Raw genomic sequence first — 57,671 nt, forward strand, 5'->3', positions numbered from 1 at the left:
GCGAAATAAGAAAAAAACAGTCGTAAAGATGAGGTGAATCTTAAGATCAACAAATCGTTGTTAAATACACAATTAAATACACAACGTTATAGCATAACTAAACTTTAATGATATTCAGTTGTTCGACATCATCAACCGAGCCTTGAAGCATTTACTCACTTTCAGGCTGTAATAGTACAACTTTGCTTATTTCTTTTTATTATAAATGGTTGTTTTATGTCGGTTTTAAACCTGAAAAATAGATTTCATTTAAAAGACCTCTTATCTGGAGTCGTCGTATTCCTTGTGGCATTACCGCTGTGCTTGGGTATCGCTTTAGCCTCAGGTGCTCCCATCATCTCAGGTATTATTGCAGGTATTGTGGGCGGCATTATTGTGGGTTTGCTAAGTGGTTCCCACATTAGCGTTGCAGGCCCAGCGGCAGGGCTGACTGCCGTCATTCTTGTACAGTTAGAACAACTAGGCGGCAATTATGCCGCCTTTTTATTATGTATTATTTTTGCTGGTGTCCTGCAAATTCTATTTGGATTATTCAAGTTAGGTTTTTTTGCCAACTTTATTCCAAATAATGTCATTTTAGGATTACTAGCTGCTATTGGCGTGATCCTGATTGCCACGCAATTGCCTTATCTGTTTGGACTTTCTGATTTTTCATGGAAACAGGTTTGGACTTCAACCCCAGATGCATTCCTTCAACGTTTTGATGGAGGAGCGGCACTTATTGGTTTGCTCAGTCTATTCTTAATTTTAGCATGGGATAGCAGTCCGCTTAAAAAACTAGCTTTACCTTCGGCTTTGATTGCGGTTGTGCTCGCAGCAGTTTTAAATTTTATTTTAGTGAGTATGGGCTCTTCATGGGCAGTGCAAATTGATAATCTCATTCAATTGCCGAATATATTACAGGCACCCGAAAAAGTATTAATTTTCCCTGATTTTAGCTATTTAGCGGAACCTATGATTTACACAGGGGCAATTACTCTGGCTGTTGTGGCCTCTTTAGAAACCTTATTGAATTTAGAAGCTGCAGATAAAATCGATCCTCAAAAACGCTCTTCTCCGCCGAATCGTGAACTTTGGGCACAAGGTACAGGGAATATCGTTTCGGGCTTAATAGGTGGCATGCCCGTCACTTCAGTGATTGTGCGAAGTTCGGTGAATGCAAATACAGGCGCGCGTAGTAAGTGCTCTACCATTATTCATGGGGTATTGTTGCTGTTAGCGGTTTTGTTCTTTGTGCCATTAATGAACATGATTCCTCTGTCTGCATTGGCTGCGATCCTTATTGTGACAGGCTTTAAGCTTACTCATCCAAAACTATTCAAACAGCTTTATCAAAAAGGTTGGAAACAGTTTTTACCTTTTATTATTACTTTAGTTGCAATTTTATTGACCGATCTTTTAATGGGAATTTTAATTGGTCTGTTCACCAGTAGTGCTTTTATTCTCTATGGCAATTTTAATAAAGGTATTCGTGTTTATAGAGAGAAGCGTTTACATGGCGTAGTGACTCGTATTGAACTCCCATCACAAGTCACCTTTCTTAATCGTTCTGCGCTTATTTCGGCATTAGAACATGTACATAAACATCAACAACTCATTATTGATGCAACCCAATGTGATTCGATCGATCCAGATATCTATCAAGTTATTCAAGATTATCAAAGTGAAACAGCTATTAAACGTCAAGTAAACCTTAAATTGGTTGGGTTCAAACAGCACTATCAAGACGTTGATGATGCGGTACTTGATATTGATATTAGTACACATGATTTGCAACAAAAGTTGAGTCCACAACAGGTCGTTAACCTACTTAAAGAGGGGAACGAACGTTTTGTAAAAAATGAACGTCTTCAACGAGATATTTATCGACAAATTCGTGTGACTGCAGATGAAGGGCAGCATCCGATTGCAGCCGTTCTTGGGTGTATGGACTCACGTGCACCCACCGAAATGATTTTTGATGTAGGTATTGGTGATCTGTTTAGCTTACGAATTGCAGGTAATATTGCTGGGCAAAAAGTATTGGGTTCACTTGAGTTTGCTTGTCAGGCTAAAGGTTCTAAAGTCATCGTTGTTTTAGGACATACCGATTGCGGTGCGGTGACGAGTGCATGTCAATTGCGTTTAGAGCAAAAGCAAGTGTCTGATGTGAAGGAAATGCCACATATTCAATATGTACTTGGACCATTAATGCATTCGGTTGATAGCGTATATGACATTATGCAGCCACGTGAATTAGGTAATGCTTTTATTAGTCAAGTCACAGCAATGAATGTTCATTACAACATCCAGTACATTATTAATAATAGCAGCGTGCTTAAAGATATGGTTGATCGAGGTGAGATCGTAGTTGTGGGTGCAATTTACGATGTAAAAACAGGGCACGTTCAGTTTCTTGATTGATCAGTCCTTTAGTTAAAAAAAGCGCCTTAGTTAAGGCGCTTTTTTATTTGTTATGCGATTAACTCAAAATTACCAGTGTTCACCAGGGAAAATACGTGCATAAGCTTTTTGTGCCCAGTTTAATTTCTCAGTTTTTTGTCCCTTCGCTGCATCTGAACTTGGGAATAAACGGAAACCAATCGACATAAACATATTATTGATGCCTGGTGCTACAGAATAAGTCATTGAAGCTAAGCGGCCTAAGTTAGTTGCCATACGTTTTGGACGTTTCACAATTGCATAAGCAATTAAGTCAGCAGCCTGCTCAGGTGAAAGTGTTGGTACATATTTATAAATTTTAGTTGGTGCAATCATTGGAGTACGAACCAATGGCATATAAATTGAAGTAATCGCAATCTTGTGTGCATGAACTTCGGCAGATAGACAGCGGCTAAATGCATCAAGCGCTGCTTTAGACGCGACATATGCAGAGAAGCGAGTAGCGTTTGCTAAAACACCAATCGAGCTAATGTTAATGATTTGTCCATCTTTACGCTGAATCATATGCGGCAAGATATTGAGAACTAGGCGAACCGCGCCAAAATAATTTAATTGCATGGTGCGTTCAAAGTCATGAAAACGATCATAAGACTCATGTACAGCACGGCGAATAGAGCGACCTGCGTTATTAATTAAAATATCAATGTGATCAACAGTCGCTAAAATTTCTTTAGAGACTTGGTCAATCATTTCCATATCGTTAAGATCACATGGGAAAATTGATGCCTTACCGCCACGTTTTTCGATATCTGCTTTTACTTCTTCCAAAGTTTCTTGAGTACGGGCAACCAGTAAAACATGGGCACCAGCATCAGCAAGTTTGTTTGAAATCGTTAATCCGATTCCACTCGAGGCGCCTGTCACTAAAATGACTTTATCTTGTACCTTTTCCTGGAACAGAGCTTCTAATTTTTTATTCACAGCATTTTACCTAAGTAGGGGCAGGGACTATTTATTCCGGTATGTAATTTTTATTTTTTACAACCGTAGATTCATCCAGATGAACTCATAAATATTGTCTTTATCTTAATAGATGTTTAAAAATTGTCTAGTCTGTAAATATATGAAATTTAACAATTTATTTAGAGTAAAAACTCTAAAATAGTATCTTAATCCATTAATTATTTTAGTTATATAGTGAACAGAAAAATGAAAAAAGCCTCTATTTCCAGAGGCTTGATGAATAGTTTAAAAGTTATACAGCTGAAAGTGCTTGTTCTAAATCGGCAATTAAGTCATCAATATGCTCAATTCCAATGGAAAGACGAACCATATCTTCACTTACACCAGCAGATTTAAGCTCTTGTTCATTGAGCTGACGGTGAGTTGTAGTTGCAGGGTGGCAAGCCAAACTTTTCGCATCACCAATATTCACAAGACGAGTAAATAGCTGAAGTGAATCAATGAATCGAGTACCTCCTTCACGCCCATCTTGTACACCGAAAGATAAAATTGCAGAAGGTTTACCTTTTACATATTTTTGAGCAAGCTGGTGCTGCGGATGATCTTTTAAACCTGCGTAATTCACCCATTTTACTTTTGGATGGGTCTGTAAATACTCTGCAATTTTTTGCGCATTTTCAGTATGACGCTCCATGCGAAGATTTAGAGTTTCGAGGCCTTGTAAAATCAAGAAAACACTCAGTGGACTAATAGCCGCGCCTGTATTACGCAATGGTACAACGCGAGCTCGTGCTATGTAGGCAGCCTCACCTAATGCTTCAACATAATTAACTCCGTGATAACTTGGGTCTGGCGTGTTCAAAACTTTAAAACGCTCTGGATATTTACCCCAAGGGAATTTACCGCTATCTACAATCGCTCCACCAATGCTATTACCGTGTCCACCAATATATTTAGTAAGTGAATGAATGACGATATCGGCACCATATTCAAAAGGTTTTAATAAAGCAGGGGTGGCAACGGTGTTATCGACAATGACGGGTACACCATATTCATGTGCGATTTTTGAAATTTCTTCTAAATCGATGATATTTCCAAGTGGGTTACCAATCGACTCAACAAAAACAAGTTTAGTTTTATCATCAATTAAGTCACGTAAGCTTTCAGGTTTTTGATAATCAAAAAAGCGAACTTCAATGCCTTGTTTTGGTAAGGTGTGGGCAAATAAATTATAAGTTCCGCCATATAAAGTTGAGACGGAGGCAATGTTGTCTCCCGCTTCTGTAATCGTTTGGACAGCATAGGTAATCGCTGCCATTCCAGAAGCCAAGGCTAAAGCACCAATTCCGCCTTCGAGTGCAGCAAGACGTTGCTCAAGCACAGCAGTGGTCGGGTTCATAATACGGGTATAAATATTGCCCTGAACTTTTAAATCGAAAAGGTCGGCACCGTGCTGTGTATTATCAAATGCATATGAAGTGGTTTGATAAATAGGGACCGCAACCGCTTTTGTTGTTGCCTCGGGTGAATAGCCAGCGTGAATTGCTAAGGTTTCATCTTTATAAGTCATGATTACTTCATCTTCGTGAGTTAAATATTGAGCGAGTCTAGCCTAAAAGTTAAATAGAAAATTGCAGAAATTCTGGTTTGTTTTCTAATTTTAGGAATAAAGATAGAAAAATATACGCTGAAACGCTGTATAAATCTTATCCATAAAAATTTTGCAACTTATTGAAAAAGAAAATTGTTTGATAAATCCGTACGATGGAAATCATAACTTCAAGTCATCGAGGTTTTCAGCGTATAATACGCGCGATTATTTATCGCTTATGCGATGTATTGGTTTTTCAATTGAGGAGTCCTGCGTGGCCCAATATATTTATACGATGAACCGAGTGTCTAAGATGGTTCCGCCAAAGCGCGAAATCTTAAAAGACATCTCTTTATCATTTTTCCCGGGTGCCAAAATTGGTGTGCTCGGTTTGAACGGTGCAGGTAAATCTACTTTGCTTCGTATTATGGCTGGCGTAGATAAAGATTTCTCTGGTGAAGCTCGTGCACAACCTGGAATTAAAATCGGCTATTTAGAGCAAGAACCACCTCTTGATCCGACTAAAGACGTTCGTGGTAACGTTGAAGATGGCGTGCGTGAAGCTTTAGATGCATTAGAGCGCCTTGATCAGGTTTTTGCAGAATATGCAGATCCGGATGCAGACTTTGATGCACTTGCAAAAGAGCAGGAAAAATTAGAATCAATTATCCATGCTTGGGATGCACATAACTTAAATAACCAGCTTGAAATCGCGGCAGATGCCTTGAACCTTCCAGCTTGGGATGCAGACGTAACTAAGCTTTCAGGTGGTGAACGCCGTCGTGTAGCACTTTGCCGTTTATTGCTTTCAAAGCCAGACATGTTGCTTCTTGACGAACCGACGAACCATTTAGATGCAGAATCGGTATCTTGGTTAGAGCGCTTCTTGAAAGATTTCCCTGGCACAATCGTTGCGATTACGCATGACCGTTATTTCTTGGATAACGTTGCCGAGTGGATCTTGGAGCTTGACCGTGGGCATGGTATTCCTTACCAAGGTAACTATTCTTCTTGGTTAGAGCAAAAAAATGCTCGTTTAGAACAAGAGCAGAAACAAGAAGAATCTTTTGCTAAAGCATTGAAAAAAGAACTTGAATGGGTTCGTTCAAATGCGAAAGGTCAGCAAAAGAAAAACAAAGCACGTATGGAGCGTTTTGAAGAGCTTAACTCTAAAGAATTCCAGCAACGTAATGAAACGTCTGAAATCTACATTCCACCTGGCCCTCGTTTGGGTAATAAAGTTGTGGAAGTGGAAGGTATCAGCAAATCATTTGACGGCCGCGTATTGTACGAAAACTTATCGTTTACTGTACCTCCAACAGCAATTGTAGGTATCGTTGGTCCAAATGGTGCGGGTAAAACGACTTTATTCCGTATGATGACTGGCGAACAGCAACCTGATACAGGTACTGTGACTTTAGGTGAGTCAGTTAAAGTGGCTTACGTGGGTCAGATTCGTGACACTCTAGACAATAACAAAACTGTTTGGGAAGAAGTGTCTGGTGGTTTAGATATTTTGAAAGTGGGCGATTATGAAATTGCTTCACGTGCTTATATTGGCCGTTTTAACTTTAAAGGCCAAGACCAGCAAAAACGCGTAGGCGAATTGTCTGGTGGTGAGCGTAACCGTTTACAACTTGCGAAAATTTTACAGCAAGGTGCAAACGTTATCTTACTGGATGAGCCATCAAACGACTTGGATATTGAAACTTTACGTGCGCTTGAGGATGCAATTCTTGTATTCCCAGGTACGGTAATGGTGGTATCGCATGACCGTTGGTTCCTTGACCGTATCGCGACACACATCTTGTCATTCGAAAATGAACAGCCAGAATTCTACACAGGTAACTATGCAGAATATGAAGCATACCGTCAGTCACGTTTAGGTGAAGACGCTGTTCAAAAACGTACTAAATACAAAAAAATTAGCGGATAATCTCTGATAATTTAAAAACCAGCCTAAGGGCTGGTTTTTTATTTTAAGAAAATGCGAGCTTGCTAAATGCTTCTTGTAAGCAGCGTTCAGCATCGGGATGCCCCTGACTTGCTGCTTTTTGTAGCCATTTTTCAGCTTCACGATAATTTTTATCTAATCCAAATTGACCATTTAGATAACCGATACCAAGCTTAAAAGAAGCGTCAGAGCTACCACGTAAAGCTGCTCGTAGGTAGCACCACATAGCATTTCGATCGTTAGGAGTTACATCTAACCAGTTTTGCATACGTTCATGGTCTTGCTCGGCTAGTTCCTCAAAGCGTAAACCCTGTTCAATTTCATCAACTGCTTGTGAATGCATATCAGAAGGTAAGTTTTCAAAAGCAAACAAGTGATTAAGCCTATACTTGATTGATTTCATATTCATGATAGTCTCCCTTGTTCCTCAATTTAATTGAATTGACTCACACTTTTAAGCTAGTCCCTTATATTGAAATATTATGTTTTTTTTTGTAAATGTGATATAGCGCATTTGGATGAAAAATAATGAAGTTTTGGCTTACATAAAACTTACACGTGTTTTTACGCTAAGTAAAACTACTATGAGAATAGTGGCATTCTTAAGGGAAATTAGAGCTTTTAAAATTAAAAAATAGCTATTATTTAACGTAAAAGACTTTTGAGAAAATTTATAAATATCAAACAAAAGAAATTTCTTTAAACAAAACTAGCTTAAGAGCTAGTTAATTAGTTTTGCCCAGGAACTTCTATTTTGTAAAGTTACCTCGTAAGTCTGCCCAGATCAGAGAAGGGGCCACCGTGACCACATCAAATGCCATCGCTAACGGATAAAGTGCCATACGGGTCGCCTTTTTCAAAGGATGTTTTTTGGTAATTTTATTTTCCTGTTGCAGGATAATTGGATAAGGTTGCGCTAAGGTTTTTTCGACTTTTTTAGCTCCCTGTGATTGATAAAGCTGGCCTTTAAAGAAAATATTGATATAGGGATAAGGTGCTGTTTGCTGATTTTGAATAATATCGAAATTTTGTCTAAAGCCGAGGGATTTTAATAAGTCTTTTTGCGAGTCATTTAAATCAACCATACGCGTGTTATAGCGTATTTGTAAAACACCATGAAAATGATTTGGGTCATCCATGGTCAGTACCAGTGGGGACGGATTGGTCAGACTTCGCTGATCTGCTGGGATTGCATGAAGAAGTTTTGATAGCTCAGCGCTTCCCTCGGTCATTAAGTAACTAAAATCTTGGCCTACAAAAATGATCCCTTGTTCTTGCTGGTTTTGAACAGCTTGTCCTAAAGCAATGATTTGATCTTTTGCTAAAAAGATTTTCTCGGTTCTTGTGGTTTCGTCAGGTAAGGCTTCTGAAAGTAATGTCGTGGCACAAGCACTCAAATTTAAACAGACGACAACAAGTAGAGTAGAAAATAGTTTATACATTGCAGGAACTCAAAACAGGAAATTAATTTTTCTAAAGAAAAAACTTTTTTAAAACAGCGATAAATTAACCAAAAATCATTTTGTAATTTTATTACATTGGTATCGCTTGCTATAGTGACTTTGTGCAATTTACTGTCATGGTGTACCGTTGCCACGTTCTACAGTTTTTATGTCCGTCTTGTTTAGTTTGCTTATATTCCAAAGCTTATGGAATGTTGCAGCGGCATTTTGCGTGCATAAAAATCAGGAAATGGCATTACAACATTTCGGTCATCATGCAGATTTAAATGTATATCAATCTTCAGACCATATGCAGACTGAACATGTGGGTATTGTAGAAAATTCTGATAATGCTCCATTAAGCTGGCAAGATCATCACGATCATTTACCTTCATGTTTTCATGTAGTGATGATTGAAAATGCACAACAAGCTCAAGAACCTTTTGTGCGTGTACATGAGCTTTCACAAATCTATTACTGGTCTAATTCTTATCAGTCTCCGTATCTTGGCTCTTTAAATCCCCCTCCTGTCTTAACCCTGCTATAGGTGGGGTAGCCGAAAAATAACCCACCAGAAATTTATTTATTTCAAAGGGTTATTTTATGCTTAATTATATGTGCAAACAAAGCGCAGCAATCTTCTATGTAGATTACTCACTTAAACATTCACGTCTTTATGTTAATGACAAGGCGGGATATAAGGTTCTGTCAAATCTTTCCGGAAAACAAAAATATCATTTTAATGAATCGGTTATCTCATCTCTGATGATTCACAGTGATGGAGGTTTATGGAAATGAATATTTTATTTTCCCCCCGTGTTAGAACTGTGAGCTCCCGAGTGATTGGGCTGATTTTAGCTATTATTCTTGCTTTAAGTTTTAGTAAATGGCATTTCCAAGCGGCATTTATAGAACATATTTTATGGTTCTTTGGATGGTTTTTTGTGGGCATCGGAGTAATGGGAAGAATATGGTGCAGTCTTTACATTTCCGGATTTAAGAATGCCAAGTTGGTGACAGACGGTCCCTATTCTTTATGTAGAAATCCACTCTATCTGTTTAGTTATCTGGGTGGAGTCGGGATCATGTTGATTACAGAGACGTTTATCTTTCCAATAGTATTCACGCTTTATTTTCTCTGTTACTACCATTTTGTTATACGCCAAGAAGAAGCATTCCTGAGTGAAAAATATGGAACTGCATATTCAGATTATATAAAGACAATTCCACGCTTTTTACCAAGTTTCAAAAATTTTAAAGAGCCTGAGTTCTATCAGGTTTCACCGAAGCATTTCCGTATTTTTTTGACGCAGGTGGTGTGGTTTATCTGGGTTGCGGCCTTAGTCCAACTTTTTGATGAGTTGCGACTGCACGGTGTTCTCCCTTCATTATTTAGTTGGTTCTAAAAATGAAATGAAAGTATATCCGCATGCTTCTTAGAGACTCAGAAGATTTGTCCTGAATTGATTAACTAAGGTATGCGAAAAATTAATTTTATTTCTGGGCTAAGTCCTTAAATAAATTATGAATATTTAGATCTGGTGATTATTATGTCTATTAAACTAAATACAAAATCGGTTTTGATGGTTTTACTTCTTTCAACAAGTTTGGCTCATGCTGATGGAGGGTTAATATTCCTCGAAAAGAATATTAAGTCTCAGCAAGAAACAAAAGCTAAAGCTGAAGAAAGTAAGAACCCTCATTTAACTTGTAAGCGTAAATAATTTCTTTTGTAGGAAACTAATTACTTAATAATTAGTTTCCTATGAGTAAAGATAGAGATTTTTAATGATTTATTCTTATCTTTACTCAGGCGAGATTAGAATCGTTTCTATACTGCTACTTATAGATGTAATTTTATTACATGCCCACTGCCTGCTATAGTGGCTTTGTTCAACTTCTTAGTTTAATGGTGTGCTGTTGCCACGTTCTGCACTTTTCATGTCCGTCTTATTCTGTTTGCTTATATTCCAAAGTTTATGGAATGTGGCAGCGGCATTTTGCGCCCATGAAAATCAGGAAAAGGCATTACATCATTTTGGTCATCATGCAGCGTTGAGTTATGAAGCTTCACAGCATAGCCATACGGAAAAGACAGATATCGTAGGGACTCATAAAGCTCCCTTAAACTTGTCCGATCATCATGACCATTTACCTTCATGTTTTCATGTTGTGATTGTAGAAGCACAAGAAAAACTTGTTTCACCGTTAATACAGTCATCTGAGCCAAAACAACAATATTATTGGTCCAATTCTTATAAGTCCCCTCATATCTCTAAACAAGACCCGCCTCCTGTTTTAACCCTGCTATAGGTGGGGTAGCCGAAAATTAGCCCACCAGAAATATTATTTATTTCATAGGGTTATTTTATGTCTATTTTTTTATACGAAAAAAGTTTCGTTAGTCTGAGTACATCTTGGGTATTTAAATCATTAGTTGTTGCTGTTGCACTTTCAACTGGTGTCGTAACAAACGCAGCCAGTTCAAATCAGAACCTTGCTGAGAATACACAACCACAGCGTGTACAGAATGTTTTAACGTTTGAACAGGTGCTCGATCAGGTTAAGCAGTTTCAGACTCAAACAGGAATTTGGCAAACTCAACAAGATATCGCCGCGAGCAATATCAAACAGAGCCAGCTATGGGAAAATCCGACGGTTTCTGTACAGCAAACGGGTTTTAAATCTGGAAAAGATCAGGAATTAGAACTTGGGATCTCGCAAAAACTAGATATTTTTGGTGTACGTTCTGCAGCAAAAAAACTGGCAAGTGTTCAGCAAAATCAAGTTGAGTTAAATCAGGTTTTATATCAGGCTCAACTGAAGCTGGCGGTAAAATATTTATGGTCACAAGTATCTATTTTAGAGCTTGAACATGAAGTTGCTAAAGCCCAGTTAAGAACGAGTAAAAATCTTCTTGATGCTACCCGCTTACGCTTTCAGGCAGGCAGTATTGCTCAGGTTGATTTAGATCGAACTCTCATGACGCATGTTGAAAATCAGCGTTTATATCAGGAAGTTGAATTATCACTGAGTAGTGCTAAAAGAAAATTGGCTAACTTATGGGGTGAGACAGAAGATAACTTCACGTTACGTCCAGATATAAAAAGTGCGTGGCCTTTAAAAAATGAAGGTGATATCGATCAATACTTAAAACAGAATTTGTTAGAACAGTCCCTGCGGCTTCAAGCAATGCAACAAAATTCTGAAATTAATTATTTAAAGGCAAAAAATCGGCCTACGCCTACTGTAAATATGGGCGTGGTTCGTAGTAAAACCGCAGAAACGAGCAGTACCGAAAATCAGATCCGAGTAGGTATAGCGGTTCCTTTAAACATTTTTAATCGCCAGCAATATGCCCTAAGAGTTGCACAAAGCAAACTCGATTTAATTGACCAGCAGCAAAGCTTTTATAAAAAGCAAAGCGAGAATTCTATTCGTACTCTACAGTACGAGTTAGCGGGTTTAAAGCAGCAATATAATTTAATGAATGAGCAGCAAATCCCTTTATCAGAGACGGTACAAGAGAAAATGCTGCTTGGCTTTAAAGTCGGTAAATTTGCAATTACCGATGTTCAGCAATCTACCCTTCAATTACAAGAACAACGTTTGAAGAAAGTTCAACTCCTTAAATCTGCTTGGCAAAAAGCAATTGAGGCAGAAAGTTTAGCTCTCGGGATCGATCCAAATATGGTGATGTCTGGAGATGCATTAAATCAAATTAATCAAAATTTATGGCAAGACACCTATAATTTGCCGATAGTTGGAGGGGCAGAGTAATGTCAGTTAAAAAAATGAAAAACCAATGGCTTATTGCTATTTTGCTGCTGATTGTCTGCCTTGCTTTAAGTACTTGGTTATTTTTCTCTGGAAAAAAACAGCCTAATACTGATGAAGGTGAAGAAGCGCATGCAGAGGGTGAAGCTGGTCATGAAGAATCTGAAAAAGAGGAAGGCAGTTTAAACCTGACTTCTAAGCAACTGGTTGAATATGGAGTGAAGTTAGAGCAAGTAGGACGTGGAGAAGTTGAGCAAAATCTTTCGTATCCTGCCAAACTTGTTGTAAATACAGACCAGCAAGCACATGTCTCTTCAACTTTTTCTGCGCGTGTAGATAGTGTAAATGTTGCACTGGGACAACAAGTTGAAAAGGGTCAGGCGCTTGCGACTTTATTTGTACCTGATTTGGTCGATCAACAAGCTAACTTAAGCATGGCGCAAGAAACACTGACATTAGCCCAGCAAGATTATCAACGTGAAAAACAATTGTGGGAACAAGGGGTTTCAGCACATCAAGATTACCAGCGCGCTTACAATGCATATCGTCAAGCGCAAATTCAGGTACAAGCTGCAAATAGCCGTTTATCTGCATTGGGAGCGAATCGCTCAAGTAAAGGCCGATATGTTTTAACAGCACCTTTAAGTGGTGTAATCAGTAATAAAGATATTGTCATTGGTGAGCAAATTGGTCCTGAAAAACAATTATTTGTTATTGATCGCCTGGATCAGTTATGGGTCGAGTTTGTGCTACCAAGTGCAAATACCAATATTCAGCCTAATCAGGAAATTGAATTTAAATCGTTGCAAACGAACAATATTTTTAAAGCGCAGGTGCAAAGCCTAACTTCAGAAGCAGATACTCAAACTGGTCGTTTACAGGTTCGTGCCAAGGTACTGACACCTTCAAAAGAATTACGCCCTAACTTAATGGTCAATGTGTTACTGAAACAAAATAATGCAGCGACTGTATTACGGGTTAACAAGACAGCGATACAACAGATGGATGGAAAGAATGTCGTCTTTATTGCAAAACAGGAGAAGGACAAAATTCATTTTGCCCCTGTTGCCGTTGAGTTAGGCAATTATTCTTCAGATGCACAATGGGTAGAAGTTAAATCAGGAATTACTGAAAAACAGCAATATGTGACTCAAGGTAGTTTCTTGCTTAAGTCCGAACTTGAAAAAGGGGAGGCTGAGCATGGACATTAATAAACCTGATTTGCCAGAGGCTGAAGGTTTGTTTGATCGGATCATTCAGTTTTCAATTAACAACGCCATTTGGGTCATGATGTTTGTTATTGCTTGGATTGGTGTCGGACTTTATAGCTACCAAAAACTTTCAATTGATGCCGTGCCTGATATCACCAATGTACAGGTGCAGATCAATAGTCAGGCCAATGGTTTTACAGCACCTGAAGTTGAGCAAAGAATTACTTATCCGATTGAAAATGCCATGTCTGGTATTCCCAATCTGGAACAGACTCGTTCAATTTCCAGATATGGCCTTTCTCAGGTCACGATTATCTTTAAAGATGGCACAGACATTTACTGGGCAAGACAGCTGATTAACCAGCGTTTACAAGAAGCTAAGAGTGCTTTACCAGATAGCATTGATCCGCAAATGTCTCCAATTTCGACTGGACTCGGTGAGATTTATCAATGGGTGGTAAAAGCAGAGCCAAATGCTAAAAAAGCAGATGGTTCAGCCTATAGCGCGATGGACCTGCGTGAAATTCAGGACTGGATTATTCGGCCCCAGTTACAACGTGTACAAGGGGTAGCCGAGGTTAATAGCATTGGAGGATATAACAAAACCTACGTGGTCTCTCCAGATCTGACACGGTTACAACAGTTGCAAATTCCACTCACTGATTTACAAGATGCGCTTCAAAATAATAATGAAAACCGTGGTGCCGGATTTATTGAAGAGAATGGCCAGCAACTCACAGTTCGTGTTCCGGGTATGCTGACATCGATACAAGATATCCAGAATGTTACGGTCGCCACTAAAAACGGTTTACCTATACGGGTTGCCGATGTAGCGTCAGTATCGATTGGTCATGATTTGCGTACAGGTGGTGCTACCTATAATGGACAGGAAACTGTTTTAGGTATCGCCATGATGATGATGGGTGAAAACAGTAAAACTATTGCTAAGGCGATTGACGATAAAGTTCAGGAAATTCAAAGATCACTCCCTCAGGGCGTGGTGATTGAAACAGTCTATGATCGTAGTAGCCTCGTAGATAAAGCGATTAAAACAGTAGCTAAAAATTTGATTGAAGGGGCGATTTTAGTCATCGTTATCCTTTTTATTTTTTTAGGAAACTTTCGCGCCGCTTTAATCACTGCTTGTATTATCCCATTGGCAATGCTTTTTACCTTAACAGGTATGGCGGAACAAAAAATCAGTGCCAACCTGATGAGTTTAGGCGCTTTGGACTTCGGGATCATTGTTGATGGGGCCGTTGTTATTGTTGAAAACTGTATTCGGCGTTTAGCTGAAGCGCAGCATTTAAAAGGTCGCTTATTAACACGTTCCGAACGTTTCACTGAGGTCTTTCTAGCGGCTAAACAAGCACGCCGACCATTAATATTTGGTCAGATCATCATTATGGTCGTGTACCTACCAATTTTTGCTTTAGCGGGCGTAGAAGCAAAAATGTTCCACCCTATGGCAATGACCGTCGTTTTAGCGTTATTGGGAGCGATTATTTTATCCGTGACCTTTGTACCGGCAGCTGTCGCTTTGTTTGTTACAGGTGAGGTGAAGGAAAAAGAAAGCCGCTGGATGATGACACTGAAAAAAGGTTATGCAGGCTTACTCGATAAAGCATATGCCTTTCGATATGTTGTTGTCACAGCAGCGGTCAGCATCTTGATTTTGACAAGTGCTATTGCAACAAGAGTGGGGAGTGAGTTCGCACCTCAACTCAGTGAGGGTGATTTTGCACTACAACTCATGCGTGCACCGAGCACAGGCATAGAAGAGTCACTTAAGATTCAGGAGAATGTGGAAAAGCAGTTACTGAAAGCTTTTCCCGAAATTAAAGCCATTTTTGCAAGAACAGGAACAGCCGAGGTTGCTACTGATGTCATGCCTCCTAATATTTCCGATGGTATTGTTCTATTAAAACCACACGATCAATGGCCAAACCCTAAAGAAACGATAGATGAATTGCGTACCAGAATGCTGCAATTCGTGAATCAGATTCCTGGTAATAACAGTGAATTCTCGCAACCGATTGAACTACGTTTTAATGAACTCATTTCAGGTGTACGTAGTGATATCGGGGTGAAAGTTTTTGGGGATGATATGCAAGTCCTCAATCAGGAAGCGGAAAAAATAGCCCAACAGCTACGTAGCATTCCAGGTGCCAGTGAAGTCAAAGTTGAACAGACTGATGGTTTACCATTACTGAATGTAGATGTTGATCATGCTCTGGCTGCTCAATATGGATTATCAGTCAAGTCTATTCAGGATATTGTCGCTGCGAGTATTGGAGGACAGAGTGTAGGTCAAATTTTACAGGGTGATAGACGTTTCGATTTTGTGATTCGTTTGCAGGAAGACATGCGTACGCCTCAGCAGCTAGCACAATTACCGATTCGCTTACCAAACGGTGGTCTGATCCAGTTACAAGACGTTGCCAAGGTTGAGAATATTCTGGGGCTTGCTCAAGTGAGCCGTGAAAATGGTAAGCGCCGAGTGATTGTGACAGCAAATGTACGTGATCGTGACCTTGGGTCTTTTGTACAAGAGATGCAAAGCAAACTGGCGCAGCAAAAGCTACCTAGCGGTTATTGGTTGGGTTATGGAGGACAATTTGAAAACCTTGCTTCTGCCACTGCAAGAATGCAAATCGTCGTACCGATGGCGCTCATCATGATCTTTGTGTTGCTGATGGCGGTATTTAGTAACTTTAAAGACAGCTTACTTGTATTTAGCGGAGTTCCTTTCGCTTTATCTGGTGGATTAGTCGCTTTGTGGCTGAGAGATATTCCGCTTTCTATGTCTGCTGGAGTCGGGTTTATCGCTTTATCAGGTGTTGCGGTATTGAATGGTTTGGTCATGCTCACATTCATTAAAGAGCTAAGAGCAACCCTAGATGTTCATGCAGCTACTTGGAAAGGTGCTGTACTGCGACTACGCCCTGTATTAATGACGGCATTTGTTGCTTCACTTGGTTTTATTCCAATGGCTTTAGCAACTGGAACTGGTGCAGAGGTACAACGACCTTTGGCAACGGTAGTAATCGGTGGCATTATTTCATCTACGATACTAACGCTGGTTTTATTGCCAGTCATTTATCGATGGATGAATGAAAGCAAGACGAATAAAGTTGAGCATTCATAATGTCATCGATTTGAGATATCTTTTTTGATGAAAAAGTTTGAGTCAGAAAAGTATTTGAAACAGGTAAAGGTAAACATGAATTCATGGTTACTTTTACCTCACCATAAAGATAAATAATAAGGAGTCCGCAAAATGGGTGGACAACATGGTCATGACCATAGTCATGCTGTAGTGACTGAAGGTAATGCCAAGAAATTAACGATTGCCTTGGCGCTTACTACGACATTTTTAATTGTTGAGGTTATTGCAGGTTTAATCACACAAAGTCTGGCGTTGCTCTCTGACGCTGCGCATATGTTTACAGATGCAGCTGCTTTGGCAATTGCTCTGGTCGCAATTCAGATTTCAAAACGTCCCGCTGATAATAAGCGTACTTTTGGTTATCAACGCTTTGAAATTCTGGCCGCTTTATTTAATGCACTCATGCTGTTCGTGGTGGCAATTTATATTTTATATGAAGCCTATATCCGATTCTCTAAGCCACCTGAAATTCAAAGTGTGGGAATGTTGGTGGTAGCGACTATTGGTTTGGTAATTAACCTCATCTCAATGAAAATCCTGATGTCGAGTGCCAATAACAGCCTAAATGTGAAAGGTGCTTATCTAGAAGTATTGAGTGATGCACTAGGTTCGGTAGGCGTTATTATTGGTGCAATTATTATTTACTTCACTAATTGGTACTGGATTGACACGCTTATTGCGGTACTGATTGGATTTTGGGTGCTGCCAAGAACATGGGTTTTACTTAAGCAAAGTATTAACATTTTGCTCGAAGGTGTACCCGAAGAGGTCGATATTGAGAAGCTACGTGCGGATTTACTTTCTTTAAATGGTGTTGAGAGTATTCACCAACTCAAAGTGTGGGCGATTACTTCTAAAAATATCCATTTAACCGTGCACTTATTTGCGCCTGAAGCTGACCGTACCAAGTTGTATCAAGATGCTGTTGAAATGCTTTCTCATGAACATGGTATTGGTGAAGTGACATTGCAAATTGAGGACGATGCCGAGATCAATTGTCAGCATATTGCTCAGCATGCTTCGCACAAACATGATGATGCAGACAATGCACATTCACATCAGCATTAAGCTGATGTGAACAGTTTTTTTAAATTTCCCATTCGTTATTGCAGTCACGGCATTTCCAGTGTTTTTGTGACTGCATAAATGCTTGCATAGACAATTTAAAATCAGGCAAATCACGCCAGAACATAAAACCTGCCCCTACAGTAACCACAAATGCAACTACTGTTGCAATTTGAAGAGAACTACCTGCACCATTGCCAAAAATCCACATAAAGATGCTAATGACTACTAACAGTAAAAGCACAAAAATTGCAGGAATCAAGATAACCAGACTTTTAGGAACGACAGGTTTTGCGCTGTTCACGCCTTGGCTCACAGGCATAATTTTAACACTTTGACATTTAGGGCAACGATATTGCATGAGAACTCCACATTTAGTTTGAATCTATTCTAACGGAAATGTGCAGAAAGAAAAAAATTTGTAAGATATCGATGAAATGCGTTGAGTTAGCAGAAAAATTACTTATGAATAAACAAAGAAATATAAAAAAACAGATGATTTATCCGTACACATAAAAATTAAAATAATATTGTAGAGCATGCTAATCTACAGAAAAATGAAGTGTGATTAGCACAATAAATGAGCTTAAATACTCGAATAGGATGTGGGATAAATATAAAAAGGAGAGAGGGACTTGGGTCAACAAGATGACAATAAGTCGCAGCCTACAACGACAGCATCGGTTTTAGCTACTCCAGATACCGCTAAACCGTCATTATCTCGTCGATTACTGCATAAGACATTGCAACATGCCCAAGATGCAGTTGGGTTTGCTAGCGACACGACACGTAATATTGCAGAGGTTGCTGATGCTGCTTTGGACGCACTCGATCAAGTAACTACTCATACACGACGTGGAGTTGTCGGAATGACAAATCTGGCAGCAGGCACGGTAAGAGATATGGTGTCTGAAACCAGTGAAACAGCACGCCAAGTCGCGTTGATTATGGCGCGAACTTTTTTGGGCAAAAGTACCTTAACGTTGTACTTACCCGAAATGTTATTAAATAATCAAATTCTTAAGCGCATTGATCGCTCCGAAATTGATGATATTAAAATTAAATGCGGCAATGACAGTTTCCAAGTCGAGATCGATGGGCATTATCATCGCTTCATGTATCGTTTAAGTTTAGATTTTAAAGTATTGGAATGCCGTATTGGGCAGGAAAAATTCTTACGCTTGCGACAAATGGATGAAAGTCTTGATGTTCAGATTCGACATGGCGGCACCTTGTCAAATTGGGCTGTGCGCCGTATTGGTCGAGTTGGTTTCGAAGTGGTAAATATGTTGCCTATTCCATCACTTATTAATCATTTGATTGGTGATATTCCCGGAATCCAACGCGATGGCCACCGCATGTGGTTTATTGACCTAGAGCAAGCAGGATTTATTGACTTTATTAACAACCGTTCATGGATGGTTGAAAAGCTTTTAAGTTTGACTGATTTTAGTATTTTACCGGGCTTGAATATTTTGAGAGAAAGTCGCGAGCTTGTGCAGCAGTTAGTCGATCAGTTTGAAATTAGAGGACTACGAGTGCAGTCAGGTCGCCTTGAAGTACAAGTGGGAATTGCGGGTTGATAGAGTATATAAAAAAGCTAATCATTGATTGGCTTTTTATTTTTTAGGCAAGAAAAAAGCCACTGACGTTATGCAGTGGCTTTTTAGAATTTGGCGTCCCTACGGGGATTCGAACCCCGGTTACCGCCGTGAAAGGGCGATGTCCTAGGCCTCTAGACGATAGGGACTTATATGAGGCTAGTTACCTGCGCGCAGTAAACTGCTTGCCTAAATTCTCGGCAAAGATAATTAATCTTTGCTTTTCCTCGAATTTAGTGGCGTCCCTACGGGGATTCGAACCCCGGTTACCGCCGTGAAAGGGCGATGTCCTAGGCCTCTAGACGATAGGGACGTTTCAGAGGTGGGCGTATATTAGGTCGATTTAATAAAAGTGTCAAATAGTTTTCTGAAGAAATATTAAAAAAAACAGTCAAGCGATTAAAAATAACTCAAATTGTAGAAAATATATACATTTAGCCCTCATTTTTCTGAAAAGGCTCAATAATTGCCTTTATGACCGACGGATGTTGTAGATACCCTAAAATCTCATGAGGTTGGTTGGCGAAAGTATAAATTTTCTGATTAATAATGGCAGGTTCAAAATTAAATGGGGCTTCACACAATGGAAATGCAGTCAAAAAATCATCCTGAGAGTAAAAATTAAACCAATCACCGTAAATACATGGCGGTCTAGAAATTGGACTCGGGAGCTTACTTTGAATTACGCGAAAAGATAAAGGAGAAGCTAAGGTGACAAAGCGTTTAACCGAAAAGTGACAAGAGGGATCAGATAATAATTGAAAAGCAATAACTGAACCGAGAGAGTGTCCAACCACAACATAATCTTCTTCTTCTCGCATTTTCTTTAAAATTCTTTGATGTACTTCCTCCATAAACTCTGGATTAGATAGATACATATAGGTTTCGATGAGGAATTGTTGAATCAAACTTTCATGCAGTTTAGGAAAGTTATTTAATAAAACAACTAGTTCTTTCAGTACACGATCTTTAACTAATTGAGAAGTGAGATAAAGCCGTTCTGAGAAGCTTTTATCAGTTTGATCGGTTGAGGGACGTAACAACGGAACAAATGGAGTGTGCTCTCTAGTAGGAGGATTACTTGGGTGTACGTTAATAGGGAAATAATTATTAAAAAATGATTTAGGTAATAACGTGTTAAGGTCTAATTGGTTACTTAATTGGTATTTGGTCATTAAGTCGCCATAAAATGGCATGTGAATATGAAGATCGCGGACATTAACTTTGCAAGGCATTTGTTTCAGGCCGAGCTTGAATACTTTTAACCAATGCTCTTTCAAGCGATGTGCTGTGTAGTTTTGTTGATTCATCCCGTGGATAAATATAATTTTCATTCTATACAAGATTTTGTTTTTAATATAAATTTTAATCTACAACGGTATGTTGTTTAAAACCAGTATATAGGCAAAAAAAAGTGTAGCTTTTTGCTACACTTTAATTGAATAACGACTGGTTTAGTCTTTATTACGATAAAAAATAAAATAACTGACATAACATAAAGCTGTAAAAATAAGACAGCCTACAAAACCAGCGCGCATTTCAGGGTCTGCTGCCATACTCAAGCAAGTAATGAAACAGAAAACAAAACCTAAAATTGGCACAATAGGGAATAAAGGCGCAGCATATTGTAAGTCTTTAACTGTATGACCTGATCTATACCATTGGCGGCGGAAATTGAACTGACTTAAACAAATGCTCATCCATACGATGACCATGGTAAAAGCAGCTACACCCAGCAGATTCTTAAAAATAGTCTCAGGTGCAAATTGCTCTGATAATAAACCTGGAATTGCACCGAACATAGTTACAACTAGAGCTACGATTGGCGTTCCACTTTTTGATAAAGTCGCAAACACACTAGGTAGTAATTTTTGTTCTGACAGAGACCACATCATACGTGAAGCTGCATATAGGCCAGAATTGGCTGCTGAAAGCAGAGCTGTGATAATTACAAACCTAATAATGTCATCCGCATATGGAATGCCAATATAATTAAATACCGTCACAAAAGGACTGCTACTTACACCGTCACCGCCTAAACCTGCAAGTTGGAAAGGAAGTAAGGCGCTAATGACAATGATGGTACCCACAAAGAAAATAAGGAGGCGCCAGATCGCGGCATTAATCGCTTTTGGTACATTTTGAGCCGGATCTTTTGTTTCGCCAGCTGCTACACCAATTAATTCGGTTCCTGAGAAAGCAAAGTTAACAATTAACATGGTCGTAAAAATAGGAATTAAACCATGAGGGAACCAGCCTTGAGCCGTAAGATTGCTAAATAGTGGAGCAGTCTGGGCACCATGGAATGGAATTAAACCAAAAATTGCTAATAGGCCGAGCACAATAAAGGCAATGACAGTAACGACTTTAACAAGAGCCAGCCAAAACTCAGATTCAGCAAAAATACGCGTTGAACTAATATTTAAGCCAAAGATAGTAACTGCAAAAATAATTGTCCAAATCCACATAGAAATCTGTGGAAACCATTCTTGCATGAGTAGGGCTGCGGCAGTGAATTCGGTTCCAAGCGTTGCAGTCCATGTGAGCCAGTACATCCAAGAAATCATATAGCCAGTACTTGGACTGATATATTTTTTGGCATAGGCACCAAAAGAACCTGAAACAGGCATGTGTACAGCGAGTTCTCCTAGGCAGAGCATGACCATGTAAGCGATCGCGCCACCAAGAATATAGGCAATAATTGCGCCAATAGCTCCAGTTTGTGAAATGACTTCCCCTGAACCTAAAAATAGACCAGTTCCGATCGCTCCGCCCAGTGATAACATCACAAGATGGCGAGTGCTCATGGCTCTTTTTAAAGGTGCAGTACTGTTCTGATGCTGATGAGCATCTAGTTGATTGTCAGATGGCTGCATATTACACATTGAGAGAATTAAGAAAGACGCTATTTTAGATAAAATAGACAAATGTGCAATCTAGAAAGAGATAAAGAATAAACAGTAAGGTGACGATAGAGTCTTTTTATAATTTTTAAAGCAGAATATGGCGTCCCTACGGGGATTCGAACCCCGGTTACCGCCGTGAAAGGGCGATGTCCTAGGCCTCTAGACGATAGGGACTTGATGAGGCAAACACAAAGGAGCGTGGTGGAGTCAAGCGGGATCGAACCGCTGACCTCTACAATGCCATTGTAGCGCTCTACCAACTGAGCTATGACCCCAGTTTGTGTGAGCGCAATCTTAGGGTGAATGCGCTCACACGTCAACAAAAAAATGAATTAAACTTCGCTAGTTGCGTCATTTTTCGGCAATTTTAAGCTCTCATTGAGTTTTTCCCAATTTTTAACTTCTTTCTTGCTCGGTCCGCCCACAATTTCTAAGGCATGACGTAAGCGAGCGAAAGTTAAATCAGGCCCAAGCGTAACCATTGATTGCATCACTGGTGTTGAACTCGTTGAACCGGCAATTGCGATAAAGAACGCTGGCATGAAATCACGTAGTTTAATGCCCATCTGATTCGCAAGATCCATTAGGGTTTGGCTAACGGTGTCATTATTCCAAGTAAACTGACCTTCAAGACGCCAAATTGCAAATTGTAAACTTTGACGAACTTGCTCTTGAGTCAATTTTTTACTTTCAAACATTTCAGCAGTAATTTGTGGCATATGGTTAAAATAGAAACCAGCCCAATTCACAGCTTCTGAAAGTAAATTAATACGTGGTTGAATAGCGGCAGCAATGTCTTCTAAAGTGTTGCGATCACTCTTCCATGTTAATAAACGGTCTAATAGTTGACCTGGAGTTAACCCTTTGATCCACTGACCGTTAAGCCAGTTCAATTTTTCAACGTCAAAAATTGGTCCACCTAGTGATACGCGTTGAATATCAAAGTTATCCATCATATCTTGTAATGTGAAAACTTCTCTTTCATCCGGCATTGACCAACCCATGCGGCCTAAATAGTTGAGTAAGGCTTCTGGTAATACACCGATATCGCGGTAGTAGTTAATTGATGTCGGGTTTTTGCGTTTAGATAGTTTTGATTTATCTGGGTTACGCAACAATGGCATGTGGCAAAGAGTTGGCATTTCCCAACCAAAATATTGGTAAAGCAACTGATGCTTCGGTGCAGATGGAAGCCATTCTTCACCACGCAATACATGAGTGATTTCCATTAAATGGTCATCAACAACGTTAGCCAAGTGGTAAGTAGGTAAGCCATCTGTTTTAAGAAGGACTTGCATATCGACTTGAGCCCAAGGAATTTCAACTTCTCCACGTAGCAAGTCGTTAAATTTACAAACACCTTCTTCAGGCACTTTCATACGAATGACATGAGGTTCACCCGCTTCAAGACGTCGAGTCACTTCTTCTTGAGAAAGTTTTAAACCGCGGCCGTCATATTTTGGTGTTTCGCCACGTGCTTGTTGTTCAACACGCATTTGGTCAAGTTCTTCTGCTGTTGCGAAACAGTAAAAAGCATGACCTTTTTCAACAAGTTCTAATGCGTATTGCTTATAAATTCCCATACGTTCAGATTGGCGATATGGTGCATGTGGGCCACCTACATCTGGACCTTCAGACCAATTCAAACCTAACCAACGTAATGAATCCAAAATCATTTTTTCAGACTCTGGTGTAGAACGAAGTTGGTCTGTATCTTCAATCCTTAAAATAAATTCTCCGCCATGTTGTTTCGCAAAACACATGTTAAATAAAGCAATATAGGCTGTGCCCACATGAGGAAAACCAGTAGGGGAAGGTGCAATACGAGTACGAACTTTCATAGATAATGGGTCAGAATAAAAATTGAAACTATTATAACGAAAAAGCCCAGTATTCTGACGTTTTATTTAACGTCAGTCTGGGCTAAAACTGAAACGAAGAGGGGGGTGTTTCAGATTTTAAGAAGCATGGGGCTGAAAGATTGCCTGAACAAAACGTGAAAAACGTTCGTGTTGTGCAGCAAGAAAATTTTGAGTTGGTGTAACGCGAATCGTATTTAGAACTTTAAGCTCATCATTTGTAGAAGGTAACACAATAGGGTTACGTTTCTGCTGATCTAAAGCTTTTTCAATAAGCGAAGTCTGTTTCTCTGAACCAGTTTTGCTTGGAGTATCTTTAAGTACTGCTGCTGCAGAAAACTGTGATGCCAAACTCAGCACCAAACTTAAGCTTAAAGCTTTTCCATAATGAATTTTCATTGTTAATCATCCCCTCTGTTCATTACATTTCATCTATTTTTTGAGTTTAACAAAATGTAAAATTACGGTAATGCTACGATTTAAACATAAATATTAATAAAAAAGTGGAACTGTGTCACACTTTTTACAAAATTTACCTATATTTTAAACTGGTCGACTCAAATGTAGACCATATGTATCCTTTACGCTTCATTATTTAACAAATTAATGTGTAGATAAAGTGAAGGTCCTAAATAAGTTGTAAGAATAATTACAAAATTTTTCAAAAATGAAATAACTTAGACATTCTAAGCTATATATCTAAAAAAGATTAATAAAAAAGATATAAATATAAGTAATTGATTGTAAAAAATAAAATTAAAAATATAGTTAAACTAAAACGAATGATGGATTTTGTAAATGAAAAAAATATCAATAATAGCTGTCGCTTTATATGTGGGAATAGCGACAACAGCGGCTCAAGCAGCGACCTCTTTTTTAAATGTTTCTTATGATCCGACTCGAGAGTTCTATCAAGAATATAACCAAGCATTTGGTAAATTTTGGAAACAGCGAACAGGGCAAGACGTTGAATTCAAACAGTCACATGGTGGATCTGGCAAACAAGCCCGCGCGGTAGCCACAGGACTTGAAGCTGATGTAGTAACGTTAGCATTAGCGAATGATATTGATGAGATTGTGAAAGCTGGGTTTATTCAGCCGAACTGGCAAAAAGAATTTCCAAATAATTCTGCCCCGTATACTTCGACTGTCGTGTTTCTAGTACGAAAAGGTAATCCGAAAAATATACGCGACTGGAATGATTTAACAAAACCAGGCGTGGAAATTATCACTCCTAACCCTAAAACGGGTGGTGCACCGCGTTGGATTTATCTCTCTGCGTGGGGATATGCATTAAAACAGCCGGGTGGAAATGATGCTAAGGCTCGAGAGTTGGTGAAAAAGCTTTATCACAATGTGAAAGTTCTAGATTCGGGGGCCCGTGGTTCACTTACTACATTTGCCGAACGTGGCATTGGTGATGTTTTATTGTCTTGGGAAAATGAAGCTTTGTTGGCGACGAAAGGACCTGATAAGGATAAATATCAAATTGTTTATCCATCAGTTTCAATTTTGGCAGAACCATCTGTAGCGATTGTAGATAAAACCGTAGATAAAGATGGAAATAGGACTTTGGCAAAAGGTTATCTGAACTTTTTATATTCACCTTTAGGCCAAGAATTGGCTGCTAAACATTATTTCCGCCCGCGTAATGCTCAAGTGGCTGCGAAATATGCAGCGCAATTTCCAAAAATTAAATTATTTACCATTAATGATGTGTTCGGTGGCTGGGCTAAAGCTCAGAAAACTCACTTTGCAAACGGTGCTATTTTTGATCAAATTTATGATGGCAAGCAGTAAATAAAATGATCTAAAAACAATAGTCCAAAAAGAAAACTTAGAAGTTAAATATTCATAAAGAAAGCAAGCAAACTTAAAAAAGTAAGCTTGCTTTCTTTTTTTGCTTAAAAAATGCTAACAAAACGGTTTTATCTATGAAAAATTAATATTTTCCTACAAAAAGCCGTTTGGCGTTGGTCATAAACAAGGTGATAATGTGCAGTTACATTTTTACGCAATGATTTAACACCTATGTCGCATATTTCTGTCTTACTTTTTGAGACCGTTGAGAGTTTATTGGCAGATCGCACAACAGGGGTGTATATCGATGCAACCTTCGGACGAGGTGGGCATACACGTTTATTGCTCTCGAAACTTGATGAAAATGCACGAGTATATGCATTTGATAAAGACCCTCAAGCTTTGGAAGTTGCAGCTGCTTTGGCGCAAGAAGACCCGAGATTTACCATTATTCATGCCAGTTTTGCTGATATTAAAGAAAAAATGCAGGAAATTGGTGTGATGAGTGTTGATGGCATTATGGCTGACTTAGGAGTTTCATCTCCTCAACTCGACCAAGCTGAACGTGGTTTCAGTTTTATGCAAGATGGTCCTCTAGACATGCGAATGGATAATTCTAAGGGGTTAACCGCAGCTGAGTGGTTACTTGAAATTGAAGAAGAACAATTAGCAAATATTATTTATCAATATGGCGAAGAGCGTTATAGTCGACGTATTGCAAAAGCGATTAAACAAGCTGGAAAACTAGACACGACAGCCCAATTGGCAGAACTTGTTAAAACAGCTCATCCAAAATGGGAAAAACATAAACATCCAGCAACACGTACATTTCAGGCAATTCGTATTGCTATTAATAAAGAACTAGATGATATTGAAGTATTTTTACCACAAGCTGTAGACTTACTAAAACCAAAAGGGCGTTTGTCTGTGATTAGCTTCCATTCTCTTGAAGATCGTTTAATCAAACAATTTATTCAAAAAGAATCGACTTTGGCAGAAGATATTGGCTGGGGAATGCCTCAGCAACAGGTAGATACAAGAAGGTTAAAGAAAATTTCACGGGTTCGTGCGAGTGAAGAAGAAGTAAAAGCGAACCCACGTTCACGTAGTGCATGGCTTCGGGTTGCTGAACGCTTGGAACAAAAAGGCGCGTAATGAAAAGCAGTGATGAAATTGAAACCACCGAAAATAAAGTGGTGAAAAAAGTTGTGGCATACACCGTATTAGTGGCGCTTGTTTTTATCAGTGCCATGATGGTGGTATTTCAAGTATTTGAATATCGTCATGATTATAGAGAGCTCAGCTCTTATATGCGTGAACGTGATGATCTCAATGCTGAATGGGGGCGTTTGCTTATTGAGCAACAAACCTTCGGTGCAACAGCACAGATTGGTACGCGTGCTGTAACTCAACTACGCATGTTTTCGCCACCTGCTGCAGAAACGGTGGTAATTTCTTTACCGATGACCTCAGAGCAAAATAAGTAAGGCCTTGCTGTATGGTAGATAAGCGAACAAAGCAAACACGGAAAAAACAGCAGTCTATTTCGGAAAAACCAACTCTTGCCTTTGATATGTGGCGGTTTTATCTGCTCTGGGCAACAGTACTGCTCTGTTTTGTTGTATTAATTGCACGTGCATTTTATGTGCAAGTGATTAATAAAGACTTTTTACAAAACAAGGCCAATGCCAATATTTTGCGTACGGAACGTATTGAGGCAATGCGTGGGGTTATTAGCGACCGTCATGGTGTGCCTTTGGCCATTAGTACGCCTATTATGAAAATTGTCATTGATCCACGTGATTACTTTGATACCAAGCATTTATATGACGAAATTACAGCGGAATTAAAAAAAGATCCAAATAATCGTAAGTTAAAACGACAATTACCAGATAAAAACCTAAACCTTGATGAGTTGGCGGATGTGGTTGGTTTAGATCGTGCGGATCTAAAAAAACAGATGAATGCGCGTCCACGTTCTCGTTATTTGGTTTTGAAAAAAGAAGTGCCGCCACAGCAGGCAGATCTCATTACAAAGGGTAACTTCCAAGGCGTTTATGCTGAGAAAACATATAAACGTTATTATCCTCAACCGCAGCCAAATGCTCAGATTATTGGTTTAACCAATAGTGAAGGCCAAGGGATTGAAGGCTTGGAAATGCAGTTGAATAAACAACTGTCTGGGGTAGATGGCGAACAAAAAATTATTCGTGATAAACGTGGTAACCGCTTAAAAGTTTCTGAGGTTATTCGCGAAGGTGAGCCAGGCGAAAACATCACTTTAAGTATCGACTCTCGTTTGCAATATATTATGTACCGTGAGTTGACTGCTGCTGGTGTTGCAAATAACGCCCGTTCGGCGACAGCAATTGCTGTAGATGTTAAAACAGGCGAAATTCTGGCTATGACCAGTTGGCCATCTTATAACCCGAATGATAAAAACGGTTTATCTAATAAAGATGCCATGCGTAACCGCGGTGCGATTGATATGTTCGAGCCGGGTTCTACCATGAAGCCTTTTACAGTTTCTGCTGCACTCGAAACTGGACAATATACCCCAAATACGATTGTCAACACTTCGCCAGGTTCAATGCGTTTAGGCTGGCATACTATTCGTGATACGCATAACTATGGTGCTTTGACTGTTAGTGGCGTAATTATTAAGTCATCAAACGTGGGTTCGGCAAAAATTGCGTTGTCACTTCCTAAGGAAACATTACCAAGCTTCTTTAACCGTGCTGGCTTTGGTAAGCGTTCTGCTGTGAAGTTCCCTGGTGAAAGCTCTGGTTTAGTACTTCCTGTAAGCAAGTTAAACTCTTCCCAAATTGGTACCATGGCTTACGGTTATGGTCTAAATGCAACTATTCTTCAGTTGGCGCAAGGCTATGCAATGCTTGCAAACCATGGGGTAAAAATGCCTCTAAGTTTGCATAAACTCGACCAAGCTCCTAAAGGTGAGCAAGTTCTTGCTCCAAAAATTGCTGATCAGGTTTTGCTTATGCTTGAGCAGGTGACGATGCCGGGCGGTACTGCAAAGCAAGCTAATATTCCGGGTTATCGCGTTGGTGGTAAAACAGGTACAGCTCATAAACTTCGTGCAGATCGTAAAGGTTATTCAAATAATGAATACCGTGCTTTATTTGCAGGCGTAGCTCCGATTAGTGATCCTCGTTTAGCGGTTATTGTAGTTGTTGAAAATCCACAAGGCCGTTATTACGGTGGTTTGGTTGCGGCCCCTGTTTTCGCACGAATTATGCAAGAATCATTGCGCTTAATGAATGTGCCGCTTGATAAGCCCCTTGATACTCCAGAAAATCCTATTCGCAGGTAAGCTATGTCTGTTTCTTTCCAAGAAATTAATCCAGTCGAGATCGATGCACAGTGGTCTAAACAGCCTTTTCAAGGCTTTAGTTTAGACAGCCGTAAGGTTGCGTCAGGCCAGATCTTTATCGCTTTGACCAGTTATAGCCAACCTGAAAAAACACGCGCTTTTGCTGAGTCAGCTTTAGCTAATGGTGCACTTGCCATTATTAGCGAGACTGAGTTGGGCGTAGCAAATGAGTGGGTGCGTTCTGATGTGCGTCAACGTATGGGTGAATGGCAAGAACGTTATTTACAGCATATAGATCCCGTAGTACCAGTGCGTATTATTGCAGTGACTGGTACAAATGGTAAAACCACAATTTCGCGTCTAGTGGCTGAATTAATTAGCTCTCAACAACAGCGCTGTGCTGTGATGGGCACTACAGGCAATGGTATTTTACCAGACTTAACACCATCAACTCACACTACGCTTGATGCTTTACAACTGCAAAATGCATTGCATGATTATGCAAAACAAGGTGCGACTTTTGCTTCTTTAGAGGCAAGTTCACATGGTTTGGAACAAGGTCGTTTAAATGGTTGTGCGATTGAGATTGCTGTTTATAGCAATTTGAGTCGTGACCATCTGGATTACCATGGCACTTTAGAGGCGTATGCTGAAGCGAAGGCTCTTTTATTCCGTTTTAGCTCTTTAAAAGTAGCCGTTATTAATTTAGATGATGAGCATGCTGCTCTCATGATCAATGCAGCAAAGCAAAATCCTGCTCAACCGAAAATTTTAACGTATTCACTTACTCAAAATACTGCTGATTATTATATTACTGACCTGAGTTACAGTTTAGCAGGAGCGACATTTAATTTAGTGAGCCCACAAGGTTCTTTTGCTGTGCAAAGTCCATTGTTAGGGCATTTTAATGTCGAAAACTTGGTTGCAGCTCTTATTGCTGCTGAGCAAGCAGGTTTTGATTTAAAAGCGTTAGTAGCTTTCGTTCCTAAACTAATTGGTGCCCCAGGTCGAATGCAGGTTATTCGTGATGGTGAGCGTTTATTTGTTGTTGATTATGCGCATACACCAGATGCATTAATTCAAGTGCTTAAAACCTTAAAACGTCATGTGTCTAATCAACTTTGGGCTGTATTTGGGTGTGGCGGGGACCGCGATCGCGGTAAGCGCCCATTAATGACTCAAGCAGCTTTAGACGGCGCAAATCCAGTTATTTTGACGTCGGATAACCCAAGAAGAGAAGACCCTGAACAAATTTTTGCTGACATGAAGCAAGGAATCGACTTTTCAGGGCACCGTATGCATGAAATTCATGACCGCCGTGAAGCAATTAAATTTGTTGCACAGCAGGCTCAGGCTGGTGATATTGTTGTGATTGCCGGTAAAGGACATGAAAATTATCAAGAAATTAATGGCGTACGTCACTGGTTTGATGATGTTGTTGAAGTGCGTTCTGCGATTGATGCACAACATCACACTGTAGACGCTGCTTACCCTGCACAATAGGACAAATTATGCATACTTCAACCACCAGTACCGTGCCTTTGGAACCGTGGACAGCTCAACAATTACAACAGGCAACACAGGGCTACTGGCATAAAGACCAGATCCCTCAAACTGAAATTAAACGTATTTTGACGGACTCGCGTCATGCGGAAACTGGGGATGCCTTTTTAGCACTAAAAGGTGAGCGTTTCGATGCGCATGATTTCGTTGCGCAAGTTGCTGCAAATGGTTGTCAAATAGCTATTGTTGAACGTCCGCTAGATGTAGATATTGCACAACTCGTCGTTGCCGATACTCGATTAGCATTAGGGCAACTTGGTGCTTATCGCCGTGAGCAAAACTCACAATTAAAGGTGATTGCCTTAACGGGAAGTAGTGGTAAAACTACCACCAAAGAAATGCTGGGAAGTATATTGTCGCGCTTAGCACCGACATTAATCACCCGAGGCAATTTAAATAATGACCTTGGTGTACCAATGATGTTGTTAGAGCTTCGCAAGGAACATCAATATGCGGTGATGGAGTTGGGTGCAAGCCATCAAGGCGAGATTGATTACACATCAAAACTCGTTCAGCCTCATGTTGCGGGCATATTAAATATTGGTACAGCTCATTTAGGCGAGTTTGGTGGTCGTGAAGGTATTTGCCGCGCAAAATCGGAAATTTATCGTCACATTTTACCAAATGGCGTTGCAATCGTGCCGCAACAAGATGACTTCACTGCCGAAATTCTTGATGCTGCGAAAGCTCATCGTATTTCTACATTTGGTGTAGGAGGCGATGTCTATGCAACAGATGTGGAGTTATTGCCTCAATCAACGAATTTTAACCTTCATACACCGCAAGGTAGCAGTGCAGTTAAGCTTCCTTTTGCGGGTGAGCATAATGTTCAAAATGCGACCGCAGCTGTAGCTTTTGCTTTAGCAATTGGTATTGGACTAGAAGATATTGTCCAAGGTTTAGAGCAAGCTCGGGGAGCGAAAGGTCGTCTTAACTTTATTCAAAAGTCATCTTACTTATTTATTGATGATACCTACAATGCCAATCCGACTTCTATGCGCGCTGCTGCACAAGTGTTGTTGCAGCAACAAGGCGTAAAAGTGATGGTCATGGGGGATATTGGTGAGTTAGGTGATAGCAGTTGGCAAGAGCATCATGATTTAGGTCGTGATCTTGCCGAACTTCCTCTAGATCATATTATTGCAGTTGGACAGTTCGCCTCAGCTGCTCTCGAGGGTGCAGACTCTCATTCTAATAAAGTGAAAGCATTTCAGACACAAGCTGACGCGCTTCCATTTTTAATCAATCTAATCCAAACACATCAACCCCAGTCCATGAGTTTCCTGTTTAAAGGTTCTCGCTTTACTCATATGGAAACGTTGATGGCTGATTTGATGGAGAAACTTTAAATGCTGTTATGGTTGTTTGAACAACTTGCGGGCTATCACAGCTCGTTTCAGGTCGTTCGTTATTTAACATTACGTTCTTTACTCAGTGTATTAACTTCACTGACCATTGGTCTGGTCCTTGGGCCGATCATGATTCGTAAATTACAAGCGTTAAAATACGGTCAGGCAGTAAGTTCGTTTGCTCCTGAAAATCATGCTAAAAAAATGGGTACACCAACGATGGGCGGAATTTTAATTCTGCTTTCAATTGGTATTAGTACTTTACTATGGGCTGATTTATCTAACCCTTATGTCTGGATTGTGCTTGGTGTAATGGTTGTATTCGGTGCTGTAGGCTGGGCAGATGACTGGATTAAAATTCGCTATAAAGACAATGCAGGTTTACCTGCACGTAAGAAGTTTTTCTGGACTTCTGTTGCATCGCTGGGTGCTGGTATTGCGTTATATTTAATCGCAACTCAACAGTCCAATGCAGAACATACCGCCAACATGCTGGATTTATTGATTCCATTCTTTAAGAATCTTTCAATTCCACTCTCAATTGTTCCTTTAGGTTTGGCATTTATTGTATTTACCTATCTGGTGATTAATGGTGCTTCTAACGCTGTTAACTTAACAGATGGTTTAGATGGCTTGGCAATCATGCCAGTTGTCATGGTAGCTACGGGCTTAGGCGTATTTGCTTACTTGTCTGGTGACATCCGTTTCGCTAACTATTTACATATTCCATATGTGAAATATACATCTGAACTCGTAGTAATCTGTTCTGCCATGATTGGTGCTGGTTTGGCATTCCTTTGGTATAACGCGCATCCTGCTCAAGTATTTATGGGGGATGTCGGTGCTTTAGCTTTAGGTGCGATGCTTGGAACAATTGCGGTTATGGTTCGTCAAGAAATCGTATTTGCAATTATGGGTGGTGTATTTGTAATGGAGGCAGTATCTGTATTCTTACAAATCGGCTCCTTACGTATGCGTAATAAACGTGTGTTCTTAATGGCGCCGCTGCATCATCACTATGAAAAGCAGGGCTGGAAAGAAACGCAAGTTGTGATCCGTTTTTGGATTATTACAATTATATTAGTAGTTTTAGGTCTAATGACTTTAAAATTGCGATAGATCTTATTTTAGTGTCAATATAAAGCCAGTTCTACTGGCTTTTTTTATTGGAGAGGTGAATGACAAAAGTTGCTGGTCTAGACCAATTATCTGTGATTAATCAAAAAGTAGTTGGAGAGGGCGAAGTATTACCTCAAGTTGTACTTAAAGATGGAAGTCAGGTGCAAACAGGAACTGTAGCGACAATGTTGCACAATATTGAATTGTATAATGCTGGGCAAAGAGGACAAATTGAGGAAGAGCTAAAGATCGCAATTCCAACTTTAGTCAAGGTAGGTCTGTTTGATTTGTTTCAGGTAGATGAATGGATTAAGGGTACAAATGCAGGTCGCACCTTTGTTGGACTACACGCAAAGACTTATTTACAACAAAAAGAACAAGAGAATAATTAAAAGTGGCTAAGCAAATTTTAATGTGTCCTGTATGTCGTCAGTCCCTCAATTTAATTGAACGAACTTGGCGATGTGAGCAAGAACATAGTTATGATGTAGCTAAACAAGGCTATGTCAATTTACATGTGGTGCAACATAAACATAGTAAAAACCCAGGGGATACACCCGAGTCAGTAGATGCGCGACGAGCTTTTTTGCAAGGTGGTTATTATCAGCCATTACAGCAAGCTGTAGTCGCTTTATTAAAGCAGCTAGATGTAAAAGCAATACTCGATATCGGATGTGGTGAAGGCTACTATACAAGTGCCATGCAGCAAGTCGTTGAGCAGTGTGTTGGTGTTGATATTGCAAAAAATGCGGTACAGCGGGCAGCAAAGCTCAACACTGAAGTAACTTGGGTGGTGGGAACAGGGGCGACTTTACCAGTGCTAGACCATAGCATGGATGCCTGCACCAGTTTATTTAGCCCGATTCCGCAAACAGAAATTGCACGTGTTTTAAAAGATGAGGGCTATTTAATTGTTGTTACGCCTGCTTCTGAACATTTGTATGCAATGCGTGAGGCTTTATTTGAGCAAGTTAATCCTCACACACCAGAAAAGTTTGTAGAGCAACTACAAGATTTGTTTGAATTAAAGCAAGAGCAAATTATTGATGCGCCTTTTGTGCTCGATCAACAAGCCTTAAAAAATCTGATTGCTATGACACCTTATGCTTATAAAGCTTCTCCTGAGCGTCGCTTGCAGTTAGAGCAGCAATTGCAATTAGAAGTAACGGCATCATTTCAAATTTATGTCTTTCAGAAGCGCAATAAAAAAGCCATCTAACGATCTATTTTAAGAGCGCAAAAAAAGAAGCCATCTGATGATGGCTTCTTTTTTTGCTATTCAATCTGATTAATCAGATTTTCTAATTCATCTTTTTCTCGCTTAGGAGTGGACTCCTGTGAAGGTCTCATGGCAGGAGGCGCAGCTTTTGACGGAATAACAATTTCTTCACCTGGTAAATCGGAAAAGTCATTGTCATTGCTTAGTTTTGGTTGTGGCGGTGCTGGTCGATAGAGCGGACGTGCTAGTGGCGGAGCCGCACGATAAGTTTTCTTATCAGCTACTTCAGTTACAGTTTCTTGTTGGTCACGTGAAATAGGACCTTTAGCATCTTTATCTAAACGGACCCAAGCTGCTGGCGTACCTTGCAATGCTTGACCCATAAAGTTAATCCAGATCGGCAATGCGGCAATACCACCATATTCACGACGGCCAAGCGTAGTCGGTTGGTCAAAACCAACCCATGCTACAGTCACTAACTTGCCGTTGAAGCCTGCAAACCATGCATCTTTTGCATCATTCGTAGTACCTGTTTTACCACCTAAATCACTACGGCCAATTTTAAGTGCAGCACGACCTGTACCATGCTCGATTACATCACGTAAGATGTTCGCCATATCATAAGCAGAGCTTGATTTTAAAATACGTTGAGCTTGGCGATATTGACTGTTGTTTTTGTCAGTCTGTTTAAGATTAAGCTGTTTAGCTGCGTTTTCTTTCTGTTCTATGTCTTTATTCGTAACTTCAATAACTTCATCATCAGTCGTTTTAGGCTTTTGCTCATCATCTGTAGTGTCAGGTGCATTAATACATGGAATACATGCATATTCTGGTTTGGCTTCATAAATGACTTTGCCGTAAGCATCTTCAATACGTTGAATGAAATGTGGTTGAACACGGTAACCGCCGTTTGCAAACGTTGCATAACCAGTTGCCATTTGAATTGGTAATACTTGAGGAGTACCTAAGGCAATGGTGTAGTTACGTGGAATTTGATCTTCTTGTAAACCAAAATCCATAAATAATTGGCGAGTACGTTCAATCCCTACAGTTTGTAGAAGTCTTACTGATACGGTATTACGAGACAAATATAAAGCACGACGTAATGGGATCATACCTAAGTAACGCCCATCAGAGTTCCGCGGTGTCCATTTGCCAATCGTAATTGGGCTATCATTCACCATGCTATACGGTGTCATGCCTCTTTCTAATGCTAAAGCATAGAGGAATGGCTTGATTGTAGAACCCGGTTGACGCCACCCTTGTAAGGCACGATTAAATTTTGATTGGTAGAAGTTATAGCCACCTACAATTGCTTCAATTGAGCCATCATTTGGATTAATTGCAATGAGTTGACCTTGAACTTTTGGAACCTGAACTAAAGACCATGCGGTTTTATTATCATTTGGGCGTAAACGAACAATATCTTTAACTTTAACAATTTGAGATGCGCGTGAAGGAGCGCCACCTACGCTATTTGCATTGCGATAGGGGCGTGCCCATGACATGCCAGACCATTGAACCGTAACGGTTGAGCCATCTTGCATTAATGCTTCAAAAGAGCTGCTATTTACCTTAGTGACTTGTGCAGGATAAGTGTTGGCATATGCTCTAAATTCAGTTAACGGTTTGTCATGTGCTTCTGCACCACGCCAGCCATGGCGACGGTCATAAGCTTCAAGGCCATCTTGCACAGCTTTTTCTGCAATCGCTTGGCGTTTAGCATTAATTGTTGTGTAGACTTTATAACCAGAATCAATGGCTTGTTCGCCAAAATGCTTTACAAGTTCTGAACGAACCATTTCCCCAGCATAGGGATGAATATTATTTAAATCCCGATTGGGCATATTTAAATTGATCGGCTCTGCAACTGCTTTTTGATATTCTGCTTGAGAAATATAACCCAGCTGTAACATACGGCCTAAAATCCAGTTGCGTCGTTCGAGTGCGCGCTCAGGATTAACTACAGGATTATATTTAGAAGGTGCTTTGGGCAAACCTGCAATCATTGCCATTTGAGCAATGCTGAGCTCATTAATGCTTTTGTTATAATAAATTTTAGCTGCTGCCGCGATACCATACGCATTTTTCCCTAAGAAGATTTTATTCACATAGAGACTGAGAATTTCTTCTTTGGATAAATTTTGCTCAATTTTTCGAGCCAAAAAGATTTCGGTTATTTTACGTTTTAGAGTTCTTTCTGGACTCAAATAATAGTTCTTTGCAACTTGCATGGTGATCGTTGAACCACCAGTTTGCACATCCGAACCCGTCACACTTTCGCTCAAAGCACGACCTAAACCCTTAAAACTGATCCCGCTATGTTCAAAGAAAGAAGAGTCTTCTGCTGCTAAAAATGCATGAATAAAAGCAGGGGGAATTTGTTTGTATTCAACCGGAATAGAAAGCTTACCACCGTACTCGGCAATCAGTTGATTGTCTGAAGTGTAGACCTGTAATGGTTTTAAGAGGGGAGCTTTTTTTAGTGAACTCATTTCTGGAAGCGATGGGGCGATATAGAGATACATGCCATAAAAGCCCATCGGAAGTGAGACTAAGATAATAATAATGATCAAAAAAATTGGACGCACGAAGCCCAAACTGGATAGCTTTTTCATGATAAGTAAGCTTTAATAAGATCGAATACAAACTAATTGTGGTCAGTATAGCCTTTAGACATGCGGATTGTTAGATGAGATATTGTATCCGTGTAAAAATAAAGACCTAGATTATTGGTTTGTAATTTTTTTTGGGGATAAAAAAATAATAGGACAATAGTGTGCTCAGGTTATATCGTAAACCGAATAAGGGGTTAATGGGCGTCGATATTAGTTCGACTTCTGTTAAGTTGTTAGAGCTCTCTGTTAAGAATGGTAAATATTGGGTAGAAAGCTATGCTTTAACGCCTTTACCTGAGAACAGTGTAGTTGAAAAAAATATCTTGAATCCAGAAGCAGTTGCAGAAGCTTTGGAACGGGCGATGAATTTAGCAAATCCCCACACCACTAACGCTGCAATTGCTGTTCCAACATCGACGGTTATTCATAAAACCATCGAAATGGATGCAGATATGAACGATGATGAACGTGAAGTTCAGATTCGATTAGATGCGGAGCAATATATACCGTTCCCTTTAGATGAGGTGAGCCTTGATTTTGAAGTTTTACCAGATCGACTGCCGAATCCAAATCGTGTGAATGTACTTTTAGTCGCAACACGAACAGAAAATGTTGAAACACGCGTAGAAGTACTGGAACTGGTTGATTTAACGCCTAAGCTTGCTGATGTTGAAAGTTATGCTGTCGAGCGTGCTTTTAGTGTGTTTGCTGATAGCTTACCCATGGGTGCAAATACCATTGGTATTTTAGATATTGGCCATACCATGACCACATTATCGGTTATGCAAAATGGCAAAATCATTTATACCCGTGAACAAGTCTTTGGTGGCAAACAGCTTACTTTGGAAATTCAAAGCCGTTATGGTTTGTCATTAGAAGAAGCGGGACGCGCTAAAAAAGAACGTTCTTTGCCAGATGATTATGACATCGAAATCTTAGAACCATTTTTAGATGCTGTAGTTCAGCAAGCTGCTAGATCTCTACAATTTTTCTTCTCTTCATCCCAATTCAATGAAATTGACCATATTTTGCTAGCGGGTGGCAATGCCAACATTCCAGGGCTTGCTAAATTGTTGCAGCAGAAACTCGGTTACCGAGTCACTATTGCCAATCCATTTTTACAAATGGGTTTCTCTCCTCAAGTCGACGTTCAAAAAATTGAAAATGATGCTTCTTCATTAATGGTGGCATGTGGCTTGGCTTTAAGGAGTTTTGATTAATGGCAACAATTAATTTACTCCCTTGGCGTGATGGGCTTAGGGAGCAGCGTAAAAAACAATTTATTATTTTATGTTTTGGGGTCGTTGTTTTGGGGATAACCACTGTATTTGCAGGGTGGTTTTATTTGAATCAAAAATTAGATGATCAAGAACAAGCAAATCAGCTCATCATCAGTACAAACCAGAATCTAGATCAACAACTTAAAACCTTAAATGGCTTGCAAGAACAGCGGGACGCAATTATTGAGCGTATGAAGCTCATTCAAGGTTTGCAAAGCCAGCGTCCAGTCGTTGTGCGTTTGGTGGATGAATTAGTACGTGTGACACCTGCTGCAATGTATTTGACTAAATTCAGCCGAACCGGAGATAAATTTACGATTGAAGGTAAAGCGGAAAGTCCAAATACGGTTGCAGAGTTATTACGTAATCTTGAAGCATCACCATGGTATCGCAACGCTTTTATGAGTTCTTTCTTGGCGACCGAAGAGAAAAAAGATAAGGCTGTAAGTTCTTTGCTTCCTAGAGTTGAAGATAGCTATGGCAGTTTTGTTGTTACTGTTGATGTAGGGGAAATGGGTGTGACTACAACAGATGATACCGCCAATACGTCTGTAGGTACGGATAAGGAGGCGGCAAAATGAGTCCTGATGAACTTCATGAGCTGTCTTTAGAACAAGCTCCATCTAAGAAAAAAAAGATCACCTTAGAAAAATTTCTTCAGCAATTTAACACGCTCGACATGAACAGTTATGGCAGCTGGCCATTATCTGTGAAAATTACGTGTTGGATTTTTATTTTCTTTGCTGTACTGGCTTTAGGGTATTTTGTTGCTATTCAACCAAAGCTACAAGCAATTGATAATGCTCAAGCACAAGAAAGTAATTTATTAAATGAGTTTCGAGAAAAAGACTCAAAATTACGCAACTTGCAGCAATACCAGCTTCAACTTCAAGAGATGCAAGCCAACTTCAATCAACAGTTAGAACAATTGCCAAAAGAAACCGAAATTCCAAGTTTAGTTGAAGATATTAACTTAACGGGGGTGAATTCTGGTCTGAAGTTTAAAAATATCCGCTTAGAAGATGAAGTGAAGCAGGAAATTTTTATTGAACAGCCTATTACTATCGAAGCAACTGGGGATTATCACGCTTTCGGTGCTTTTGTTAGCAGTATTGCGGCATTACCACGTATTGTGACGATGCATGATTTTATTGTTGAAGCTGCTCCTGTTAAGGATGGTAAATCAGATATTCCTGTGCTTAATTATTCTATCAAAGCAAAAACTTATCGTTATATGGGCGCGGTTGAAAACCAAAATAATAGTGATCCTCAAGTAATAAATGGTGAAAGTCAGATAAACGCCTCCGATAGCCGTAATGCACATATTCCTTCTATAAAGAAGTCAAAGCGAAAGTAGGAGGATAACTAATGAAACTAAAGAAAATTTTACTTTCTCTGGGGATAGGCTTGGTTTTGGTTGGATGCGACTCTAGAATCGACGCCGTAAATCAGCAAATGGCCGATATACGTAATCAGCCACCACAAGCCATAGAACCAGCGCCTGTTTTTACGCCTGTGCCACAATTTAATTATGCAGCCCATCAGTTAAAGAGCCCATTTTTACCAAGCTCACTTGCTGCTGAGCTCAAAATTATGGCGGGGAAACGAGTATATCCGAATTTCTCACGAGCACCACAGCCACTCGAAAGCTATGCATTAGAGTCCTTAAATATGAAAGGAAGTATGCGTAACAGCCGCGGGCAAGTCATGGCTCTGATCCAAACACCTGATCATCAAATTGAGCGAGTACAGGTAGGGAATTATATCGGGATGAATCAAGGTCGAATTACCCATATTGGTCCTACTCAGATTGATCTGGTGGAGATTGTCCCTGATGGGCGAGAAGGCTATGTGGAGAGACCAAGAACCTTAGTGTTAATTGGACCCGCACCCTAAAATTTAGGGAATAACAAAGAAAAAATTATTTTTAAAGATTATTTATTGGGGATGGTTAGACAATGAATCACGTATTCCGTCAGTTTTCTATGGGAGCTGTGGCGATTGCAATTATGCAGGTTGCGTCTGCACAGGTCAGCATGACTAATATTGTACCGATGCAAATAGCGGGTCAGGGAACAGAAATTCGAGTGATATTTAATGGCTTGCCACCGCAACCACAGGCATATCAGCTTGAGAATCCTTCACGTTTGATTTTAGATTTTAATAAAGCGCAGCAGAATTTAATACAGTCAAAAGTAGCTATTGGAACGAATGAAGCGAGTTCGGTCGATGTAAGCTCCGATGATCAGCGTTCACGTTTAACTGTAAATTTGAAAGAGGCAGGTGCTTTTACTACTCGTATTGAAGGCAACACTTTTATTTTAAAGATTAATTCTGTGCAAGCTGTAGCTAAACCTGTATCAGCAAGTGCAATGCAAACCCAAGGTGTTTCAAACATCGGCTTCCAACGCGGTAGTCAAGGGGAAGGTCTTATTGTTATTGACCTGTTGGGGAGTAATACCCCTGTTGATGTGCAACAACAAGGCAGCAAAGTTGTAGTAAAAACTTTGGGTTCTAAAATTCCTACTCATTTAGCTAAGCGCTTAAATGTAAATGATTTTGCAACGCCTGTTTCGACCATTGAATCTTATAATGATAAAGGCAACGGTGTTATTACGATTCAATCTACTGGTAGCTATGAATATATGGCTTATCAGGCGGAAAATAAATTAACCATCAGCCTCAAGCGTCCTCAAGATAAAAGTGTAAACATTTCATCTAAACCATCTAATTATTCTGGTAATAAGCTTTCTCTTGATTTTCAAGATATTGAAGTTCGTCGCGTTTTACAATTACTTGCTGATTTTACTGGCATTAATATGGTTGCGGCTGACAGTGTGCAAGGTAACATCACTTTGCGTTTAAAAGATGTTCCATGGGATCAGGCACTTGATATTATTTTAAAAACTAAAAATTTAGATAAACGCAGAAATGGTAATGTAATTTGGATTGCTCCAGTTGCGGAACTGATCAAGGCAGAAGACGATGAGGCAAAAGCTTTAGCACAAACTATTAAATTAGCACCGATCCAAACAGATTATATTCGTTTGAATTATGCAAAAGCAGCAGATGTCCTTAAACTAATTGAAGAGACTCGTGATGGCAAGACAGCTGTCGCAAATCGTACAGCAGGTTCAGACTCTCTTGCTTTAGAAAGCTTATTAAGCTCAAGAGGTAGTGCTGTTGCCGATACGCGTACTAATACTTTGATTGTAAATGATACAGCCCAAAATATTGATAAAGTTCGTAAAATGATTGATTTGATTGATGTACAGATCAAACAAGTCATGGTGGAAGCTCGAATTGTAAGAGCCTCTACTTCTTTTACTAAAGAGCTCGGTGTTAAATGGGGAATATTATCGCAAGGGATTACCAACAATAATAATTTATTAGTTGGTGGTAGCGAAACGACCTTATGGAATTTACGAGAGCCCAAAAAGGATGAGACTACGGGTGGTTATAAATACACGATTGAACGTCCAGATAACTTAAATGTCGATTTAGGTGTAACCAATCCGGCTGGAAGTATTGCCTTTGGCTTGATTAGTATGTCTGATTTTATGCTTGATCTCGAACTTTCTGCATTACAAGCTGACGGTTATGGTGAGGTGATTTCTACACCTAAAGTGATGACCGCAGACAAACAACCTGCGAGAGTGGCAACAGGTCAACAAGTTCCTTATCAAACCACGACGAATTCTGCTGCGGGTGCTACAGCAAGTACATCATTTAAAGATGCACTATTAAGCCTAGATGTTACCCCGAGCATTACGCCTGACGGTAAAATTCAAATGAAATTGGATATTTCTAAGGATTCTGTAGCTGGCGAAGCACCTAATGGTGAATTAATTTTAAATAAAAATAATATTAATACCAATGTACTTGTTAATAATGGTGAGACAGTCATTTTAGGAGGGGTGTTTGAGCAGACTACTTCTAATTCACAAACCAAGGTTCCTTTCTTTGGAGACATTCCTGTCGTTGGACGTTTATTTAGAAAAGATGTGAAATCTGATGATAAGCAAGAGTTACTGATTTTCGTTACGCCACGAATTGTTAATGACACTTTGGTGAGAAATCATTAATATATTTTTTAATGAAAGCAATTGAAATAGGTGGCGCCTTGCCAAGCAAAGCGTTTGAAACCCTGCCAAATATTTATTTGGTAGGGCCCATGGGGGCAGGAAAAACAACCGTTGGACGTCATTTAGCCGAACTATTAGGGCGTGAATTTTTAGATAGTGATCATGAAATTGAACGCAAAACAGGTGCCACTATTCCCTGGATTTTTGAGAAAGAAGGGGAGTTTGGATTTCGTACTCGTGAAACAGTAGTGTTAAATGAGTTGACTTCCCGTAAAGCCTTAGTGTTGGCGACAGGTGGAGGTGCGATTACTCAAGCACCCAATCGCGAATTTCTAAAGCAACGTGGTATTGTTGTTTATCTTTACACTCCTGTAGAACTACAATTACAACGCACTTACCGCGATAAAAATAGACCTCTATTACAAGTTGAAAACCCTGAACAAAAATTACGTGATTTGTTGAAAATACGTGATCCTTTATATCGTGAAGTTGCGCATTACACGATTGAAACCAATCAGGGTGCTGCTCGTGATCTTGCTCAAAAGATTTTGCAACTTATTTTGTCCAACCCGCTAAAATAGCGAAACTTACTTGTGGTTTTATAAACTCATGCAAACTTTACATGTTGAATTAGGCGAACGCCGTTATCCTATTTTTATTGGCAGTCAACTTGATCCTAAGCAGTTGCTTGAGCCTTATATTCATGGTCAACAGGTCATGATCGTGAGTAACGAAACGGTCGCTCCTTTATATTTATCTCATTATCAAGAAGCTTTAAAAAGTTTGGGTAAAACTGTAGCGACTTGTATTTTGCCAGATGGTGAGAAATATAAAGATATTCAACATCTAAATTTAATTTTTGATGCTTTACTTGAAGCTGGTTTTAATCGTGATTGTACGGTTTTAGCTTTGGGTGGTGGTGTTATCGGGGATATGGCTGGTTTTGCGTCAGCATGTTTCCAACGTGGTGTTTATTTTATTCAGGTTCCGACTACACTTCTTTCACAAGTAGACTCAAGTGTGGGTGGTAAAACGGGGATTAATCATCCTCTTGGTAAGAACATGTTGGGCGCATTTCAGCAACCTCAAGTTGTTTTGGCTGATATGGCTCAACTCGATACTTTACCAGATCGAGAGTTATCTGCTGGATTATCAGAAGTCATTAAATATGCCTTGTTGGGTGACGCTGATTTTCTTGTTTGGTTAGAGCAGAATATGGATGGGTTAATTGGGCGAGATGCTGAACTTTTAGCAGAAGCTGTTTATCGTTCATGTGCTCATAAAGCGCGTATTGTTGCTAACGATGAAAAAGAGCAAGGCGAACGAGCTTTACTCAACTTGGGTCATACTTTCGGTCATGCGATTGAATCTTACCTTGGCTATGGCACTTGGTTGCATGGTGAAGCAGTAGCGACAGGCATGGTGATGGCGGCTGATTTATCACAACGTTTAGGTTGGATTTCAAGCGATGATGTAGAGCGTACAAAAAAAATTATTCAACGCGCTAATTTGCCGATATCATGTCCAAAAATTCCATTGGATGAATTCCTTGGATATATGGCGCATGATAAAAAAGTTCTCAATGGTCAATTACGTTTAGTGCTGTTAAAGCAACTTGGGCAAGCAGTAATTACTAAAGACTTTGATGTTGAACTCATGAAACAAGCTATTTTGGCAAATCAACACGGATAATAAATTAAGGTAACACATGACTGTATCACGTACACTTTGGCAGAATGTTCAACAATATATCTGGTTGGTGGGTGGTATCGTCTGCTTGTTGCTCGCTTTTATTTTTTGGGTAATGACCGATAGTAAAAAGCTGGTTGAAGTTGAAAAATCAGCTGATTCGGATGCGCCAGTGCAAATTCAGCCAGAGAAGGTAGCAACAACGGCTAATTTAGGGGCTTTAGCTGATGAAGTTAGACCTCTTGATTTAACAACTCGTACGGTTGCTTCTGGTCAGCATGAGGCAGAGTTCCGCGGTACAAAATTTATTAATGAAAACAAGAAACAATGGACGCTTGAGCTTTTCCGTGCGTCTGATGAAGATATTATTAAAAACTTTTTAAAAAATCGTCCAGAACGAAATAAATTTATCTACTTTCGTTTAAGCGGAGATAAGCAATCTGAACAATATGTTTTGACATATGGTGTATTTAAACGTTCTGAAGATGCAATTCAGCAGTTAACCCAACTTAATCTTGATTTACCTGAATCAATTAAACCCCAACCGCAACAATTTTCGACCTATGCGCCATTAGTCAATGATTTAGGGGCGGATGAAATGAAAGGTGGTATTAGCCAAACTTATGAAGTGCGGTTACGTCCAGCTGCTCTACCTAAAATTGATGAGTCCTTGCTCATAGGAGGCGGTGTGGCTACTCAACCTAAAGTGGCGGCTCCAGCAACAAACTCTACAACTCGTACAACGATTATTCGTCGAGATGCTGAGGGGAATGTTGTGGATGTACATCAGTCTAATTCGGCAGTTGATGTGGCTAAAAAGGCTCAACAGAATCGTACAACAGAGCCTACAGAAAAAAATGCAACAAATGAGGGCACAAGAGGTAATTAATCATAAGGATATATCGCACAAATATGGTGCAATAATAATAAACATATATATTTTTTGATCACCTGTGGTGCATATTTAGTCATTTATTAAAATGATAACGCGAATAAAATCGATCTATTTTCAATAATTATAAATACTTAATTGTAAAAAATAACATTGGCATAGTTTTTGCTTTATTCTTGTGCTTATTAATGTGCTGTAAACTATTTTAGCGCTCTACAGAGTAAATTCTATGCAGAGTCGAGGGGTCGAACTGCTTTAAAAGAGTGCGAAATAAGTCAAAACATTTTTCTAGCAAAAACCAGTGTACGTAAAAATGGAACAGCGTATATTGGCTTATCAGCCCAAAAATTTTTTTTGTGAAACATTGAGCTAACTGTCGTCCGTAGGCACTATCGCAAAAAGAAGTTGTTTGTTTGACGCTCGAAAGAGCCTTATTGAAAGAAGGGTACGCTATGCACATGCCATCGCCTAATACTGTAGCTCCCGCTCAAGGTTTATATCAGCCTGATGAGTTTAAGGATAACTGTGGTTTTGGACTGATCGCCCATATGAAGGGTGAATCAAGTCATCATCTAGTTGAAACCGCGATTCACAGTTTAAGTTGCATGACGCACCGTGGTGGTATTGCCGCAGATGGCAAGACGGGAGATGGTTGCGGCTTATTATTGGCGATGCCAAAGCAATTTTTCCGTGATGAAGCAAAAAAACTGAGTAATATTACACTGAGTGAAATTTTTGCTGTGGGTACTGTATTTTTAAATACTGATCCGGCATTAGCGCAACATTCTAAAAATATTTTAACGAAAGAAATCGAGTCAGATGGCCTACGTGTACTGGCTTGGCGTGTTGTCCCTACAAATAACGATGCATTAGGTGAAATTGCGCTTCAATCTTTACCAGCTTTTGAACAGGTCATTGTGAACTGTCCAATGGGCGTAACTGAAGTTGAATTTAACCGTAAATTATTCTTGGCACGTCGTCGTGCAGAACAACAATTACAAAATGATCCGTCATTCTATGTGACTACGCTTTGTTCGACAGTAATCAGCTATAAAGGCTTGATGATGCCGGCTGCAATTGCTGAGTTCTATACAGACTTAGCTGATGAGCGTTTAAAATCACATATCGTGGTATTCCACCAACGCTTCTCTACTAATACATTGCCGCGTTGGCCGTTGGCTCAACCATTCCGTTACCTTGCTCATAATGGTGAAATCAACACAATTACAGCAAACCGTAACTGGGCGCTGGCGCGTACTCCTAAATTTGAAAACCCGTTATTACCAGGTCTTACTGAGCTTAACCCAATCGTTAACCGTACGGGTTCGGACTCTTCAAGCTTAGATAATATGCTTGAGATCTTAGTAGGTGGTGGTATGGATTTATTCCGTGCCTTACGTATGCTCGTACCACCAGCTTGGCAAAACGTAGAAACTTTAGATGCAGACTTACGCGCATTCTATGAGTTCAACTCTAAACACATGGAAGCTTGGGATGGCCCAGCTGGTCTTGTTATTCAAGATGGTCGTCATGCGATCTGTATGCTTGACCGTAACGGTTTGCGTCCTGCGCGTTGGGTAATTACCAAAAATGATTACATTACCTTGGCATCTGAAATCGGTGTTTGGGGTTATGAGCCTGAAGACGTAGTTTCTAAAGGTCGTGTAGGTCCTGGCCAAATTTTGGTAGTTGATACCTTAACAGGCAAAGTACTTGATACTAAAGATGTTAGTACACATTTGAAAAACATGCGTCCGTATCGTGAGTGGTTACGTGATCATGCGATTCGTTTAAATGCAAACCCAGAACTTGAAGAGCAATTAGTCGATAAAGGCTTAACTGGCGACGCTTTAAAAGCGGCTCAAAAAATGTTTATGGTGACATTTGAAGAGCGCGACCAGTTGTTACGTCCAATTGCTGAAAGCGGACAAGAAGCTGTTGGTTCTATGGGTGATGATACGCCAATGGCTGTATTGTCTCGTCAAGTACGCCACGTAACAGATTACTTCCGTCAACAGTTCGCTCAAGTTACGAACCCGCCAATTGACCCGCTACGTGAGTCAATTGTAATGTCGCTTGAAACCTGTTTAGGTCGTGAGCAGAATGTATTTGAGCAAGGCCCTGAGCATGCTGACCGTATCATCATCTCTAGCCCTGTATTGTCAAATTCAAAAATGCAGCAAATCCGTAGCATTGAGCGTCCGGGTTATGAAGCGGTTGATATCAATTTAAACTATGCCGAAGAAGAAGGCTTGCAAGCGGCGATCACGCGTATCTGTGAAGAAGCGGCGCAAGCAGTTCGTGATGGCAAAACTTTAATTGTTTTAACAGACAAAAATATCCGTCAAGGTTTACTGCCAGCAAACGCAGCACTTGCAACAGGTGCGGTACATCATTACCTCATCAAAACTGGCCTGCGTACTGATGCAAACATCATGGTTGAAACTGGTTTTGCACGTGATCCGCACCAATTTGCGGTATTACTAGGTTTCGGTGCAACCGCTGTTTACCCATACCTTGCATATGACGTGATCAATGATTTGATTGCTAAAGGTGAGCTTTTAGGTGATCCAATCCATGCGCAAGCAAACTTCCGTAAAGGTATTGAGAAAGGCTTATTAAAAGTTCTTTCAAAAATGGGTATTTCTACAGTTGCTTCTTATCGTGGCGGTCAGCTATTTGAAGCAGTAGGTTTATCATCAGAAGTGGTAGATCAGTGTTTCTTAGGTGTTCCAAGCCGTATTCAGGGTGCAACATTTGCTGACCTTGAAAAAGACCAGAAAAAATTAGCAGCGACAGCTTGGTCAAATCGTAAGCCAATTGATCAGGGTGGTTTGCTCAAATTCGTATTTGATAAAGAGTACCATGCGTTTAACCCAGATGTGATTAACGCATTACACAAAGCCGTTCGCTCTGGTAAATACGAACACTTTAAAGAGTATGCTGAGCTGGTGAATAACCGCCCAGTAGCGACTATTCGTGACTTATTTAAGTTAAAAACAACGAACTCAATTCCAGTTGAACAAGTTGAATCAGTTGAAGATATCTTGCCTCGTTTTGACTCGGCAGGGATGTCTTTAGGAGCTCTTTCTCCAGAAGCACATGAAGCAATTGCAATCGCGATGAACACGATTGGTGGTCGTTCAAACTCTGGTGAAGGCGGTGAAGATCCTGTTCGTTACGGCACAATTCGTAACTCGAAAATCAAACAGATCGCATCTGGTCGTTTTGGTGTAACTCCTGCATACCTAACTTCTGCTGAAGTATTGCAAATTAAGGTTGCTCAAGGTGCAAAACCAGGTGAGGGTGGTCAGTTACCGGGCGGTAAAGTAAATGGCTTAATCGCACGTTTACGTTACTCGGTACCGGGTGTAACGCTAATTTCACCTCCTCCACACCACGACATTTACTCAATTGAAGATTTGTCTCAGTTAATTTTTGACTTGAAACAAGTTAACCCTAAAGCAATGGTATCTGTAAAATTGGTATCTGAGCCGGGTGTAGGTACGATTGCTGCTGGTGTTGCAAAAGCTTATGCAGACTTCATTACCATTTCAGGTTATGACGGCGGTACCGCAGCATCTCCACTTTCTTCAATTCACCATGCGGGTTCTCCATGGGAATTAGGTTTGAGTGAGGCGCATCAAGCACTTCGTGTAAATGACTTGCGTGGAAAAGTACGTGTACAAACTGATGGTGGTTTAAAAACTGGTCTTGATGTGATCAAGGCAGCAATTTTAGGTGCGGAAAGTTTCGGCTTTGGTTCAACACCAATGATCGCTCTAGGTTGTAAATACCTCCGTATTTGTCACTTAAATAACTGTGCAACCGGTGTTGCAACTCAACAAGATCATTTACGTCAAGAACACTATATTGGCGAGCCAGAAATGCTCATCAACTTCTTCCACTTTATTGCGGAAGAAACTCGTGAATGGTTAGCTGCATTAGGTGTTTCTTCATTGAAAGACTTAATTGGTCGTGTTGATTTACTTGAAGTATTGCCGGGTGAAACTGAAAAACATGCTCACCTTGATTTAAGCGCTCTGTTAACTTCTCATCCTTCTGCCGAAGGTAAAGCGCAATATTGTCAAGTAGAAGGTAATGCACCATTCGATAAAGGAGTATTGGCTGAGAGAATGGTCGCTGAAATGCTTCCTGCAATTGAGTCAAGCGCTGGTGGTCAGTTCAACTTCAACGTCGTGAACTGTGACCGCTCAATCGGTGCTCGTGTTTCGGGTGAAATTGCTCGTCGCTACGGCAACTTGGGTATGGAAGCACATCCAGTTGTAATGAACTTAACTGGTACAGCTGGTCAGTCTCTTGGTGTTTGGAATGCTGGTGGTTTACACATCCGTCTTGAAGGTGATGCAAACGACTATGTAGGTAAAGGTATGGCGGGTGGTCGTATTTCGATTTTCCCACCACAAGGTTCGCCTTTCCAAACACAAAACACAGCAATTATTGGTAATACCTGTTTGTATGGTGCGACTGGCGGTAAGCTTTTTGCAGCAGGTACAGCGGGTGAGCGTTTTGCAGTTCGTAACTCTGGCGCATTTGCTGTAATCGAAGGTGCGGGTGACCACTGCTGTGAATACATGACAGGTGGTGTTGTGACTGTACTTGGTAAAGTAGGCCATAACTTTGGTGCGGGCATGACTGGTGGTTTTGCTTATGTACTTGACCTCGATAATGACTTCGTAGATTACTACAACCACGAATTGATTGATTTAAATCGTATTTCAACAGAATCTATGGAAGATCATAAAGAGTTCTTGTTGCGTATTATCGATGAGCATATCAAAGAAACTGGTAGTGCTTGGGCTTATAAAATCCGCAATGAGTTCGATTTCTACAGCCGTAAATTCTGGCTTGTGAAACCAAAAGCTGCTAATTTGCAAACGCTTTTGAAAACAACACAAGCTGACCCACAATAATTCCACGACTGCAAAGACATAGGCAGGTGCGGGCAACAAGGAAATCCGCGCCTACCCACGGAGAGAGACATGGCAGAACGCCTAAATAATGACTTTCAATTTCTGGATGTACCACGTCAAGATCCAGAGAAAAAAGATATTACTGTCCGCAAAGCAGAATTTGTGGAAATTTATAAACCTTTTACATCGGAAACTGTCACTAATCAGACTCACCGTTGTTTAGGCTGTGGTAACCCATATTGTGAATGGAAATGTCCTGTACATAACTACATTCCAAACTGGTTAAAACTGATCGCTGAAGGCCAAATTTTCCAAGCTGCTGAGCTTTGTCACCAAACGAACACACTACCTGAGGTATGTGGTCGCGTATGCCCACAAGACCGTTTGTGTGAAGGTGCTTGTACCTTAAATGATGGTTTTGGTGCAGTAACCATTGGTAATGCTGAGAAATATATCAATGACACAGCTTTTGCTTTAGGCTGGCGTCCAGATATGTCAGGCGTAAAATGGACTGACAAAAAAGTTGCAATTATTGGTGCTGGTCCTGCTGGTTTAGGCTGTGCGGATATTCTAGCTCGCGGTGGTGTTAAACCAGTTGTATTTGATAAGCGTCCTGAAATTGGTGGCTTACTTACATTCGGTATTCCAGAATTTAAAATGGAAAAGGACGTAATGAAACGCCGTCGTGAAATCTTCACGGGCATGGGCATCGAATTCCGTTTGAATACTGAAATTGGTAAAGACATCACGATTGATGAATTACTTGCAGAATATGATGCAGTATTCATGGGTATGGGAACTTATACCTACATGAAAGGTGGTTTCCCGGGTGAAGATCTTGATGGTGTTTATGATGCACTTGATTTCTTAATCTCTAATGTGAATCGTTGTCAAGGTTGGGAAAAAGATCCAAGTGAATACATCAGCTTAGATGGGAAAAAGGTGATTGTTCTAGGTGGTGGGGATACCGCAATGGACTGTAACCGGACTTCATTGCGCCAAGGTGCTCACGATGTAACTTGTGCATACCGTCGTGATGAAAGCAACATGCCAGGTTCTGCGCGTGAAGTAAAAAATGCCTATGAAGAGGGTGTGAAATTCCTATTCAATCGCCAACCAGTCGAAATCGTTGGTGAAAATGGCAAGGTAACAGGCGTAAAAGTGGTAACGACACAAATGGGTGAACCAGATAGTCGTGGCCGTCGTAGTCCTGAGCCAATTCCTGGTTCTGAAGAAGTATTACCAGCTGATGCAGTTTTACTTGCTTTCGGTTTCCGCCCAAGCCCAGCAGACTGGTTTGGTAATGTGAATATCAATCTTGATGGTTCAGGCCGTGTTGTCGCAGCTGAAAAGCAAGAATTCAAATTCCAGACATCAAACCCGAAAATCTTTGCTGGTGGTGATATGGTACGTGGCTCAGACCTTGTTGTGACAGCGATTTGGGAAGGTCGTCAAGCTGCTGAAGGCATTTTGGATTATCTTGGTGTTTAATAAATTAATTTGTTAAAACACTCAAAAAAGCCTACTTCAAGTAGGCTTTTTTATTGGCTGCCATTAGTCACTTTGATGTTTTTGGCAAATATAATAAGCTTTTTTGCCCTTTTTAGCTTTTTAAGCTCGAGACATACTCGAAACTTCCTTCTTCAATACAGTAGGTGTTGAATATGAACATCGCAGGTATGACGGCAGAAAAATCATATTTAAATCGTCGAAAAGCGTTGGGTATTATAGTGCGTCGTCTTGAATTTAATCCAAAGGCCATCAAGCGGCACTATTTTGCAAATTCACCCCTCATGTCGCATTTTTTAACTGCACTCTCATCAACGTTTCCGGTAGGTGAGCAATTTTTTGTAAATAGCGTACGTAATGTGCGTGATAAAGTCTCGGATCCTCAGCTACAAGCACAAATTGCGGCGTTTATTGGACAAGAGGCCATGCATTCCAAAGCACATGGCGAATTTAATGAAGCTTGGCGACGGGATGATTATAATCTGGACAGTTTTCAAAATTGGCTAAATGAGCGGGATAAATATTTAAGAACAATTCCACCTAAGCTGCAATTGGCATTGACCTGTGCGTTTGAACATTTCACTGCTTTACTTGGGGGATATGTCTTACAGCACCCGGAGTTATTAAAGACGCTAGATGAAGATGCGCTAAAACTTTGGGTATGGCATGCGATTGAAGAAATTGAACACCGTTCGGTTGCATTTGATGTTTATCAACATGTATATGGTGATGATCGTATTCGTCGTTTACTCATGCGTAGCGTCACTACAGGATTTGCGAGCCTCGCTTTTTATGGGACAACTCGTTTATTTTGGCAAGATAAATGGAATAGCTTACCTAAAATCGGGGGTAATTTATTTGGATTATATTTGCTGATGAAGATGCTTGTTCAGTTAATGCCTGAATACTTTGCATATTACAAAAAAGACTTTCATCCGAGTCAAAAAGATTATGGCAGGATGGTTAATTATTGGAAAAGCTCTTTGGCAGAAGAATATCAAATGGCAAGTTTTGAACAAGAAAAAGATCAGCGATTGAGCTAATAGATAACCGGATTTAAAAGTCCGGTTTTTTAAAATCAATAAAATAAAAGCAACACAATAATGCCTAATTCATCATACAATCAGGTAAAGAGGTTAAAAATATAAAGAAAAACTTGAGGATAATGTGACGATGAAAACGTTGAAACAATTTGCGATCGCAACAACACTTGCCAGTACCTTACTGTTTTCGGGATGTGGCTATAACACTCTACAAGTAAAAGATGAGGCTGTAACAGCAGCGTGGTCTGAAGTACAGAACCAATATCAACGTCGTTCAGATTTGGTACCAAATCTTGTGAACGTAGTTAAGGGTTATGCTAAGCATGAAGAGCAAGTATTAACCGAAGTAACACAGGCTCGTTCTAATGTTGCAGGTTTAAAAGTTGATAAAGAAGTTTTAGAAGATCCGGCTTTACTTGAAAAATATCAACAGGCTCAAAGTCAATTAACAGGGGCATTATCTCGACTCATTGCTGTTTCGGAAAATTACCCAGATTTGAAAGCCAATACTCAATTCCAAGAATTACAAGTTCAGCTTGAAGGTACTGAAAACCGTATTGCTGTTGCACGTAATCGTTATATTACAACAGTACAAGACTATAACTCATATGTGCGTCAGTTCCCTCAGGCAGTAACAGCAAAAGTAATTGGTATGCATCCAAAAGCCAATTTCTCTGCAGAAGCATCTGCACAACAGGCTCCAAAAGTTTCTTTTGATTAATTTTATAAATCAAAGGAGTGCCGTATGAGAAATACTCTATTGCTTCAATCAAAGCAAATTAAGGTCTTTATCTCGACCTTAATTTTGCTCTGTTGTGGTGTTCTTTTTCAGAATACGGCATGGAGTGAAAGTAATATTGCAACTGCTACCGATGAGGCTGATGCAATAGTTGCTGGCAAAATTATTCAAAAGCAACAAACTCAAGCTGCTGCAACTAAATTAGAGGGGCAAGCTGCTTCAAGTCTTGCTCCTCCAGTCCAAGTTACTAATGATATGGCAGATGGGGAGTCAATTCGTGGTTTGCCAACTTTAAACCAGCCTGTTATTGATCAAGCCAATATCTTAAGCGAAGCTGAGAAGCAGCAACTTGATCAAAAAATTCTAAGTTTATACCAACAAGGCAAAGCGCAGATTGGTATTGTGATTGTTCCTACCACTGGCCAAGAAGATATCTTTGATTATGCATTACGTGTTGGTGAAAAATGGCAATTGGGATCATCTAAACGTGATAATGGATTACTCATTGCAGTCGCTGTAAATGACCGCCGTATACAAATACTAACTGGTTATGGCCTAGAAGGTGTGTTGCCGGATATTGTGGCAAGTCGGATTATTCGAAACCAAATTACACCTTATTTTAAACAAGCCCAATATGCACAAGGTTTGAGTGCAGGTATCGATGAAATCGGAAGAATTTTAAATCTTGACCCAGAAGTAGCACAGCAAGCTGCTCAAGATTTAAAAGAACGCCAACATCAAGCTGCGGAGGAGCAACAAGCCAAACAGACAACGCTGACAATCGCTTTATTTATTCTTGTTGCTGGAATTGTGGGTTCGTTTATTGTTGGTCGTCCGCTTAGTGCATCTACAGCAGGTGTGGCTGCTGCGGTAGCAGGATTTGTAAATGGGGCGGGGCTAGTCACTAGCTTACTACTTGGTTTTGGTATTTTCTTTTTACTTATTACATCAATTGCCCAACTTATTTTACAGGCCATTTTAAGTGGTTCTGGCGGTGGTGGACGTGGAGGAGGCTTCGGCGGAGGTGGCGGAGGCTATGGTGGCGGTGGAGGCCGTTTTGGCGGTGGAGGTGCTTCAGGCTCATGGTAACAACATCAGAAACAACACAAATTATTACTCAACCAAAAATTGAGGAATCTGTAGAGCCAAGTCTAAAACGTTGGTTTAAACATCTATGCTATTTACCTGCCAGTAGTCGTTATTTTTCAAAACAAGATAAGCAAGCTATTGCTGATGCTGTACAACAAGCAGAACATGGCCATATTGGAGAAATACAGGTTGTAATTGAAGGCCATATTCCAGTGTCACAAGCCTACAGACAAAATACGCGTTTAAGAGCACAGCAATTATTTGCAGAATTAGGTGTTTGGGATACTGCATTAAATAGTGGTGTATTGTTATACCTAAATTTATGTGAGCGAAAAGTAGAAATTATATTTGATCGTGGCATTCGAAATGCGACTAACGATCAAGTTTGGCAACAGATTTGTGAAGCAATGGTACAAAAGCTTAAACAAAAAGAATATCAACAAGCTGTAGTGATGGGCGTACAACAAATTGGAGAGGTGATGTCACGGTTTTATGACGAAAACATGCCTGATCAATCCAATGAATTAGAAAATACTCCGATTATTCTTAATTGATTTGCCTTGTCGCATTCCTACATTAGTTAATTTTCATAATTTTTACTTTTAAAGGTGACTGACAAAAAATGTCACCTACTTATTTATTTCTAAAGAGATTTTGTTCACATAAATAAATATAAACTTTGAATTGTGTATTTTATTTTTTTTAATGCGTGAAGTGTTTTTATAAAAAATTATATGACAATTTTTGTCAATTACTTACACCGATTTAATATTTAAGAATAGTGGAGTTTGATATAAGTATTTGTTTTTTAATTAAAATAAAAGTTGGCATGGATGCTGCAATATAGTTAATAGCTGAAAAAGCTTATATAAAAACATACATACAATCTTTGGGGAAAAGGCTATGAATGCACAAAAAGGTTTTACATTAATTGAACTCATGATCGTAGTTGCCATTATTGGTATTTTGGCAGCAATCGCGATTCCTGCTTATCAAAACTACATTGCTAAGTCGCAAGCATCTGAAGCGTTTACATTGGCAGATGGATTGAAAACAACAATTAATACTAATTTACAAGCTGGCACATGTTTTGCCGGTGGGGCTGCTGCAGTAACTGCAGCTGATAAAGTGGCTGGAAAATATGGGGAAGCAGTGATTGGTGGTTCAGCTCCAAGTTGTACAATTACCTACACATTTAAATCTTCAGGTGTATCAAATAAGCTTACATCTAAAAAGATTGGCATGAATGTAAGTGAAACAGGTATCCTGACAAAGAATAGTGATACGGATACACCAGCTGAGTTACTTCCACAATCTTTTACAGCTTCATAAGTTAAAAATAAAAAAGAGAGGTTTAGACCTCTCTTTTTTATTAAAGAAAATAAAAATGTTCAAAAAAAATATTCTATTTCTGCTAGTTGCAATTTATCTTATTACCGCTTTATTGGGATATCAAATTGGCTGGTCTGCCTTTCAATATGATGAACTTCGTTTATTACAGTTTCCATTGGCACTATGTGCTTTGTTAATTTTGATTTTTACAAAAAAAATAGAATATTCAATTTCCAATCAAATTACTTTTTTTCTGATTGGTGTGTTAACTGCTATACAGATAACAACTTATAGCATTTTTCAGTTTCAAGAACTTTGGTCTGCGATAGCATTATTATTTATATTTTCTGTTTTAACATATGAGTTAAAGAATATAAAAAAAATAGAACATGGCTTAGTATTTATAGCCGTTTCAGCATGTATTCCCTGTTTATTTATTTTTGTTTCTATTACTAATTTTATTTTCTACAAACAATGGTTTGACTGGCAATTTAACTCTGGCACGATCCGAATTTATGACAGTGTTATCGTACCTATATTCTTTTTTCTAATTTTTTTAAAAAATAAAAACTACCCTTATTTTCATTACTTTTATCCATTTGCTAGTTTCTTTTTTGCTTTAGCATGGTTTTTTGATGGAGCCAGATCCGCCTTACTTGCTGTAGCGACAGGATTGTTAGTTTTCGTTATCTACTCTCGAGAAAATCGAAAGCTCATTTTGCAAAGCTGTATTTACATTTTTTTTGCTTTTTTAGTTTATAAAACTACGATTTATTTCGCTGATAAAAATACCATGACCGTAATGAGAGTAGGGACATCCATGCGTGCAGAGATGTGGAGTTTCGTTTTTGAGCAATGGAAAGAAAAGCCATGGTTTGGAGTTGGGGGAGGATATCTCTCAGAAATCCAATATAAATATGGACATCACATACATAATTTATATTTAAGGTTAATTTTTGAATGGGGAATAGTTGGATGTATTTTTTTAGTTTGGATGATATATCAAGTTGTTAAGTTGTTTCGAGATAAGGATGCTTTACCTATTACGAAAGCTGGCTTAATTGCAATTTTAGTTGATGCGATGTTCTCAGGAAGTATGGTTTATCCCGCTTCACAAATAGCCTGTATATTATTTTTAGCATTTGCTTTTTCTCAGTCGGAGCAGTCTAAAGAATATTTGAAATATCCTTATAGACTGACGAAACTATTAATTGGTTTATGGGGAGCTTTATTTTTGTACATTACGATTATGTACTTAGGACAAGATTTAACTTGCTGGGGGTGTACGAGTTATGTCGGACGGATGGCACCAAATTTTTGGGAGTATGGTAGTACACAGCACTTGATACCAGCTTCACACATTCCTTAATTTTTTATACTAAATTTTATTAAGGTCTTTTCATTTAGACTTCATACATTCTTTTTTAGACTTCCATGTATAATTCTCACAAGTTTTGGTCTCTAGCCTCTCACTATGCAAGTATTCTTTCTGTTCTTCGCTGCAATCCTGTTGGGTTTTGCATGGTTATCGCCATTTCATTATAGCCCTTGGGTAATGTTTTCAAGTGAAGTGAGTACATTCGGGGCTGGGTTATGTGTATTAGCTGCCCTAATTCAACAAAATATTAAAATACCCAGAGCACAGCTCTTATTGTTGCCATTTACTTTCATTCCTATGGTGCAATGGGGCTTCGGTCTAGTTTTTGATTTGAGTACGGCCTTATTAAGTACATTTTACTTGTTAGGTTTTTGGTTCATGGTCTTAGCAGGTTACAACCTATCTTTAGATCAGCAAAAGCGAGACCAAATTTTTTCTGGCTTTAGTTTGCTAACAATTATTGTATCAATTGCAACCTGTTTTATTGCAATTTGCCAGTGGTTAAATATCGAGTCGCATTTTGTTCATATGCTTCACCTGATTGGTAATCGCCCTTACGGCAATTTCGGTCAACCTAACAATATGGCAACATTCCTAATTATTGGATTATTAGGATGTTTGTATTTATATGAAAAAAATAAGGCAACCGTCTGGTTACTCCTGCCTTCAGCCCTCATTATTCTGTTTACGATCGCCTTGAGTCAGTCACGAACATCATGGATCGTTTTTCCATTCTTATTCATCTATTGGATAGTTAAACAATTTGGGAAACAAAAAAGATT

General features: G+C 39.6%; 48 protein-coding genes and 4 tRNA genes (1 of these 52 only partly in view). 38 read left to right on the top strand and 14 right to left on the bottom strand.

Annotated elements, in window-relative coordinates; all coding sequences use genetic code 11:
• Positions 1–216: 216 nt before the first annotated feature.
• Positions 217–2,403 carry a SulP family inorganic anion transporter gene (locus tag H7R46_RS01360; protein ID WP_005067022.1) on the top strand — a complete coding sequence of 729 codons (2,187 nt, stop codon included), beginning with the start codon at positions 217–219 and terminating at the stop codon, positions 2,401–2,403.
• Between the two features lie 69 nt (positions 2,404–2,472).
• On the opposite strand, the gene H7R46_RS01365 is transcribed toward H7R46_RS01360, so the two are convergent.
• Together H7R46_RS01365 and H7R46_RS01370 are read right to left on the bottom strand one after the other, a co-directional pair.
• Positions 2,473–3,363: an SDR family NAD(P)-dependent oxidoreductase gene (locus tag H7R46_RS01365; RefSeq protein ID WP_002116932.1), complete on the bottom strand. Its 891-nt coding sequence runs from the start codon at positions 3,361–3,363 to the stop codon at positions 2,473–2,475.
• A gap of 274 nt (positions 3,364–3,637) precedes the next feature.
• Positions 3,638–4,915 (bottom strand): O-acetylhomoserine aminocarboxypropyltransferase/cysteine synthase family protein, encoded by a 1,278-nt coding sequence (locus tag H7R46_RS01370; RefSeq protein ID WP_005067025.1) that lies wholly within the window; start codon positions 4,913–4,915, stop codon positions 3,638–3,640.
• 295 nt (positions 4,916–5,210) lie between these two features.
• Between H7R46_RS01370 and ettA the strand changes: the two genes are divergently transcribed.
• Positions 5,211–6,872 (top strand): energy-dependent translational throttle protein EttA, encoded by a 1,662-nt coding sequence (gene ettA, locus H7R46_RS01375; protein ID WP_005067029.1) that lies wholly within the window; start codon positions 5,211–5,213, stop codon positions 6,870–6,872.
• A gap of 43 nt (positions 6,873–6,915) precedes the next feature.
• Here the strand turns inward: ettA and H7R46_RS01380 are convergent, their stop codons facing one another.
• Together H7R46_RS01380 and H7R46_RS01385 are read right to left on the bottom strand one after the other, a co-directional pair.
• Positions 6,916–7,299, bottom strand: a complete 384-nt coding sequence (locus H7R46_RS01380; protein WP_002116715.1) for a tetratricopeptide repeat protein — start codon at positions 7,297–7,299, stop codon at positions 6,916–6,918.
• Positions 7,300–7,639: 340 nt separating this feature from the next.
• Positions 7,640–8,332, bottom strand: a complete 693-nt coding sequence (locus H7R46_RS01385; protein ID WP_002116898.1) for a hypothetical protein — start codon at positions 8,330–8,332, stop codon at positions 7,640–7,642.
• A gap of 148 nt (positions 8,333–8,480) precedes the next feature.
• On the opposite strand from H7R46_RS01385, the gene H7R46_RS01390 reads away from it, so the two are divergent.
• From H7R46_RS01390 to H7R46_RS01425, 9 genes are all read left to right on the top strand, one after another.
• The gene (locus H7R46_RS01390; RefSeq protein ID WP_025469780.1) at positions 8,481–8,879 is read left to right on the top strand and encodes a cation efflux protein, CzcI-like; all 399 of its coding nucleotides are present in this window, start codon (positions 8,481–8,483) and stop codon (positions 8,877–8,879) included.
• 56 nt (positions 8,880–8,935) lie between these two features.
• On the top strand, positions 8,936–9,130 hold the full coding sequence (locus H7R46_RS19250; RefSeq protein ID WP_005067033.1) for a hypothetical protein: 195 nt from the start codon (positions 8,936–8,938) through the stop codon (positions 9,128–9,130).
• Positions 9,121–9,738, top strand: coding sequence for a methyltransferase family protein (locus H7R46_RS01395; protein WP_017400516.1), 618 nt, complete (start codon positions 9,121–9,123; stop codon positions 9,736–9,738). The genes H7R46_RS19250 and H7R46_RS01395 overlap by 10 nt, the downstream gene beginning before the upstream one ends.
• A 144-nt stretch (positions 9,739–9,882) precedes the next feature.
• Positions 9,883–10,056, top strand: coding sequence for a hypothetical protein (locus tag H7R46_RS01400; RefSeq protein WP_005067037.1), 174 nt, complete (start codon positions 9,883–9,885; stop codon positions 10,054–10,056).
• A gap of 196 nt (positions 10,057–10,252) precedes the next feature.
• Entirely contained in the window at positions 10,253–10,645 is a 393-nt protein-coding gene (locus H7R46_RS01405; RefSeq protein ID WP_002116733.1) for a cation efflux protein, CzcI-like, read from the top strand.
• Between the two features lie 57 nt (positions 10,646–10,702).
• Positions 10,703–12,112: a TolC family protein gene (locus H7R46_RS01410; RefSeq protein WP_005067042.1), complete on the top strand. Its 1,410-nt coding sequence runs from the start codon at positions 10,703–10,705 to the stop codon at positions 12,110–12,112.
• Positions 12,112–13,320 (top strand): efflux RND transporter periplasmic adaptor subunit, encoded by a 1,209-nt coding sequence (locus H7R46_RS01415; protein WP_086260805.1) that lies wholly within the window; start codon positions 12,112–12,114, stop codon positions 13,318–13,320. Before H7R46_RS01410 ends, H7R46_RS01415 begins: the two co-directional genes overlap by 1 nt.
• Entirely contained in the window at positions 13,310–16,468 is a 3,159-nt protein-coding gene (locus H7R46_RS01420; RefSeq protein WP_005067044.1) for an efflux RND transporter permease subunit, read from the top strand. The genes H7R46_RS01415 and H7R46_RS01420 overlap by 11 nt, the downstream gene beginning before the upstream one ends.
• Positions 16,469–16,600: 132 nt before the next feature.
• On the top strand, positions 16,601–17,557 hold the full coding sequence (locus H7R46_RS01425) for a cation diffusion facilitator family transporter (protein ID WP_005067046.1): 957 nt from the start codon (positions 16,601–16,603) through the stop codon (positions 17,555–17,557).
• A 19-nt stretch (positions 17,558–17,576) separates the two neighbouring features.
• Here the strand turns inward: H7R46_RS01425 and H7R46_RS01430 are convergent, their stop codons facing one another.
• Positions 17,577–17,915 carry a hypothetical protein gene (locus tag H7R46_RS01430; protein WP_002117013.1) on the bottom strand — a complete coding sequence of 113 codons (339 nt, stop codon included), beginning with the start codon at positions 17,913–17,915 and terminating at the stop codon, positions 17,577–17,579.
• Between the two features lie 274 nt (positions 17,916–18,189).
• Here H7R46_RS01430 and H7R46_RS01435 point away from each other — a divergent pair, with 274 nt between their 5' ends.
• Positions 18,190–19,137 carry a hypothetical protein gene (locus H7R46_RS01435; RefSeq protein ID WP_086260806.1) on the top strand — a complete coding sequence of 316 codons (948 nt, stop codon included), beginning with the start codon at positions 18,190–18,192 and terminating at the stop codon, positions 19,135–19,137.
• A gap of 91 nt (positions 19,138–19,228) precedes the next feature.
• Here the strand turns inward: H7R46_RS01435 and H7R46_RS01440 are convergent.
• The 8 genes from H7R46_RS01440 to H7R46_RS01475 form a co-directional block, all read right to left on the bottom strand.
• A tRNA-Glu gene (locus H7R46_RS01440) sits at positions 19,229–19,304 on the bottom strand.
• An 88-nt stretch (positions 19,305–19,392) separates the two neighbouring features.
• Positions 19,393–19,468: transfer RNA gene (locus H7R46_RS01445), tRNA-Glu, on the bottom strand.
• 121 nt (positions 19,469–19,589) lie between these two features.
• Positions 19,590–20,489: a hypothetical protein gene (locus H7R46_RS01450; RefSeq protein ID WP_005067051.1), complete on the bottom strand. Its 900-nt coding sequence runs from the start codon at positions 20,487–20,489 to the stop codon at positions 19,590–19,592.
• Between the two features lie 120 nt (positions 20,490–20,609).
• A complete protein-coding gene (locus H7R46_RS01455; RefSeq protein WP_005067053.1) occupies positions 20,610–22,031 on the bottom strand; it encodes an amino acid permease in 1,422 nt (473 codons plus the stop codon).
• A 128-nt stretch (positions 22,032–22,159) separates the two neighbouring features.
• Positions 22,160–22,235: transfer RNA gene (locus tag H7R46_RS01460), tRNA-Glu, on the bottom strand.
• 25 nt (positions 22,236–22,260) lie between these two features.
• Positions 22,261–22,336 (bottom strand) — tRNA-Ala (locus H7R46_RS01465).
• A gap of 57 nt (positions 22,337–22,393) precedes the next feature.
• Positions 22,394–23,902 carry a glutamate--tRNA ligase gene (gene gltX / locus H7R46_RS01470; protein ID WP_005067056.1) on the bottom strand — a complete coding sequence of 503 codons (1,509 nt, stop codon included), beginning with the start codon at positions 23,900–23,902 and terminating at the stop codon, positions 22,394–22,396.
• A 117-nt stretch (positions 23,903–24,019) separates the two neighbouring features.
• Positions 24,020–24,319 carry a hypothetical protein gene (locus H7R46_RS01475; protein ID WP_002116889.1) on the bottom strand — a complete coding sequence of 100 codons (300 nt, stop codon included), beginning with the start codon at positions 24,317–24,319 and terminating at the stop codon, positions 24,020–24,022.
• A 399-nt stretch (positions 24,320–24,718) separates the two neighbouring features.
• On the opposite strand from H7R46_RS01475, the gene H7R46_RS01480 reads away from it, so the two are divergent.
• From H7R46_RS01480 to H7R46_RS01520, 9 genes are all read left to right on the top strand, one after another.
• Positions 24,719–25,720, top strand: a complete 1,002-nt coding sequence (locus H7R46_RS01480) for a sulfate ABC transporter substrate-binding protein (protein WP_005067060.1) — start codon at positions 24,719–24,721, stop codon at positions 25,718–25,720.
• Positions 25,721–25,951: 231 nt separating this feature from the next.
• Positions 25,952–26,875, top strand: coding sequence for a 16S rRNA (cytosine(1402)-N(4))-methyltransferase RsmH (gene rsmH / locus H7R46_RS01485; protein WP_002116998.1), 924 nt, complete (start codon positions 25,952–25,954; stop codon positions 26,873–26,875).
• Positions 26,875–27,207, top strand: a complete 333-nt coding sequence (ftsL, locus tag H7R46_RS01490; RefSeq protein ID WP_002116847.1) for a cell division protein FtsL — start codon at positions 26,875–26,877, stop codon at positions 27,205–27,207. The genes rsmH and ftsL overlap by 1 nt, the downstream gene beginning before the upstream one ends.
• A gap of 11 nt (positions 27,208–27,218) precedes the next feature.
• Positions 27,219–29,051 carry a penicillin-binding protein PBP3 gene (gene ftsI / locus H7R46_RS01495; protein WP_002117016.1) on the top strand — a complete coding sequence of 611 codons (1,833 nt, stop codon included), beginning with the start codon at positions 27,219–27,221 and terminating at the stop codon, positions 29,049–29,051.
• A gap of 3 nt (positions 29,052–29,054) precedes the next feature.
• Positions 29,055–30,554 carry a UDP-N-acetylmuramoyl-L-alanyl-D-glutamate--2,6-diaminopimelate ligase gene (locus tag H7R46_RS01500; protein WP_005067064.1) on the top strand — a complete coding sequence of 500 codons (1,500 nt, stop codon included), beginning with the start codon at positions 29,055–29,057 and terminating at the stop codon, positions 30,552–30,554.
• An 8-nt stretch (positions 30,555–30,562) separates the two neighbouring features.
• On the top strand, positions 30,563–31,963 hold the full coding sequence (locus tag H7R46_RS01505) for a UDP-N-acetylmuramoyl-tripeptide--D-alanyl-D-alanine ligase (RefSeq protein ID WP_005067066.1): 1,401 nt from the start codon (positions 30,563–30,565) through the stop codon (positions 31,961–31,963).
• Positions 31,964–33,082 carry a phospho-N-acetylmuramoyl-pentapeptide-transferase gene (gene mraY / locus H7R46_RS01510; RefSeq protein WP_002116751.1) on the top strand — a complete coding sequence of 373 codons (1,119 nt, stop codon included), beginning with the start codon at positions 31,964–31,966 and terminating at the stop codon, positions 33,080–33,082.
• A gap of 59 nt (positions 33,083–33,141) precedes the next feature.
• Positions 33,142–33,474, top strand: a complete 333-nt coding sequence (locus H7R46_RS01515; RefSeq protein WP_005067072.1) for a hypothetical protein — start codon at positions 33,142–33,144, stop codon at positions 33,472–33,474.
• A 2-nt stretch (positions 33,475–33,476) separates the two neighbouring features.
• The gene (locus H7R46_RS01520; protein ID WP_005067074.1) at positions 33,477–34,301 is read left to right on the top strand and encodes a putative RNA methyltransferase; all 825 of its coding nucleotides are present in this window, start codon (positions 33,477–33,479) and stop codon (positions 34,299–34,301) included.
• Between the two features lie 56 nt (positions 34,302–34,357).
• Here H7R46_RS01520 and ponA read toward each other — a convergent pair whose 3' ends face one another.
• A complete protein-coding gene (gene ponA / locus H7R46_RS01525; protein ID WP_005067076.1) occupies positions 34,358–36,919 on the bottom strand; it encodes a penicillin-binding protein PBP1a in 2,562 nt (853 codons plus the stop codon).
• 161 nt (positions 36,920–37,080) lie between these two features.
• Between ponA and H7R46_RS01530 the strand changes: the two genes are divergently transcribed.
• The 17 genes from H7R46_RS01530 to H7R46_RS01610 form a co-directional block, all read left to right on the top strand.
• Positions 37,081–38,139, top strand: a complete 1,059-nt coding sequence (locus H7R46_RS01530) for a pilus assembly protein PilM (RefSeq protein WP_005067078.1) — start codon at positions 37,081–37,083, stop codon at positions 38,137–38,139.
• Positions 38,139–38,780, top strand: coding sequence for a PilN domain-containing protein (locus H7R46_RS01535; RefSeq protein WP_005067080.1), 642 nt, complete (start codon positions 38,139–38,141; stop codon positions 38,778–38,780). Before H7R46_RS01530 ends, H7R46_RS01535 begins: the two co-directional genes overlap by 1 nt.
• Entirely contained in the window at positions 38,777–39,556 is a 780-nt protein-coding gene (locus tag H7R46_RS01540) for a type 4a pilus biogenesis protein PilO (RefSeq protein ID WP_005067082.1), read from the top strand. Before H7R46_RS01535 ends, H7R46_RS01540 begins: the two co-directional genes overlap by 4 nt.
• A gap of 11 nt (positions 39,557–39,567) precedes the next feature.
• Positions 39,568–40,095, top strand: coding sequence for a pilus assembly protein PilP (locus H7R46_RS01545; RefSeq protein WP_005067086.1), 528 nt, complete (start codon positions 39,568–39,570; stop codon positions 40,093–40,095).
• A 62-nt stretch (positions 40,096–40,157) separates the two neighbouring features.
• Positions 40,158–42,284 (top strand): type IV pilus secretin PilQ family protein, encoded by a 2,127-nt coding sequence (gene pilQ, locus H7R46_RS01550; RefSeq protein ID WP_005067089.1) that lies wholly within the window; start codon positions 40,158–40,160, stop codon positions 42,282–42,284.
• 11 nt (positions 42,285–42,295) lie between these two features.
• On the top strand, positions 42,296–42,865 hold the full coding sequence (gene aroK, locus H7R46_RS01555; RefSeq protein ID WP_002116987.1) for a shikimate kinase AroK: 570 nt from the start codon (positions 42,296–42,298) through the stop codon (positions 42,863–42,865).
• A gap of 28 nt (positions 42,866–42,893) precedes the next feature.
• Positions 42,894–43,976 (top strand): 3-dehydroquinate synthase, encoded by a 1,083-nt coding sequence (aroB, locus tag H7R46_RS01560; protein ID WP_005067096.1) that lies wholly within the window; start codon positions 42,894–42,896, stop codon positions 43,974–43,976.
• 16 nt (positions 43,977–43,992) lie between these two features.
• Complete coding sequence (locus H7R46_RS01565) at positions 43,993–44,862, top strand: hypothetical protein (protein ID WP_005067097.1); 870 nt, start codon at positions 43,993–43,995, stop codon at positions 44,860–44,862.
• A 461-nt stretch (positions 44,863–45,323) separates the two neighbouring features.
• Positions 45,324–49,799 (top strand): glutamate synthase large subunit, encoded by a 4,476-nt coding sequence (gltB, locus tag H7R46_RS01570; protein ID WP_171066743.1) that lies wholly within the window; start codon positions 45,324–45,326, stop codon positions 49,797–49,799.
• 69 nt (positions 49,800–49,868) lie between these two features.
• Positions 49,869–51,290, top strand: coding sequence for a glutamate synthase subunit beta (locus H7R46_RS01575; protein WP_002117101.1), 1,422 nt, complete (start codon positions 49,869–49,871; stop codon positions 51,288–51,290).
• Positions 51,291–51,463: 173 nt separating this feature from the next.
• A complete protein-coding gene (locus H7R46_RS01580; protein WP_005067102.1) occupies positions 51,464–52,351 on the top strand; it encodes a metal-dependent hydrolase in 888 nt (295 codons plus the stop codon).
• A gap of 130 nt (positions 52,352–52,481) precedes the next feature.
• Entirely contained in the window at positions 52,482–53,072 is a 591-nt protein-coding gene (locus tag H7R46_RS01585) for a LemA family protein (RefSeq protein ID WP_002117090.1), read from the top strand.
• Between the two features lie 24 nt (positions 53,073–53,096).
• Complete coding sequence (locus H7R46_RS01590) at positions 53,097–54,179, top strand: TPM domain-containing protein (protein ID WP_005067103.1); 1,083 nt, start codon at positions 53,097–53,099, stop codon at positions 54,177–54,179.
• On the top strand, positions 54,173–54,733 hold the full coding sequence (locus tag H7R46_RS01595) for a TPM domain-containing protein (RefSeq protein WP_005067105.1): 561 nt from the start codon (positions 54,173–54,175) through the stop codon (positions 54,731–54,733). Before H7R46_RS01590 ends, H7R46_RS01595 begins: the two co-directional genes overlap by 7 nt.
• 349 nt (positions 54,734–55,082) lie before the next feature.
• Positions 55,083–55,511 carry a pilin gene (locus H7R46_RS01600; RefSeq protein ID WP_005067107.1) on the top strand — a complete coding sequence of 143 codons (429 nt, stop codon included), beginning with the start codon at positions 55,083–55,085 and terminating at the stop codon, positions 55,509–55,511.
• Positions 55,512–55,566: 55 nt separating this feature from the next.
• Positions 55,567–56,880, top strand: a complete 1,314-nt coding sequence (locus H7R46_RS01605; protein ID WP_005067109.1) for an O-antigen ligase family protein — start codon at positions 55,567–55,569, stop codon at positions 56,878–56,880.
• A gap of 105 nt (positions 56,881–56,985) precedes the next feature.
• Positions 56,986–57,671: the start of a PglL family O-oligosaccharyltransferase gene (locus tag H7R46_RS01610; RefSeq protein ID WP_005067111.1), read on the top strand. Its footprint extends 943 nt past the window's final position; only the first 686 of its 1,629 coding nucleotides appear in the window; its start codon is at positions 56,986–56,988; the stop codon falls past the right edge of the window.

Origin of the sequence: Acinetobacter sp. BEC1-S18-ESBL-01, assembly GCF_014169935.1 — a bacterium.
GTDB classification, from domain to species: Bacteria; Pseudomonadota; Gammaproteobacteria; order Pseudomonadales; family Moraxellaceae; genus Acinetobacter; species Acinetobacter pittii.

What these genes read in the sequence shown, in the direction of transcription:
- H7R46_RS01360 (WP_005067022.1), top strand. Translation starts at nt 217, where the DNA reads ATGTCGGTTTTAAACCTGAAAAATAGATTTCATTTAAAAGACCTCTTA.
- H7R46_RS01370 (WP_005067025.1), bottom strand. Translation starts at nt 4,915, where the DNA reads ATGACTTATAAAGATGAAACCTTAGCAATTCACGCTGGCTATTCACCC.
- H7R46_RS01380 (WP_002116715.1), bottom strand. Translation starts at nt 7,299, where the DNA reads ATGAATATGAAATCAATCAAGTATAGGCTTAATCACTTGTTTGCTTTT.
- H7R46_RS01385 (WP_002116898.1), bottom strand. Translation starts at nt 8,332, where the DNA reads ATGTATAAACTATTTTCTACTCTACTTGTTGTCGTCTGTTTAAATTTG.
- H7R46_RS19250 (WP_005067033.1), top strand. Translation starts at nt 8,936, where the DNA reads ATGCTTAATTATATGTGCAAACAAAGCGCAGCAATCTTCTATGTAGAT.
- H7R46_RS01395 (WP_017400516.1), top strand. Translation starts at nt 9,121, where the DNA reads ATGGAAATGAATATTTTATTTTCCCCCCGTGTTAGAACTGTGAGCTCC.
- H7R46_RS01400 (WP_005067037.1), top strand. Translation starts at nt 9,883, where the DNA reads ATGTCTATTAAACTAAATACAAAATCGGTTTTGATGGTTTTACTTCTT.
- H7R46_RS01410 (WP_005067042.1), top strand. Translation starts at nt 10,703, where the DNA reads ATGTCTATTTTTTTATACGAAAAAAGTTTCGTTAGTCTGAGTACATCT.
- H7R46_RS01415 (WP_086260805.1), top strand. Translation starts at nt 12,112, where the DNA reads ATGTCAGTTAAAAAAATGAAAAACCAATGGCTTATTGCTATTTTGCTG.
- H7R46_RS01420 (WP_005067044.1), top strand. Translation starts at nt 13,310, where the DNA reads ATGGACATTAATAAACCTGATTTGCCAGAGGCTGAAGGTTTGTTTGAT.
- H7R46_RS01425 (WP_005067046.1), top strand. Translation starts at nt 16,601, where the DNA reads ATGGGTGGACAACATGGTCATGACCATAGTCATGCTGTAGTGACTGAA.
- H7R46_RS01430 (WP_002117013.1), bottom strand. Translation starts at nt 17,915, where the DNA reads ATGCAATATCGTTGCCCTAAATGTCAAAGTGTTAAAATTATGCCTGTG.
- H7R46_RS01450 (WP_005067051.1), bottom strand. Translation starts at nt 20,489, where the DNA reads ATGAAAATTATATTTATCCACGGGATGAATCAACAAAACTACACAGCA.
- H7R46_RS01455 (WP_005067053.1), bottom strand. Translation starts at nt 22,031, where the DNA reads ATGCAGCCATCTGACAATCAACTAGATGCTCATCAGCATCAGAACAGT.
- gltX (WP_005067056.1), bottom strand. Translation starts at nt 23,902, where the DNA reads ATGAAAGTTCGTACTCGTATTGCACCTTCCCCTACTGGTTTTCCTCAT.
- H7R46_RS01475 (WP_002116889.1), bottom strand. Translation starts at nt 24,319, where the DNA reads ATGAAAATTCATTATGGAAAAGCTTTAAGCTTAAGTTTGGTGCTGAGT.
- H7R46_RS01480 (WP_005067060.1), top strand. Translation starts at nt 24,719, where the DNA reads ATGAAAAAAATATCAATAATAGCTGTCGCTTTATATGTGGGAATAGCG.
- rsmH (WP_002116998.1), top strand. Translation starts at nt 25,952, where the DNA reads ATGTCGCATATTTCTGTCTTACTTTTTGAGACCGTTGAGAGTTTATTG.
- ftsL (WP_002116847.1), top strand. Translation starts at nt 26,875, where the DNA reads ATGAAAAGCAGTGATGAAATTGAAACCACCGAAAATAAAGTGGTGAAA.
- ftsI (WP_002117016.1), top strand. Translation starts at nt 27,219, where the DNA reads ATGGTAGATAAGCGAACAAAGCAAACACGGAAAAAACAGCAGTCTATT.
- H7R46_RS01500 (WP_005067064.1), top strand. Translation starts at nt 29,055, where the DNA reads ATGTCTGTTTCTTTCCAAGAAATTAATCCAGTCGAGATCGATGCACAG.
- H7R46_RS01505 (WP_005067066.1), top strand. Translation starts at nt 30,563, where the DNA reads ATGCATACTTCAACCACCAGTACCGTGCCTTTGGAACCGTGGACAGCT.
- mraY (WP_002116751.1), top strand. Translation starts at nt 31,964, where the DNA reads ATGCTGTTATGGTTGTTTGAACAACTTGCGGGCTATCACAGCTCGTTT.
- H7R46_RS01515 (WP_005067072.1), top strand. Translation starts at nt 33,142, where the DNA reads ATGACAAAAGTTGCTGGTCTAGACCAATTATCTGTGATTAATCAAAAA.
- ponA (WP_005067076.1), bottom strand. Translation starts at nt 36,919, where the DNA reads ATGAAAAAGCTATCCAGTTTGGGCTTCGTGCGTCCAATTTTTTTGATC.
- H7R46_RS01535 (WP_005067080.1), top strand. Translation starts at nt 38,139, where the DNA reads ATGGCAACAATTAATTTACTCCCTTGGCGTGATGGGCTTAGGGAGCAG.
- H7R46_RS01540 (WP_005067082.1), top strand. Translation starts at nt 38,777, where the DNA reads ATGAGTCCTGATGAACTTCATGAGCTGTCTTTAGAACAAGCTCCATCT.
- H7R46_RS01545 (WP_005067086.1), top strand. Translation starts at nt 39,568, where the DNA reads ATGAAACTAAAGAAAATTTTACTTTCTCTGGGGATAGGCTTGGTTTTG.
- pilQ (WP_005067089.1), top strand. Translation starts at nt 40,158, where the DNA reads ATGAATCACGTATTCCGTCAGTTTTCTATGGGAGCTGTGGCGATTGCA.
- aroK (WP_002116987.1), top strand. Translation starts at nt 42,296, where the DNA reads ATGAAAGCAATTGAAATAGGTGGCGCCTTGCCAAGCAAAGCGTTTGAA.
- aroB (WP_005067096.1), top strand. Translation starts at nt 42,894, where the DNA reads ATGCAAACTTTACATGTTGAATTAGGCGAACGCCGTTATCCTATTTTT.
- H7R46_RS01565 (WP_005067097.1), top strand. Translation starts at nt 43,993, where the DNA reads ATGACTGTATCACGTACACTTTGGCAGAATGTTCAACAATATATCTGG.
- gltB (WP_171066743.1), top strand. Translation starts at nt 45,324, where the DNA reads ATGCCATCGCCTAATACTGTAGCTCCCGCTCAAGGTTTATATCAGCCT.
- H7R46_RS01575 (WP_002117101.1), top strand. Translation starts at nt 49,869, where the DNA reads ATGGCAGAACGCCTAAATAATGACTTTCAATTTCTGGATGTACCACGT.
- H7R46_RS01580 (WP_005067102.1), top strand. Translation starts at nt 51,464, where the DNA reads ATGAACATCGCAGGTATGACGGCAGAAAAATCATATTTAAATCGTCGA.
- H7R46_RS01585 (WP_002117090.1), top strand. Translation starts at nt 52,482, where the DNA reads ATGAAAACGTTGAAACAATTTGCGATCGCAACAACACTTGCCAGTACC.
- H7R46_RS01590 (WP_005067103.1), top strand. Translation starts at nt 53,097, where the DNA reads ATGAGAAATACTCTATTGCTTCAATCAAAGCAAATTAAGGTCTTTATC.
- H7R46_RS01595 (WP_005067105.1), top strand. Translation starts at nt 54,173, where the DNA reads ATGGTAACAACATCAGAAACAACACAAATTATTACTCAACCAAAAATT.
- H7R46_RS01600 (WP_005067107.1), top strand. Translation starts at nt 55,083, where the DNA reads ATGAATGCACAAAAAGGTTTTACATTAATTGAACTCATGATCGTAGTT.
- H7R46_RS01605 (WP_005067109.1), top strand. Translation starts at nt 55,567, where the DNA reads ATGTTCAAAAAAAATATTCTATTTCTGCTAGTTGCAATTTATCTTATT.